This window comes from Winogradskyella sp. (assembly GCF_013213835.1).
Lineage (GTDB): Bacteria > Bacteroidota > Bacteroidia > Flavobacteriales > Flavobacteriaceae > Winogradskyella.
This window is the reverse complement of record NZ_JABSSU010000011.1, coordinates 1-57671: the sequence shown is the minus strand read 5'-3', so window position 1 is coordinate 57671 and position 57671 is coordinate 1. Positions and strand designations below refer to the sequence as shown.

Below are 57671 nucleotides of genomic sequence, written 5' to 3'. Positions count from 1 at the left end.
TGGTGGTGAATTACGTATTAATAATAATGCTTCATTAACCACCTTAACAGGGTTAGAGGCATTAACTTCAATAGGTGAATGTTTAACCATAAAGTCAAATACATCCTTGAATGATTTAGAAGGTTTAAATAATATAAATTCAATAGGTGCTTGTTTCTCATATGGTGCAGGTCGAAATAATAATAGTTCAAGCAGTATAGCGATAACAATAGGTGGTAATTATTCATACGAAGGAAATGGCAGTTTGTATGATTTATGTGCACTCTCTAGTTTAATAGCAAGTGTTGAGGTTTCTGAAAGTGAGGTACTAATAGGTAATAATCTTTATAACCCAACATATTTAGAAGTTCAAGATAATGTAACATGTGCAAATGCTACACTTTCAGTTGATGAATCTATATATGAGGAATTAAATATTTATCCAAATCCAGTTACTGAAGTGCTTAATATTAAAATACCAGATAGTGCTTCATTAAATCCAAACTCTACGAGTTTTGAAATTTATGATGTTACGGGGAAATTAGTAATGAATATAGAAGATGTTTTAAACAACAAAATCAATGTATCTGAATTAAATACGGGTGTTTATTTTTATATTTTAAAAGCCTCCAATTCAATAGTCACCAATGGTAAAATCGTAAAAGAATAACTTAAGTCTATTAGTTCTTAAGCCCAAAATGAATAAGGTTAATCAGTATTATGGTTAACCTTAATTTTTACAATTGATTGTTTTTAGAATAAGGTTTTGAAGGATATACTTGTATCTTTGCGCTTCAAAATAAAGACATGGAAAACACAATCTATATCGCGTACTATTTTACAGTAAAACCGCTACAACCAGCAACAGAAATTTTAATTGCAGAATTGGGTTATGCAGGTTTTGAAAGTTTTGTAGAAACTCAAGATGGTGTTACGGCATATATTCAGAAAGATGAATGGTTTGATACGATTTTAGATGATATTCATATCTTAAAATCAGATGAATTTGAAATCAATTTTACTTCTGAAGAGATTGAACAAACCAACTGGAATGCAGAATGGGAAAAGAATTTTAATCCTATTGTAGTTGATGAAGCAGTGACTGTGCGTGCGCCTTTTCATGAGAAGCCAACAACAGCATACGATTTAATTATTGAGCCAAAAATGAGCTTTGGTACAGGTCATCACGAAACAACACATATGATGATTCAGCATATCTTGAAAAATGATTTTGAAGATAAATCGGTTTTAGACATGGGTTGCGGAACTGGTGTTCTGGCTATTCTTGCTGAAAAGCGCGGTGCTAAAAAACTAGATGCTATAGACATAGACAATTGGTGCTATATAAATAGTCTCGAAAATGTTGAACGTAACGCTTGTAAAAACATTTCGGTTTATGAAGGTGATGTTGCCTTATTAGAAGATAAAAACTACGATGTTATAATAGCGAATATCAACAGAAACATATTGTTAGCAGATATTCCACAGTATGCTAAATGCTTAAATGCTAACGGAATGCTGTTTTTAAGTGGGTTTTATAAAGAAGATATTCCTTTAATTGAGCAAAAATGTAATGAATCCATGTTAAAATTAGATGAAATCCTAGAAAGAGGACAATGGGTTTCATTAAAATTCATAAATTAGTACTGTTATGAGTACCAAAGAGAAATATTCAGAAGAGCTATTACTTGAAGAGGAAGTTGTTAAGCAGAATGAAATAGTTCTGTTTAATGATGATGTTAATACCTTTGATCATGTCATTAATACACTAATTCATGCTTGTGATCATACGCCAGAACAAGCAGAACAGTGTTCTTTAATTGTGCATTACAATGGTAAGTGTACAGTAAAAACTGGGGAATATGATGACCTTAAACCAAGATGCTCAAAATTACTACAGGCTGGTTTAAGTGCAGAGATAGTATAATCAAATTCCTGCATACGCAGGAATTTGTTATTTATTCATCCTCCCAACTGCACAACTCACAAATGATTTTGCCTTTTTTGTAAGTGGATTTGCATCGCCTTCAATAGGGTAGCCTAATTTTGAAAGTAATTCAGAAGCTGTAGAAATAGTATTTTCAACTGTATATGAAAAGGACACACTGTGATTATCATTATCAACAGTAATATCATTAACATCTTCTAATTCATTTAAACGTGTGATGATTGTATTGGCACAACCACCACACTTTAAGTTTTGTATTTGTAAAGTCGTTTGCATAATTATAAGGTTGAAGGACACACAAAATTCGTGGTCTTTAAGTCTGTTTTCTTAATAGCACCAAATCCACCAGCAATGTCTACAAGATTATGAAATCCTCGAGCTTTAAGTATAGAAGCCGCAATTACAGAGCGATATCCACCCGCACAATGTATGTGATATGTTTTGTCTCTATCAACTTCATTCATTTGGTTGTTGATGTAATCTAAGGCAAAATGTTGTGCGTCTTCTAAGTGCATGCTTTGATATTCACCATCTTTTCTAACATCTAGTATATTCAATTTTTCGGCTTTTGCTTTTTCTGCAAAGGTTTCAGCAGAAATTGACTCTAAGGTTTCAATATCTCTACCAGAAGCTTTCCATGCTTCAATGCCACCTTCAAGATAACCAAGTGTATTGTCATAACCAACACGAGATAATCTCGTTACGGCTTCAGCAGATTTTCCTTCAGGTACAACTAGAAGTATTGGTTGCTTAATGTCTGTAATTAAGGCACCAACCCATGGTGCAAATCCACCATTCAAGCCAATGAATATTGAATTTGGGATATGTCCTTTTATAAATTCAGATTGTGGTCTTACATCTAGTACTAAAGCAGACTCGTGATTAGCTAAAGCCTCAAAATCTTCTGAATTTAAAGGATTGTCGCCTTTACTCAATATACTGTCAAAAGCATCATAGCCCATTTTATTCATCATCGCATTTTTAGCAAAATACTGTGGTGGTGGTGCAATGCCATCTAATACTTCTTCAACAAACTCTGCTTTAGTCATATCCTCACGAAGCGCATAATTGGTTTTCTTTTGGTTGCCAAGTGTGTCTACGGTTTCTTTACTTAAATTTTTCCCGCAAGCAGAACCAGCACCATGCGCAGGATATACAATGACATCGTTTGCTAACGGCATTATTTTAGTTCTCAAAGAATCAAAAAGCATCGCCGCTAAATCTTCTTTGGTTAAGTCAGACTTGATAGCTAAATCAGGTCGTCCCACATCACCTAAGAATAATGTGTCGCCTGAGAAGATAGCGTGGTCTTTTCCATTTTCGTCAATCAATAAATAGGTAGTTGATTCCAAAGTATGGCCTGGCGTGTGTAAAGCTTTAATTATAATTTTTCCGATTTTGAATTCTTCATAGTCTTTTGCTGAGTAGATATCATAATCAGTCTGAGCTGTTGGGCCAAACACGATTTTAGCTCCAGTTTTTTGTGCTAAATCAATATGACCGGACACAAAATCTGCGTGAAAATGCGTTTCAAAAACGTACTTTATTTTAGCATTTTCAGCATTTGCTTTATCAATATATTGTTGTGTTTCTCTCAAAGGATCAATGATAGCCACTTCACCTTCAGACTCTATGTAGTATGTACCTTGTGCTAAACACCCTGTATATAATTGTTCAATATTCATAACTCTTCTTTCTAATTCAAATTTACTAATAATAGTTGTACTAAACTGTTAATGTGGTAGCTTGTCTCTTAGTAACCCGTATATGAACGTCCCTAAAATTGCAGCAATTAAAACAATAATAAAGCTCATGTAACCTGCACCAACCATAATGTAAATTGGTCCTGGGCACGCACCAATTAATCCCCACCCTAAACCAAAGATTGAACCACCAACAAGATATCGCACAATACCTTTATCTTTCTTTGGTACTAAAATACTTTTACCCTCTAGTGTTTGCCAATTTAATTTTTTGCTAAATTGAAGAAACAAAACACCTGTAGCAATTGCAGTACCTATAATACCATACATGTGAAACGATTGAAAACGAAACATTTCATAGATACGAAACCAAGAGATGGCTTCAGATTTCACTAATACTATCCCAAAAAATATACCTACGAATAAAAATTTTAAAAATTTCATGCTCCAAAAATTAATGGCAACAAAATGTTAACCATGATTAAACCTCCTGCGAAAAATCCTATTACTGCAATCAACGACGGCAGTTGTAAACTACTTAATCCTGTTATGGCATGTCCAGACGTACATCCACCAGCATAGCGTGTTCCAAAGCCAACCAATAAACCACCTATAATTAATAAAATGAGGTTTTTAGGTTCAAACATTACATCTGAAGCAAATAATTCTGAAGGTAATAAGTCTTTACCTGCATTGCTAAATCCAAGTTGCTCTAGTTCAGCCACAGCTTTTGGGTTGAGGTCAATAGGTTGGTTGTTAGTTATAACGTTAACTGCGAGGTAACCACCTATTGCTGCACCTAATACCACAGCGAGACTCCATTTATAGTCTTTCCAATTGATTTTGAAAAAATCTGCATATTTTCCTGCGCCACCGATAGCACAAAACGTTCTTAGGTTAGACGACATACCAAAAGTTTTACCAAAGTATAGTAATAGTGCCATTACAGTTGCAATAAGCGGACCTGTAACATACCATGGCCATGAATTCATTATTATTTCCATATTTAAAAAAATTTTTGGCAAAAGTACATCAACATATTTAGATAAGGTCTAAATGTGTAACCTTGGTTACAAAAATGTTCAATGACTCAAAGTACTTTTGCCTCAAATATTGAGATTTTATTATTAAGAATTAAGTACTAGCTTTATATCAAGATTCTTAATAATTAAATTGGTCTATTGATGAAAGACATACTTACAGCAACTTATGGGCATTTATTTGAAAATGCGTTGATAGAGGAAATCGCAGAGAATGGCAGTTATAAGAAAGTGCCATCTGGTACTAAACTCATAGAAATAGGAAGTTATATTAAAGGTATGCCTTTATTATTATCTGGTGCTATTAAAGTATTACGAGAAGATGACGACGGACACGAGTTGTTATTGTATTATTTAGAACAAGGTGAGACTTGCTCAATGACCATGTCCTGTTGTATGGGTATGACCAAAAGTGAAATTAGAGCCATCGCTGAAAATGAGACGGAACTTATAATGATTCCGATTAGAAAAATGGAAGATTGGACAGCTAAATATAAGTCTTGGCGCAATTTCGTTTTTGAAAGTTATCATACAAGGCTCAACGAAATGCTGCATACGTTAGACAGTATTGCATTTAATAATATGGACCAAAGATTATTAGAGTACTTAAAAGAAAAAGTGCGAATTAATGGGTCTCGTTTTGTTGAGAATACGCACCAAGAAATTGCTTACGAACTTAACAGTTCTAGAGTTGTGATTTCTCGACTTTTAAAGAAGATCGAAAATAAAGGTGGCATCGAACTTCATAGAAATTACATAAAAATAATTAACCTAGATATTTAATAAACAACTTTTTGCTAATGGAATTACTTGAAATTATCGGATACTTTAGTGCCTTAGTTATAGGAATTTCATTAGGTCTTATTGGTGGTGGCGGCTCAATCCTAGCTGTTCCTGTTTTGGCCTATTTATTTATGGTTAACGAAAAAGTTGCAACTGCGTACTCTTTATTTATAGTTGGTTCTAGTTCATTTGTTGGTGGTATAAAACAACACTTAAAAGGCTATGTCGATTGGCGTACTGCTATAGTTTTTGGTATTCCTGCAATAATTGGTGTTACATTGGTTAGGGCATTTGTTGTACCAGCTTTACCAGATGTATTATTTCAAATTTCAGGATTTGAGTTTACACGAAGAATGGGCATGTTTGGACTATTTGCGGTATTAATGTTTCCTGCTGCCTTTTCTATGCTAAGTAATAGAAAAGAAGATTTAGATAATACACCAAATGAAGTAAAATATAACTATCCATTAATTTTATTAGAAGGGCTTTTGGTTGGTGGCATTACAGGTCTTATTGGTGCAGGTGGCGGGTTTCTTATCATACCTGCTTTGGTGATTCTTGCAAAGGTAGAAATGAAGGTTGCAGTTGGTACTTCTTTAATCATTATAGCTTTAAAATCGTTACTAGGTTTCTTCTTTGGCGATGCACTAACAATGGATATAGATTGGACATTCCTAATTAAATTTACCGTCATTTCATTAGTAGGTATTTTTATAGGAAGTTATCTCGGAAATTTCATCGATGGTAAAAAGCTTAAGAAAGGTTTTGGGTACTTCATATTCGTTATGGCATTCTTTATTTTTTACATGGAGTTTTTCTTTCAGAATTAATAAATTGAAAGCTTTTGCATGTTTTCTAACATGACTTATATCATTTTTTGTTTTGATTGGTTGTGTAACATTTGTAACTGAGTATCACCTGATATTCAATTAGTTTTATACCTCAATAACTAAATTAAGATACATTACATTATGAAAGTAGAACAAATTTATACGGGTTGTATTGCACACGCAGCATATTATATTGAAAGTAATGGCGAAGCTGCAGTATTTGATCCTTTACGCGAAGTACAACCATACATTGACCGTGCTAACGCAGATAATGCAAAGATTAAATATGTGTTTGAAACACATTTTCATGCAGACTTTGTTAGTGGGCATTTAGATTTAAAGAAAAAGTCTGGTGCAACAATTGTATTTGGACCGACCGCAAAGCCAGGTTATGATGCACTTGTAGCAGAAGATAATCAAGTTTTTGAACTTGGTGATTATAAAATAAAAGTTATCCATACACCAGGACATACTATGGAAAGTACCACTTATCTTTTAATAGATGATAAAGGTGAAGAACATGGAATCATTACAGGTGATACTCTATTTATAGGTGATGTTGGTCGTCCTGATTTAGCACAGCATGTCATTGAAGATTTAACTGAAGATAAATTAGCTGGTTACCTATATGATTCTTTACGTAATAAAATTATGCCTTTGGCAGATCATTTAATCGTATATCCTAATCATGGTGCAGGTTCTGCTTGCGGTAAAAAGATGAGTAAAGAAACTACTGATACTTTAGGCAACCAAAAGAAAGTGAATTATGCGCTACAAGACATGACTAAAGAAGAATTTAAAAAAGCGCTTTTAGATGGTTTAACGACACCACCTGGATATTTTCCTCAGAACGTTTTAATGAACATCAAAGGATATGAGAGTTTAGATTCTATTATGGAGCGCGCCACGAAAGCCTTATCACCAGAGGCTTTTGAAGCTGCGGCAAATGAGACAGGTGCTTTATTGTTAGATACTAGAAAAGCTGCTGATTTTGCAAAAGGGTTTATTCCAAATAGTGTTAATATAGGTCTTGCAGGTGGATTTGCACCTTGGGTAGGAGAGATGATTACAGATATTAAACAAGAAATATTATTAATTACTGAACCAGGAAAAGAAGAAGAAGCCATTACAAGATTATCTAGAGTAGGTTATGATAATGCTATAGGATTTTTAGAAGGTGGATTTGATGCTTGGAAAGAAAGTAACCGAGAGATTGATACTGTCGGTAGAATTTCAGAAGTTGAATTTGAAACACAGTATAATTCAGAGAAACCTGTGGTTATTGATGTTAGAAAAAAGAGTGAGTTTGATGCTGAGCATGTTGTAGATGCTGTAAATATCCCACTAAATCAAATTAATAATCATTTGGCAGAGTTTCCAAAAGATAAGCCATTTGTAATTCATTGTGCTGGTGGTTACAGAAGTATGATTGCCGCCTCTATTTTAAAGCAACGTGGTTGGGATAATTTTGTTGATGTGTCAACTGGTTTCAAAGGAATATCGAACACTGAAGTTCCAAAAACCGAATATGTATGCCCAACAACTTTGTTGTAGTTGATCCCATATGTTTAGTTAGTAAAACCCTACTTTGTACATGCAAAGCAGGGTTTTTTATGTATTGTAACTAAAGTTACTGTGCACTTGTGGTTTAGTGTATAATTTTGCCCAAATAATTCATCAAAAAAATACTTATGTCATTATTATCATTATTATTTGGTTCAAGCAAATCAAAATCTGGTGCTGTAGAGGTTTTAGGCAAAACTTCTTTCAAAAATGCAATAGCATCAACTAATGTGCAACTCGTGGATGTGAGAACAGCTAAAGAATATAATGGTGGTTATATTAATAATGCCATAAATATTGACTTTTTTAAATCGTCTAGTTTTACTGAAAAGTTTAATGAGCTAGATAAAGATCAACCTGTATATATCTATTGTCGTTCTGGTCATAGAAGTGCAAAAGCTGCTGCGAGATTAGAGGTTTTAGGATTTAATAAAATCTATGATTTGCAAGGTGGTTACCTCAATTGGTTGAATTAATCTATTTCTGTACAAGTTTTTTAATTATCTAAATGATAATCTTACATTCTGTTTTAGCTTCATTGACAGTCACTTAAACAGAATATGTTGATTTCCACGGTGTGTAACTTTGGTTACAAAGTTTCTAAGGGTGAATAATTAGTTTGAAACCAACTAAATAAATTAATCAATATGAAAACGCATTACCAAGTTCTAATAATTGGTGGTGGAACAGCAGGAATTATGACAGCTGCCCAATTATTAAAGAAACAATCCAGTATTGATATTGGTATCATTGAACCTTCAGAAACACATTATTACCAGCCTGCTTGGACACTAGTTGGAGCAGGAGCATATGATTTTGGTAAAACAGCACGAACCATGGCAAGTGTTATGCCAACTGGCGTTGATTGGATTAAAGATTACGCCATTTCTTTTGATCCAGATAATAACACTGTGTCAACTAAATCTTCAGGTGATTTAACCTACGATTATTTGGTGGTTGCTCCAGGTTTGGTGATGGCTCCACATCTTATTGAAGGATTAACGGAAGCTTTAGAAAATGGCACTGTTTGTAGTAACTATACTAATCCCCAAAAGACTTGGGAAACGATTAAAAACTTTAAAGGTGGCAATGCTATTTTTACACAACCTACGACACCAATTAAATGTGGTGGTGCACCACAAAAAATAGCTTATCTCGCTGCAGATTATTTTAAGAAAAATAAACCTTCAAAACCAACAAACGTTGTTTTTGCGACACCAGGAAGTGTCATTTTTGGTGTACAACCTATAAGAGAAACGTTGATGAAAGTTGTTGGGCGATACGGCATTCACTTTAAACCTTTTTATTCACCGGTTAAAATAGATTCAGAAAATAAAGTGGTGTACTTTAAGCATACGGATCCTAATGAGAACTTATGTATGGTAAATGAGGATAACGTTTTAGGTGAAAAATCATCGTTAGCTATTGACGAACTTATTGAGATGCCATTTGATATGTTGCATATCGCGCCTCCACAAACAGCACCAAAATTTATTCAAGATTCTGTATTGGTAAATGAAGCTGGTTGGTTAGATGTAGATCATAATTCTTTACAACATAATACCTATGCTAACATTTTCGGATTAGGAGATGTTGCCGCTTTACCAACAGCTAAAACAGGAGCTGCAGTTAGAAAGCAAGTTCCTGTGGTTGTTGATAATATCTTACTATTAATAAAGCATAATCAGAAGGGTACAAAGTCTTACAATGGCTATTCATCTTGCCCGTTAGTCACTGGATATGGAAAGATGACTTTGGCTGAGTTTGACTATAGTGGTAGTTTTACACCAGATCCTAAATTAAAGCGTATGCTTGTTTTTGACAGTGCGAAGGAACATTGGCGCCTTTGGATGTTGAAAAAATATGGATTGCCTTATTTATACTGGAATAAGATGATGAAAGGACAAGAAGTTTAAGTAGATATAGAGCACCGATTTTTTCGGTGCTTCTTTTTTGTTAAAAAAGCTTTTTTAAAAAAGAATAAAAATTTATATTTGCACCCACTTAAAAACGGCCTCGTAGCATAACTGAATAGTGCACTTGATTACGGCTCAAGAGGTTGCAGGTTTGAATCCTGCCGAGGTCACGAATAAATCAAAAAAGCAAGCAAAATAAAAGCTTGCTTTTTTTTTTGTCTTTTTTTGATTTTCAAAGTGGAGCTCAAAGGATGCGTAGCAATCCTGAGCGACGATTTGTACGTTGGTTAATCTTACTTGTTTTTTTGTCCGTCTTTTGACTTTGCAGCGATAAAAGCCTTCGTTCTCTCAATTTGTTCTTCCAAATTCCATTCAAAATTAAATCTGTTTTTTAGAAAAATAGCTATAGGCTCTAAACCAATTTCCGCTCTTCTTTGGTCAATATTCTCAGGGTCATATACTGGCCATACATTAAAGCTTTTGGTTTCTGGGTAGTATTTCATTTGGCCACCATAGATTTGAAGTTCACCTAATTCTGTTTTAATTCTGTCTTCTGTTCTAACTAAAAATCTTGGCTCAAGCTTTTTGTCCTTAACTGCTTGTCGCATTACAGGTAAGTATTTTATACGAACATCGTTACTCGAATGTTGAATAACATTACAAATAGTCCAATTGCCATTTTCGCCAGCCATTTCTTTTGTTGGCCAGCCATGAGTTTCTAGGATATTAGCAACTTTAATTTCATTGATTGCATGAAATTTTCTAATAATTGAGTCTTGAGCTGTGACTAATGGTGATTCTGGGCTATGAACTTGCATTAAAGAATCCCGATACCTAATCGGTAATTGTTCATCTTGCCATATGGTATCTAAAACGGCGATTAGATTTTCGTCTTCTTGTTGAGGTTTTGCTTGTGATTGAGAATTTGAGCAAGCTGCAGTAATGAGTACAATTAATAAGAAATTAAATCTCATAATTTAATTATGTTTTTTAGCATTCAATGCTTTCTCTTTAGCTTCAATTTTAGGGAGTCGTTTAATATACTCCTCAGCATCCCATATAAGATTCCATCTATTTAAATTTTCTTGCATGGTATTAAGTCCCATTTCAATACGTCTTTTATCTACTGTTTTGGGCTCATCCAATGGCAGTACGTATGGCTTCTCACTGTCCTTACTAATGGCGAGTTGAGTACCATATACCTGACGTTTTCCTCTTCTAAGCATTAAACGATCATAAAACATGGCATACTGTCGTTTTGGTAAATGACCATTATTCATGGCTTTAGTCATTAAGGGTAAGTATTTTTCTTGTGCCTCTTGGTCGGCATGTTGTATTACTAAAAATAAGGTTGAAGTTCCTCTTTTTCCTATTTTATCTTTTGGGGGCCAACCTTGTGCATCTAAAATATGACTGACTTTGATTAAGTTAATAGAATCTCTTTTTAAAATATCTTTCCAAAGAGCATCCATTTCTTTTGAATCTCTTCCGAATTGTTTTTCTGTTGATTTGATGCTATTTCTGGTACTTTGATCATCAAAATATATTTGATCTAAAATGCGAACTAAGTCTTTATCAAAATGCACTTCTTCTTCATTTTTGTTTTTTAAGATGAGTTTGGTGAGTTCTTCCCAACGTTTATCTTGATGTAATAATCTAAGATCTGAATCATTGATTAAGTGATTATAATCAGACCATTTTAGTGTATGACCTATAAAAAATAGATGATGAAACGCTCTGTCTTTATGGCCAGCTAAAGCATGTATGCAAGCAGCATTGTACCGATGACTTAAAGGAATATCATTTTTAAGTTTGAACGCTTTTTCATATACATCTGCAGATGCCTTATAGTCTTTGTTAAGGCATAATTGCCAACCCTTATTAATGAGTTGAGAATAACTGTTCTGATTTTGAGCACTACCAAATTTAAATGCAATATAGATAAATGTTAAAGTGAAAAAATATTTCATGATAGACTGTTGTTTTTTGATTGATTGACTGATTGATTATTTAATAAGGATAACGACTCACATCACGATGTTGCCATAGTAAGTTTACAATACTCCACCTACCATCTAGTTTTATGAGATGGAGATATTCTACCCAATTATCAGAATATAGTTTTACAGTGGCGATTCTATGATAAATATCCAAAATGGTAATGGTATTGTTTGGTTTTGGAGGAAATTTGGTGTTAGATTTATTCCAATGAGAAGCATTTTCTATCATACGAGACTTAGAGATATAACTCACAACCTCTTTTCTAAGGTCTCTATTGTAACCCACAGTAACCTTGTTTAAACTATCATTCATCACCTCGTTCATTAGCGCTGGTTTTAAATCCTTTAACGATTCTAAATATCCTAAAGAAATGCGTTTAATTTCTAAGGAATCTTGCTGAGTAGCAATAGAGCTAGAGATAACATATTGATTGTTAGCAATGTTCCGTTGTCTTACGAGTTGATTATTAGTGTCGTAATGTTCTTGTTTAATATAATTACCAATAGAATCATATATTTTTCTTCCGATAGCAAAGTCAATACTATTTAAGGTTAATTTATCGTCTCTGTCATGATAGCTGTAAGTGATATGGTTACCGTACTTATCGTAAATATCATGGTAGGAGGCAATACCCATAGAATTTTCTACCACGTCTAGATTATCGTTGAGATTGTAGGTTGCTTTAGGGATACCATTTTTATTAAAGATCATACCTGTAATACCAAACTCAAAGTATGTAGATATATTTTTAGGTTTATTTTTAAGGTTGAAACGTTCCTCAATAATCATTCTGCCGTGTTTTGACCATTTGTATTGAGATATGCCCCAATTACTTTCCATTGGAGTGTCATCATGGTCGTAAAAAGAAAGATTACTATAATTTCCATTCTTATCAATGTGATAGACTTCTTTGTAAACCTCTCTATCATTGGTAATGGCTTCATCGTACTTGTTAAAAAACAGCCTAGTTTCAATGTTTTTGTCGTAAGAGATTTTCATTTTATAGACACCGATGGAAGCTAACGGATGTTTTCGTTCTGTGAAGTAGTGATTATTAATAACTTCAATGAGTTGGTTATTTTGATTATATTTAAATACATAATGCGATGTGTTATCCGCAGTAGCCGCATCTAAAGGATATGTGCCTTTTAATTTAATATAAGGCGATACATGATTGTATTGTAGGTGTCTATAGTATTCTCGTTTTTGTGCTAGAGAAACATTAATAAAACAAAAGAAGAGTATTGTTAGGATAAAGGTTTTTGCTTTCATAATATTTAATTTGCTGCAATCTAAACCTAAAAGTATTGGGCTGAATATTTATTCTGCTAACTCGTATAAAAAGCATATAGACATATCGTAAACTGCTATTAAAGGATTTATTTGCTGTTACCGTTAGTCTATCATCTCTAAATGCGCTTTTGTCTATTTTATCAGCAACGGTAATCAAAACCTTTTATGTTTATAATAATTAGCTACTTTCGTAATTCGTATGACTTCAAGAACCAAAAATATACTTCATTTAACTGCCTTTTGGTTGGTGATGTTTTTGTATTTGTTAAGTACCTATTGGTTAAGAGAAAACAATAAAGTTTTTATAACCATCTATATTGCTTTTAAAGTATTACTGCAGTTTCTTCTGAGTGTTATTATTACGCAATTATTAATTCCATTTATTCTGAATAAGAAGCGCAAAGCACTATTTGTGATTTTTACACTTTTTACTATCTACCTAATGCAAACACTTTATAGTATTATTAGGATTAATGTTTTTGAAGTGAACTTTCCCGAAGTTTATAAAATGAAACCACCTTATGTTCTTTGGCATAGAATGACTTCGTTTTTTGCTTTTATGAATAATATAATGTGGTTAGTTTTTCCAACCATTTTATTAGTTGCTGTAAAATATTACCAAAACCAAAGGGATATTTTAGCACTTAAGGAACAAAAGATAACTACTGAACTAAACATGTTAAAGCAACAGCTCAATCCTCATTTTTTGTTTAATACGCTAAATAATTTGTATGCTTTGGCTTTAAAAAAGTCTGATAAAACGCCTGAAGTGATTGCGAAATTATCAGATATCTTAGATTACATTTTATACCAATGTGAAGATAAATACGTGCCAATTGACAAAGAGATTTTGTTATTAGAAAATTATATAGCTTTAGAAAAGGTGAGATATGGACGAAGAGTAGATGTAGAGTTCAAAAAAAATATCAATCACTCTTTAAAAATAGCGCCACTCATTTTACTCACGTTTGTAGAAAATGCATTTAAGCATGGAATAAGTCAAGAGTTAGGAAAAGGATTAATTCAACTAGAGTTATTAACTTCAGAAAATGAAATTATTTTTAGATCTAAAAACTCAAAACCTACTGGATCAAAACATACTGAATCTAAGAAAATGAGTGCCATTGGTATGGATAATATAGAAAAACAACTGGGCTTATTATATCCAAATAAATATGAGCTTATTGTTAATGATAATACTAAGAATTATGAGTTAGAGCTTAAACTAAAATCTGATGAAAACATATAACTGCATTATTGTTGATGATGAAGAGCTAGCGAGGGAGCTTATAGAAACACATCTTTCCCAATTGCCAGATTTTAAAGTTGTCGCTAGTTGTGATTCTGCAATAGAAGCTTCCGTAGTTCTAAAAAATCAAAAGGTCGATTTAATGTTTTTAGATATTGAAATGCCAGTTTTAAAAGGCACTGATTTTTTGAAAAATTTAGCTCATAAACCCAAGGTCATATTTACAACAGCCTATAGAGAATATGCTATTGAAAGTTACGAGCTCAATGTTGTAGATTATTTATTGAAGCCAATTATTTTTACCAGATTTTTTAAGGCAATAGAGAAGTTTTTAGACACACAAGTCCAAGTAAAAGAGCAACCTAAAGACGTTGTGTTACCAGATCATATTTTTATTCAGAGTAATAAGAGATATATAAAAATTCGCTTTGATGAGGTATTGTATATTGAGAGTATCAAGGATTATATCAAAATACATACAGTTGAAGATATGACCTTAGTTAAGCATGGGCTTTCAGCATTTTTAGAGAGATTAGATACTCGTTTTTTTCGCGCACATCGCTCATATATTGTCAATGTTGAGAAAGTCACAGCATTCACCAAGCAAGATATAGAAATAGGTAAGCATGAAATACCCATTGGAGAATTATATAAGAAAGATGTGTTAAGGGTTTTAAGTTCATAAGAAGTTTAGAATACACCATTCTTGTATCTTTGACACTTATGAATATTGAGTTACAAAATTTCATTCTAAAAAATACAAGAGCTTCTGAAGTTACTTCTACAGAGACCATTCAATCACTTTGGAGTGGTTATGGTGAAATGCTTCGAGTTGGAATAAATGATGCTGAAGAAGAATCTGTTGTTGTAAAGGATATACAGTTGTCTACTAAAAACAATCATCCTCGAGGTTGGAATTCAGATATTGGGCATCAACGTAAGCTCATATCTTATCAAGTAGAAAGTTATTGGTATAAAAACTATGCTTCGCAATCCAAAAGCCGAATACCAAAGTGTCTAGCGGTAGAATATTCAACAAGTCATATTTATATCCTTTTAGAAGATTTGAACACAGCTGGTTTTCCTGTTAGAAAGCATAGTTTAAATTGGAATGAATTTTCAAATTGTTTAAAGTGGTTGGCTGAGTTTCATGTGAGTTTTTTAGGTGTTGAACCAGAAGGATTATGGAACACAGGAACCTATTGGCATTTAGACACCAGACCACAAGAACTAGAAGTTCTTGAAGATTTGGAGTTAAAAAAGGCAGCTGAAGCCATTGACACAACCTTGAATAATTGTGAGTATAAAACACTAGTTCACGGAGATGCTAAATTGGCGAATTTTTGTTTTTCAGAATTGGGTGAAGTTGCAGGAGTAGATTTTCAGTATGTTGGTGGTGGCTGCGGAATGAAAGACGTTGCATATTTTGCAGGTAGTTGTCTATCCGAAAATGAGTGCGAACGTTTAGAAGAAAAAATATTAGACACCTATTTTCAATATTTTAATTCAGGATTTGGTGAAGTTCATTCTGAATTAGAGCAAGAATGGCGAAGTTTATATCGCGTTGCTTGGGCAGATTTTCATCGCTTTTTAAAGGGTTGGAGTCCTGGCCACTGGAAAATAAATTCTTATAGTGAACGTATTACCAAAGAAGTCATTGAATCTTTGTAATTATGGATTTAAAAGCATTAGCAAAAGTTGCTATAGAAGCTGCAAAAAGCGCAGGTGAAATTATTCGAATAGCATCAGAACAAGACATTGAAGTACTTCATAAAGAAGGTGGAAATACCTATGCTTCACAAGTTGTAACTGAAATTGACAGAAAGTGCGATGCAGTTATTCGAGAGTTTCTAAAACCGAGCTGTGAAAAATACGATATCGCTATCTTAACAGAAGAAAAAATAGATGATGGTAGCAGATTAGAAAAAGACTATTTCTGGTGCGTAGACCCATTAGATGGTACATTAGCATTTATTAATAAAACAGCAGGTTTTTCGGTCTCAATTGCTTTAGTGTCAAAAGCAGAAAATCCTATTATTGGCGTTGTTTACAATCCTACTACTAAAGTTTTATGTCATGCAATTCAGGGACAAGGTGTTTGTAGAAATGAAAAGCCTTGGCATCCAGAAATCTTGTCAAAAAATAGTCTCACATATATCACAGATAAATCTTTAGCGAAAACACCAAAAGCAGATGAGATAAAAGTAATTCTTCAACAAAAACTATCAAAACTTAATCTTTCTGGTTTTACAGAAATTCAAGGTGGTGGTGCAGTTTGGAATGCTATTAGAGTTTTAGAAGAAGCACCTGCCTTAATGCTAAAACTGCCTAAAAAAGAAAAAGGTGGTGGGAGCTTATGGGATTATGCCGCTACATCATGTATTTTTAATGAATTAGGTTATAGAGCTACTGATTTTAATGGGGATCCACTAGAACTCAATAAAACAACAGATACATTTATGAATGATAAAGGTGTATTTTATGCATGTTGGTGATTAAATCGGATTGTAGAATTTCTTTGAAATTTATTTTATGAAATCACGTTATGTATCTGAATTGAAATATTTTATATTTATAATCATAAACCCAAATTTAAATTTTATGAGAAAGTTAAGTTTCTTCTTATTAGCTTGTTTGTTGATATTTTCGTGTAATTCAGAAGATGGTAACAATGACAATCCACCTAAACTAAATATTACATTTATAATGGATACTTCAGCCGATAGATTAGATAATCTCGGTGATCCTGCTGTTATGCCTGTTGGTAATGCTGGACAGCATCCAGATTTTCATGTTTTAGGGTTACATTTTATTGGTTTATATCCAGATCAATTTACACCATATGATGGAGGATCTATGGTGTTTTTGTCTCCAACTACAGAAGCAGGAGGCATTGCTGCCATAGATTTTGAACAAGAATTGTTTATAACACCAGACAACAATACGTTTAGTGTGCCTTTAAGTCAATTAGAAAGTGGGACATTCGAGTATTTTAGATCTTCTATTGGATATCAGAAATATGATATCTTCTATAATTTAGGTGGTGCGTCAAATAATAATCCAGATTGGCCTCAAGGCATTAGCGATGATGTTGATGTAGAAGGAACTGTGGCATCATTTTTAGGCTATAATACGTATATCGAAAGTTATAATTTGAAAAATGAAACTGTGTCTGTATTTGAAAATAAGGTACAAGGTTATTTTGGTTTAGAGTCTAACGGTACAGTTTCAGGATATAACTTTAATAACGTTTCTGAAGGTGATGCTCCACAAACCACAGTGCCAAATCCAATAGATGCCACGTCTCCTGTACCAGCTGGTTCTTGTGTGGTCACAGGTAGATTCCCTCAGGCATTAGTAATTCCTGAAAATCCTACTGAAGACATAAATATTCAAGTTGTAATATCTATAAATAACAGTTTTGAATGGGAAGACTATAATGGCAACAATAAGTACGAACCATTATTGGGTGAACAAGTTGTAGATATGGGAACGCGAGGCGTTTTTCCTTCAGTGCAATAATTATAAAGTATTAGATATTTTATTGAAAGCGAACACTATAGGTATTCGCTTTTTTTGTTTTGGCATTCCTTTTGCTTTACAATAACATCTAAATAGAAGGTTGAATCTTGCGTTCGAATTAAATTTACTATTTTGGATACAATTTAACACCTATGCTAAATCATGTCATAATGAGAAATATTTCAATCTTATTAATTGTATTACTGCTATCATCATGTGCAGTGCATCAAAGATCAAACATTAAATCAGATGAAGAATTTGTGGTTAGTGTACAACGCGCTGATACCAGAGGTGGTTTAATAGAAACGGTACTTCAAGGTGTGTTTTTTGGTGCCTCTTATCTAGCAGATAAGACATCTCAATCTCTGGTCAGTACTTATTCTCAATCTTTATCTCTCAATAATTATTATAATACAGATTTAGGTGATGTTGAGAAGACCTATAAAGAAATTCATTTAAAGAAATTTTCTAAACTTGAAGAAGAAGAAAAGAGAAACGAGATAGAATCCGTAATTACAACCGACTTTGGAAATCTGCCCAAAACAAGAGGTAATAATTCGAGCTTAAATTTAGATGATGTTATTAGAGTAGATGAAGGTGATATGCTTAACTTTTATGCGGTAATAGAGTTAATTAGTGACCCACAAAATCCAGGAATTACACGTTTAAGTTTTAACGAGTTGCGCGTATTCTTTTCTAAGACAAAAGTGTACAAGGATGAAGATTTAAATGCTAAGATCTCAGTTTCAATAGAAGGTCAATGGCGTGGTGAAGATGGTACACCAAAAGAAGCGGTTTTAATAGAACAAGAATACGATTTTAAAAATTTAAAATATGGTGCAGACAATCAAATAAAGATACCAATTCTTTCCCCATGGTATTATGACATACCAATTACAACAGAGTTAGACGAAAATGATAATTATGGTGTTGTGAAAATTAATGTAAGACTCGAAGAGTACGAAGGTAAAAAGAGTAAGTACATTAATAAGTTACCAAGTATGTTGAGTGATAATAAAGATGCTATAATTTCTGATGGAGCTTCGGCAATAGAAAAAATTACCAATTAATTTATGAGCTGGTCTAGGAATAAGTTGTTGTATAGAGATGCATTTCTATGCACGGTTATGACATTTATTGTTGCAGGTCTTCTGTATTTTACATTCGTAAATCTATCATTTTTAGACCCATTTGAAAATACTTTCAAGGATTTTAAATTTACAGATTATTATTACTCCAAACGCTTTAATAAAGAACAGAGAAGCGATAAAATAATACTAGTAAATATTAAACATGCTGATCGATATCAACTGGCGCAAGCAGTAAATAAAATTAGCGCTCAAAATCCTAGGGCTGTCGGACTCGATATTATTTTTAAAGACCGTAAGTTGGCGTTTACGGATTCAATTTTGAAAGCATCAATAGCATCAAATGATCATATAGTTACAGCGTATTTTCATGAAAATGATTCTGTAGTTAATAGTGATGTATATTTCAAAACGGACAATGCAAAAAAAGGCTACATCAATCTTAATTTAAAAGGTCAGAACTCGGTAATTAGAGATTTTATTGGAGTTAAAGGCAATAACAACGAAAAGGAACATGCTTTTGCCACTAAGCTTGCTTTAGAAGCTGGTTTTATAGATGAGAGCTATGCTGAAAAGGAATTAAAAAAGCCAATACCCATAAATTATATAGGTAACAAAGACGTGTTTTTAAATTTTGACATTGATGAAATTTTAGAGCAAGATGATATTCCTGCTTTAAAGGATGCAGTAATATTAATGGGATACCTTGGTGATGGTAATACCCAATTTGATATTGAGGATAAACATTTTACACCTTTAAATTCTGAATGGGTTGGTAGAGCAGTGCCAGATACTTATGGTGTTGTGATACATGCCAATATTTTAAATATGTTGGCTAAGAAAAACCTTATTTACAGGGTTTCTATTTTTCCAACTTATGTATTAGCATTTATCAGTTGTTTTTTGATTCTGGTATTTTCAATTCGGTTGTACAAACGCAATAGTTTTGTATTTGATATTACAGAGAAGATTGTACAGTTATTATTGTCTATTGTACTATTGTACGTAGCCATACTATTGCTACAGGCCAATATATATCTTAGTGTTGTGCCTATTATTTTATTAAGCCTTTTAGGTATAGAGATGATAGATTATTACGAATATTTAGTTACGTATCTTAATAAGAAGTTTAAATGGGAAAGTCATTTGCTATAATACTGTTTTGTTGTTTTGTAAGTGTTCTTAATGCACAAGACAGCCTTTGTGTTTTTAATGTGAAAGGAACGGCCTATTGCAAACATTCTAATGCGTTAAAACCGGTAAGCAAAGGCACATTTATACCAAATGGTTCTAATGTCATTCTTGCAGAATCGGCTGAAATTACAGCGATTGATTCTAAAGGAGAAGCTTTTAAAATAGATAAAGCTGGTGAATATAAATTTAGTAAGATATTACAGCATAAAGCTATAAAAAACGCTCAGGGATTAACCACAAAGTATCTTAAGCTCATTTGGGATGAGCTCACAAAAAAAGGTTCTGGAAAAACAATTATTGGTGGCGTTTACAGAGGAGATATTTTAATGGAATTTCCAAAAGACAGTACAAAAACTGCGAGCTCTAAACTTGAGTTTATTTGGAAAGAGCACAATGAAGATGCTAACTATTTTGTATTTATTAGGAATATTGAAACTGATGAAGTTTATAAATTTTCAACCAACGGAACTACCTTAACCTTATACAAGGACAATCCTATTTTTTATGAAGGTAATGACTACGAATGGTCAGTTAGCACAGAAGAATTTCCTAACCTCAAGAACATTCCCTTTTATAGTTTTACTCTAATTGAAAGGTCAGAATATAAGGCTCTAAAACAAGAATTATCTGAGGTTGTTACCGATTTAAAAACACTTGGCTTAACCGATTCTGAAATTGAAGCATCTATATGCGAAATTTATGGTGTATGTAAGTAGTTTTAATTATTGGTCTTCTTAGAAGATAAAAAATATTACATACACATTGTGCATTTAAAAATATTAGATTGGTTTTACATTAATAAAAAAATACTTCTGTAATATGAAAAAGATAATTTATTTAATTTGTTTGATTACATTTTTTAAAATAAATAGTCAAAATAAAAAAGAAAGCACTCTATATGATGTGAATAAAGTTTATATCCAGCTAAATGATTTTTCAGGAGAAATAGTTGCCTCGTCAGATATGTTGATTTTATTGCAAAATAAAAACTTCTTTGCTATTTGGTCTGCTAGAGACAAACGTAAAATGCATAATTTTTCAATTCAAGGACAGGAAATTAAAGCTCTTTTCACTCCAAATTCAAAGTATATCGTATTCTTTATTAAAAAATTTGGAACTAGAAGTTATTATGGAAAATTAGAGGTTGAAACAGGAATTTATGAAGAAACAGAGATAAATAATAAAGCATTTAACCCTTTAGAAATTAAATCTACTTTTAAGTTCGACGCTGATACTAATGAACTTTTAGTTTTTTCTAACAACAAATTATGGAATGTAAACATTCTTAATTTTGAATTGAACCAAGTTTTAGATTTCAATCAAAGTTTAGAACCAACTTATAAGGATTTCTTATTTACCACAGATAGTCAGATTTGTTTTAAAATTGAGTCTGATACTAAGAAAAGTTACTTCGCCACAACACAACTTAGACCTGCTCAATGGAAATTAGATAGCATAATGCTATTTGATAAAAAGAAGAAAACGTTATTAAAGGTACAGCTAGAAGAAAAACCCTTGGGCGCATTTTCTCATAGAAATACAAGAGTTTTAATTGACTATGAGAATAAAATTACAGATATAGATATTCCCAGTCTAAAAGAAAAAATTTATACTAAAAATCCAACGCAGAAGTTGTACAAAACCCTTAACGTAAGAAGCAATACCCATTTAATTTTTGGTGCCAAAGATTTAAAAAATGCAAACAAAATTAAATCTGACAGTCTTCAAAAAGTTTTTGAAAAAAGTAGGGAAGATAATTTTGATTTGTTTTTACACAAAAGAAATTTGAACCCATTTAATCTCTTAACTGTCCATACAATTGATGATAATTTTAAATATAAAAAAGGGAATACAAAACTTCCAATAAAATTTTATTGGAATCCATGTTCTAATTATTTTGCTACTGAGTTTGGTGTTGTTTATGATAGACCTAATGGCATTTTCTCCTATTTTCATAAAGTAGAAAAATCTCAAAGATGGGATGTAGATTATACTAGAGAAGGGTTAACAATTTATGAAAGGCTATCACTAAATGACAGTGGAGATTTTACGTTTTATGGGTATGGAAATAAATTAGAGGTAATTAATATTTCGAATGATGATAAATTTAGTAATGTAAAAGAAGGTTTAAAAAACAGGTTTTTTTTAAATAATAGTCAAGTGTTATCTGGGTATCAAAATCAAGAAAATAAAAATATATACCACTTAGAATTGACAGATAGTAAAGGGAAAGAAATTTGGAGAAGTGAACCTATAGAAGCAAAAATTAAGGGAGATATAAACACTAGTATTTTTATCAACCAAAATCAAACAAAAGGGTACTTACTCATATCTCCTAATTATTACAGTAAAAAATATAAAACTTTCTCTTATTTTTTTGATTTAAAAAATAGAGTAGTTGAAAGAACCAAAAATCAGCATGGTTTTTTCATTACAGAAGACTACTCTTTTTCTCCAGAAGGTTTTATGGATCAAATAAATATTTTTAAAAATAATAGTAAGAAGAAGCAAAAAATTGATGGTGCCATATTCTTAACTGCCTTAGATAATAATGAAATCATATATAAAGATATTTTTTCAAAAGAAAATATAATACGAGCAAGAATTACAGATAATGGTGTTGTGAATAAACAAAAGTATTTTTTCCCAAATAAAGGAAAAATAACTGCAAAATTTTCGCCTTTTCATTATAAAAATGACAAAGTATTTGGCGTTATTGGCAATGAATTAATGATTTGGGAGTTGGATAAGAAAACACCTATTAAAATACTGCCTTTAAGCCATAATTATGCCACTTACATTGCAGGCTCTAATAAACAACTCTTTATATATCATACAAACGGGTTTATAAATATTCTTGATTTAAAAACATTAGAAATCATATCAACAGTTACAATTCACAAAAAAAATGGGAATATATACAAGGCTTTTTTTAATAAAGATTTGAAGTTTATGATTCCCAAAGAAATTATAAAAGAATATCATTTTGTTAAAGGTTTAGAGACCTTTCCTTTGGCAAGCTATGAATTGTTTTTAAACAGACCAGATGTAATATTATCAAGTTTGGGACATACTGATCCTAAATTAATAGATGTGTATAGAAAAGCATTTTTGAAAAGAATAAAAAACACTGGGTTTTCAGAAGATACAGACTTCTTATCTGTTCAAAAACCAAAAGTTTCTTTATTAAATAGAGACACAATAGAATTTATTACAAATAATAATTCCCTAAGTTTAGATGTAGAAGTAGATGAAACTCTTGATAAGTTACTTGTTTATGTTAATGGGGTGCCTGTATTAAAAAAGAAACCAAACAGGAATAATTTTCAAGAAACAATCTTATTAAGTAATGGTATTAATAAAATTTCTGTTTTAGGTTTAGATTCCAATGGTATTGAAAGTGACCCTATTAATTTTGCAGTAAATTATGAAAATGTAAAAAAGCCCAAAGTACATTATTTTGGAATTGGAGTTTCTAAATATGCAGATAAATCAATGAATTTAAAATTTGCAGATACTGATGTTAGAAGTTTATCAAATTTTTTCGGAACTAAGTTTAAAGATAGAGTACGAATTGATACCTTAAATAATAAACAGGCCACAAAAGAAAATATTTTAGCCCTTAAAAAAAAGCTGCTAGGAACTAATATAAACGATATAGTCATAATCTCGTTTTCTGGACATGGTTTAATAGATGAAGAAAATGATTTTTATTTTGCAACTCATAATGTAGATTTTGATAATCCTAAAAAAGAGGGATTGTCCTATGATGATATACAAAGTTTAGTTAGTGATATACCTGCAAGAAAAAAGCTATTGCTTATTGATGCATGCCATAGTGGGGAACTTGATTCAGAAGAAATTTTAAAAACAGATACTCAAAATTTAAATAACGTAAATACCTATTTACCTGAAGGTGCAAAAGGTTCAATTAAAAAATCAACAAAAAGTGGTTTTAAAACAAGTTTTGAAATCATGAAATCTTTATTTAATGATTACAAAAGAGGAAATGGTGCTTTTGTTATTTCTGCTGCAGGAGGTAAAGAGTATGCTTTTGAAAGTAAAGAATGGGGTAATGGTGTTTTTACATATAGTTTATTAAACGCAATGCAAGACTTAACTGTAGACGAATACAACAACTCTCAATCTGTAAATATTTCAATGCTGAGAGATTATATTTATGAAAAAGTAAAAGAACTAACAAACAATCAACAAAAACCTACTTCTAGATCTGAAAACTTAGAATTTGATTGGGTATTAATTGATTAGCTAATTAATAATGTATATGGATTAAGATTTAGTGACATTATTAATAGTCTATCTGCCTCTCCTAGTCAGAATAAGCTTTTACTTATGGATACCTGTCATTCTGGTAATACGTTAGACCTAAGTACTAATAGTAAATACTTGGCAGAAGTGGACTCAGAAGATGGAAAACGCGGCTCTAAGGGTAAGTTATTAAAGTCTAAAAGTGAATTTAAGTTATCTGATGTTGTATCTCTTTTTGATGACTTTTTATCCAAAAGTGGTGTTACAATAGTTTCATCATCGTCTGGTGAAGATGTGGCCTATGAGAATAAATCTATAGGAAATGGTGCATTTACATCTGCCTACATCAAATTATTAAAGCAGCAATTAATTGGTGCAACATTTTCATTAGGGTTAGAAGATAAAGACTTTAAACAAAGCATTAACTTAGACGAAGAAATCTTAAGTGAAATAATGAAAGAAGTGATGTTGAAAACGAACGGAAAACAGTTACCAGATTTGAGTGAAATTAATAAGACTTCAAAATTAAAGATGTGGTAGTTAAATTTATCAATCTAAAATATACTTTTCAATAGTATTTTTACTGTACAATGTTTTCAACTTATTAGACCTAAAAAGTGTTTGATTCACTTTTCTGCGCATAGCTTCACCTTCAGTAAAATTACCTTTAAATTTTAAGTAAATAGAAGCTAATAAGTAATCTGTAGTTTTATCTATTTTAGTGAGATAATTATAGTAATAATCAGCATTTTCAGTATTGTTGAGGTCAATACTAGCTTTGGTTAAAGCGCGCAGTAAATTTGCATTAAGCGCTTTAGAATTGGTTTTACTAATGCTTGGTAATGCAACTTTTAAAGCTTCTTCTGGATTGCTGTTTAAATATAAATGATTAGCATACACTAACGCTGTATTGCCTTTGCTGTTAATGTCATGAGCGAGTTTATACAGTTTAGTAACTTCTTCTGGTGTACCAAATTTGCTTTTATCTCTCGCTACTGTATGCAAATATTCAACAATTTCATTGGTTGTATTGGTATCTACTGAGTTTTGAGAAGCACTTATTAAATTAGATGCAGCTTTTTCAGTTTGATTGGTTTCAACTTGACTAAAGCCTAAACTCTTATTGCCTTTTACAAAAGACGCATCAGTAGCAACGGCTTTTTCAAAAGCATTAATAGCTTCATCATAAGCTTTAGTCTCAAAATACGTTTGCCCTAAAAGATGCCAAAAATCTGGTGCTTCGGGTTGATTTTTAATGGTGTTTTGCAGTAAGTCAATGGACTTTTCCGATTCATTTTGTTCGTTGTATAGCTTTACTAAAGCACTATAAGCAGCAATGGATGTGTTGTTCTTTTCAATGGCCTTCTTGTACTTTGCTTCAGCGTCTTCTAATTTATTAGATTTTTGTTCTAAATAATTACCATACAAGAGATAAGCATCAGCATTATTAGGATTGGCAGAAATACAAGCTTCAAAAGTTTTTGTTGCTTCAAGTGGTTTTCGCATTTGAGATTTTAACCAAGCTTTGCCAGAATACGCTTCAATATTAAATGGGTTTAATTTTATTGCTTTATCGTAAAGTGAATCTGCTAATCTTAAGCGCGTCAATCTTTTATATTTTGAACGTATAAAATCGGCATATTCAGAATAAGCAAATGAACTTTCAGGATTATTATCAATGGCATTTAGTAATAACTTTTCGGCTTGCTCATCTTCTATAGTATTCAATGTTATGTAATTCAACAACCCTTTTGAATAAACAGTGTTTGTGGAATCTGTTTTAATAGCTTTGTTATACCATTCTAAAGCAGCTTTGTTGTTTCCTTTTAAGCGTTGTAATTCGCTCATTTTTTGTTGAGCTATAGCATTACTAGGATTTGCTTTTAATGCGTTTTGATAATAGGATTCAGCAAGTTGATATTTGCCCTGCAACATGTTTATTTCACCAAGTTTTAAATTGGTGTCATTTCCGTTTTTACCCAATGTATTATTAAGATGTGCTGTGGCGTCATCGTACTTATATTGGTCAATGAAACTGTCACTAATATTAATTTCTGGACTATGCCATGACCCAATTAATCCTTTAGCAGTATTAAAGTGATAAAAAGCACTGTCATACCTTTTTTGATTATTGTAAACCAAGCCTAAGGCATTGTGAATGTATGCAGCTCTTGGTTCTAACTGTAATGCCGTATTAAGTTTACGCTTTGCCATTGCAAACCTCGCATGATTGTTACTTCTAATAATGGCGTAGGCTTCTAAAAGTAGTTGACTGGCTTTAATGCGGTCATAAAGAAAATTGTCTTTTCTCATTAATTCTAAACAGATATCGAGATGCTTAGATTGTTTTACAAACGCTCTACTTGGCGGCAAGCTTTTTGAACCTTGAATGTATAAGTTGATTAAAGATTGTGCTTCGTTAGATAAAGTCTTTAGTAAGGTACTTTGCATTTTACTTTTTATACCTTCTGAAACAGTCTTGTTATTGAGAGTAGATTTATAGATTTCATAGGCACTAGAAGATTTTCCGTAGTATGAAGCGCGTTCCATGGCAGCATTAAATCTCGAAATGAGTTCTCCGTTTGCTTTATCTTTTGAATCTGTTTTTGCGATACCTCTAGTCGCAAGTTGTTTGGTATTTTCTATGGTAGAGGCAATGTCTTCAAAATTGATAAGAGCAACGTCGTTAGAAACCACTTTCATAACAGCTCTGTCGTTTTTAGTACGCAACACAGGTGTTTGACTCTTTTTGTGTTTTTTTACAACAGTTGTATTGACGTTGTCATATAAATAGTCTTCTAATTCTCTGTATATAATATTTTGGTCTTCGTCATCATCAGCCTTTCCAGAAAGTCCTTTGACTAAGTAATACGTAAAATAACCATGCTCAATTTCTGCGCTTTCATAAGACAATTCGTCTGCACCACAACTCAATATTTTGGTTGAATTTTCAAACATGACTTGTATAGTTCCCATGTTTTTAACTGCGCCACTTTCAAAGACAAAACCAGACCTACAAGCATCTAAAATTAGAATAACTTTTGTGCCTTTTTGTGTAAGGTTATTAATCGCTTTGTTTAGAAGTGCTAGCGGAACAACACCACCAGAATAATATTCTTGATTGGCATTAGCATCTGCCGCGAGTAAAAAGCCTTCTTTTTCGCCAAAGTCCTCAACCACATCGCCATGACCAGCAAAATAGATGTACAACACATCACCATCTTCGGATACCTTAAACTGCTTTTTTAGCTCTTGTACTATGTTTAGCGCAACAGCATCTTTATTGATGAGAAGGCTTATGTTGTCATCTTCTAAACCTTCAATGCCTTTAAGGTAGTTTTTAAAAAGTGCTGCATCATTATCGGCGAAATTCAATTTTAAGTTATTCTCATTATAGTCTGAAACACCAACAATTATGGCACGTTTTGTGCCTTCAGAAATTGTATTTGCAGCTTTTGGTTTTGAACCACGCGACCCATCTTGAGCATAACTCAAGACAGATACAACTAAGAAAAAAAATATTATTATGCGTCTCATAATTTCACCAAATTACGATTTTTCTATTTTAGTTATTCAATCAACACAAAAGCCGCCCATTTTTCAGGGTTGTTTTTGTAGGTTTTAGACATTTGTAGTTGTGTGTTTCTAAATGCTTTTCTTACGTTTTGTCCACTTAGCCAATTGCTATAAAACAATTGCATAAATTCAGCTGTTTCTTTGTCTGGCACTTCCCAAAGACTCATCATAAGCATATCTACACCAGCCATTTTAAAGGCACGTTGCAAGCCATAAACACCTTCGCTACCATCAATGTCGCCAAGTCCTGTTTCGCAAGCCGATAACACAACAATATCAGTTTTAGAAAAGTCTAATGTTGCTATTTCTTCTGCAGTAATTATGCCATTTTCTTTTTCGTTAGGTGGATTGTTACCATTTATCCATGCGTAATTTGCTCCACTAAATAACAAGCCAGTTCTAGTTAAAGGATTGTAATCAGTTTTGTATTTATTGCTTGTTTTAGATTTAAGTAATGTTGTTTTTTCTTCATTGTTTTCAAAGAAAAATCCATGGGTAGCAATATGTAATACTTTAGGACTATTGCCGCTAAGACCTTTAAAATAATTTTCACTGGCATTTGTACCCGTCAAAATGTCTTTGTCTATGTTTTTATTCAATAATAGGGTATCAATGGTGTTTACTTCGGCTAAAGTACCTGGTAAATAATTCCATGTGTTATTGTGTTCAGCTCTATTTATTTCTAATAAATCTATATTGTCAGGTGCTTTTACTTTATTGCTAATCTCTTCTACCTTTTTGTCATAATCATACTCTATTCCACCAACTAATAATATATTATTTGGTGATGGGTTGTTTAGCTCGTTGGTGATTTCGTAGGTGCTGCTTAATTGAACTAAATTATAGGTGTCTAAGAGCAACTTGTTATTGTTGCTAAGTGATGAAAATGAAATGTTATGCAGTAACCCTGAAGGTGCAAAATATATGGTAGAAACTTTAGTGAGTTCTTGTTCTAATGGTTTCCAAATAAGCTCATATAATTCTGATGTGTTTGAGTTGTTGTTAATAGAATTGGCTTTAGAGCCACGAGTACCGTAAAGGTCTTTTGGACTAGTGGTCTTAGAAAAAAGATGCTTTAATTTATTTTCTTCAAAAAGTGTGATAACTTTAGGGTTTTTGTCATCTTTTTTAATAATGTAGGCTGCATAATAGGTGCTGTCAGATACCGAATTGCTGATATAGTTAAATCTCGAAAATTCTATTGCAGCTTCTTCTGAGCTAAGTTTGTCTCTAACTTTTTTCCATTTTTTATCAAAATTTATTGGGGCTTTAAACTTGTCGTTATACAACTGCACTAACTCAATTTCATAGCGTTCTAAAGTCTTTTTTAGTTCTACTTTTAGCACATTAAACTTCTCATTGTTTTTGTCCTCTATACTTTGTAAAAACTGTTTGTTGTCAATGAAATCATCAATAAGTTTATTAATATCTGGTTCATTAAGGGCTTTGAGTTTTTTAATAATATTTTTTTGTTGATTTAATAGTAATCCTTTGAGTAGAAATTTGTTTTCTAAGTTGATTACGGTTAATTCATCTTGTGGATTCTCAATATTTAAAGATTCATAAATATTAAAAGAAGCTTCTATTTCAGTTAAAAAAACTCTTTTTAAACTGCTAATACTAAAACTAAATTGTTCTTCAAGTTGCTTCTTTGTTAAATCGTTAGCTTGCTTTACATTTTTAATGACCTCACCATGACGCTTTTGACATTTTTGTGCAATAATGAGGCTATTAAGTGCATCAATGTATTCTGGGTTTTCTTCGCCATAATAAGATTTTATTTTTTTAATGGCTTCATCTAAAATATTAGCAGCTTTTTGGCATTGGTTGTCTAGGAGATATACATATGCGAGTTCACTCTTTTTAAGCCAATAATTTGGATAGTTATCATTATCTTCACTCAGTGTATTTTCAAAATTTGTAATGGCTTCTTTGTATTTTTTCTGTATCACAAGAATAGTACTCAGGTTATCTAAACATTCTCTGTAAGCATTGTCTTTAATAGTTAGGTTTTGCGCTTTTGCCATATCAAAAGCTTGATGAGCAAGTGTATTAGCTTCGTCCAAGTCTTCCATATTAAGAAGACACATACTTAGACGCGTTAATAATGTTGGTAATGTTGGTGCATTATCACCTGTAGAAGTTTTTGTTAAATGAATTACAGTTTCTAAATACGATTTTGCTTGTTCATAATTTTGAAGTTTCCAGTTAAGGTTACCTAAAATTTCAAAATACTGAATTGAGGATACTTTAGGATTTTTTTCATCTAGCTCTATAAGCTCAATACCTTTACTAGCATAGTAAAATGCTTTTTTGTAGTCTGAAGTTTTTGTATAACAAGCCACCAAAAACATATAGGTGTTTCCCATTGCTTTGTCATTTTCCTTGTCATTAAGTCCTTCAAATATTTCTGAAGCTTCTAACAATGCTTTTTCTGCCTTATTAAAATAACCTAGATTGACATACATACCGCCAATGCTAGTTAGAATATTAGCGTAATTTGAGTTAAATGAACCGTAATTTTTTAGAATATAATTCAGACTTTCTTTTTCAATCTCTAAGGCATCTTCTAGTCTTCCTAAACCTTGATATATGCTGGGAAGATTATTGTACCTTAAGTTATTGTATGAGGTTTTATCAAAATAAGGGTCTTTTTTTAAGATATCTAAACCGTTATTTAATATGTTAAGCGCTTTTTTGTAATCACCAGTTTGTCTATATAGTCCGGCTAAATTCGTAAGTCCTATACCATACATCATGTGGTCTTCGCCGTATACAATTTTTAGTAATTTGTTAGATTCTATATACTTTTCTTCGGCAAGTTTATAAGCTTTATTATCTAAATAAATGTTCGCTAAAATATTGAGCCCATTAACATACTGCTCGTTTGTTTCACCATACAAGGCTTTGAGACTAGAAATCGCTTTTTCCATGGGTTCTTGAGCCAAATTACTTCTCTCGGTTTGATAGAGTACAACTGCATAAGAATAAGCCGTTGTCCAATATTCATCAGATTCAACCTTAAAGATTTTGTCTGCTAGACTAAGTGCTTTTTTATATTCCTTGGCAGCGTTATCTAATTGTTGATAGCTAAAGTAGTTGTTTCCGTTTGCAAGTAGTTTTTGCCAAGTATTGTAATCTTTATCACTTTGCGAAAATGCCAATATTGAAAAACAAATTGCAAATAAAGTATGGATTGTTTTATTCATATTATTTTATTCAATCAACACAAAAGCCGCCCATTTGTCTGGTTGATAACGATAGCATTTCATCATATAATTTTGGGCATGATTAAAAGCTTCTTTTGGTTCTTTTGTTGTCTTCCATTTCTTGTAAAACATCTTCATAAACTCAGCCGTTTCTTTATCTGTTGGTTTTCATTGCATCATCATAAGTATATCAAAACCTTTAGTATTTAAAAACAGCTTACAAATTCAAGATTACCTTTTTTATTAATTCCTCTTTTGTTTGAGCAGATACCTGATATTTTTCAGAAGTATCTTTACATTTAACTTTATAGTTTAAGGTGATAATATCTCCGTCTTGAGTGTAAGAGCCTGTTATTTTGCAGCCACTTGCATATTTATTTGCATCTACCCAAATAATATCTTTACCACGTGTTGAGAGAGTACCTAATTCTTTATCTAATAATAGAGATAGCTCTAGATTATCTTCCAGTTCTTCAGCATTCATGAGTGTGCTTCTTACATATACTTCTTTGGGTTCATTTACCACAATCTTACTTTGGTCCTCAGAATTTAGAATACCTATATCAAAAGAACCAGATTTTGGAAATAATACTAAGGGCTCTTGAATGCCACCTATGTCCCTAGCAAGGTTAGGTACTTCATCTTTGGCATAATTGAATAAAGTACTAACGTCTACCTTAGTATTTTCTTTTAAAGCCACACCAGACATTCCTTTTAATAAAGTGTAGGTAAGTAAACCTTGACCGTATCTACTTGCTTCGTAGCTCGCTTGGTCTGCTGCTGAACCCGATATAACAAACATGCCTGTTCTGTCTTTCATTCTATCAATGGCCTTTATTTGGTCTGAATCTATATCGCGTTGCGTTACTAAATTTTCTACAGCTTGTCCAGAACCACAAGCATCTATAACCATTACTGTTTTGTTGGCTGGTATTTTCTTAATGAGTTCTACCCATTCGTTCGTTGAAATCGTGGTGTTTTTTCTTGTCATTTCATCGTTGTAGGCTTCTTTATTGGCAAATCTTGCATCTTCGGTAAGGAAGTAGAAGTCTGAGTTATTATCACTATCTGTCCAATTTACACCATGGCCACTCATATAGACCATGAAAACATCTTCTGGATTCGCCTTTTTTGCAATTTCAGTAATGGCATTTTCAATTGTCTCTTTGCGCGGTCTTTGGTCTACATTGGTCGCCAATTTTACAATCTCTACATTTTTAAAAAGATTTTTTGTGGCCAATTGTAATGCGCTTTCAACGGCGTCTGCGTCTATAACAGGATATTTTAAATCTATTTCATTACCAACATAGTCGCTAACACCAACGAGTAAAGCATAAAAACTTGGTGGTTTAACCTCTTTGGTTTTTACTTCTGTGGCTACAGCACCACGACTTACGGCATCACCTTTTTGGTTTTTAACTTTGACTTCAAAGTTGTTTGCGCCATTTATAGTTTTATCCTCAAATTGGGAGATGTCAATGTAAAGGGTTTGTTTTGGTAGACTAGAGTTAAAATTAGCAGATCTGGCATCTTTAATAATTTCTTTGCCATTTAAGAACACAGAGATTTCACCGTAACCGCCTTCACGCTTTGTTAATTGAATGGGTAGTTTACTCTTTACTATTTCGCCCAATTTAACTTCTGGATATAATGCTATACCATCTTTTTTTATGTCTGCATTACCCAAATATTCACCCTTCATCACTTTTTCCCATAAACCAGGCACATAGTATTTATCTTTTAGCTGGCTAAACTCAATAATCTCCAGACCTTTGGTCCAATACATCATGTCCATAGCCTCTGGTGAGGCATCAAAAAGACCAGACGGATGAAGGTGAATCCAATATTTAGGATCATTGTTAATGGTTATGTATTTTAAAAGTTCCTTCTTAGTTTTTAGATCAGTAATTTTAAATGTATTCTCGGATGGTTCAAGTAAATATTTGTCATTGAAACCAACTTCATAAGTTTTTTTCGGTAATTCTAGAGAGTCAATTTTTTGGCCCGTTTTAGCTTCATAAATCCATATATCTTTGGGCCAGTGAGAATATACAATTAATTTATCCTCGTTAGCACTGAACTTTAGATCCCAGCTACGATTAATAGTAATTATTTTTTCATAATTAGAAGTGTTTCTAATGGTTTTATAATCATCATAATAGGTTATCAAAAACTTTTCTTTAATACTTAAAAACGCGTAATATTCAGCTTTATAATAAGTGCTTTCTTCAATTGGACTGGTTAATTTATTTTCAATTTTTTTAATTACTTTTCCATTAGAAAGATCCCAAATATGTATAAATCCGTCGATTGTAGTGGTAATTAATTTGTCGCCTTTCCAATTAAATTTAGCGCCAATAACTTCAGAATCATGTTTGAGAGAAGAAATAACTTTTCCATTCTTTACATTCCATATAAGAGCAGAATTGTCATAAGAAATTGTAGCTATTTGTGAAAAGTCTTTGTTGTAATCTGCATAATCTTTTAATGCTATATTTTCCGCTAATTTACATTCGAGTCCATCGATGTCATTCAGCTGTCTTTGATAATAATCTTTATAATAATATGTGTATTTACCACAATGATAGCGTGTTGGAGAATCAGATATTTCTTTTTTTAAAGAAATTGGCTTACCTGAGTAGGAATCTAAGAAATAGTCCATTTTAGCATTTATTTCGATTTGTTCTCCATTCTCAAAAAAATTCGAGTTATATATTCTTGCAGAATATTGGTTAAAAACCTTAATTATTTCTAAGTTCTTAGAATCCCAAATTATTATCCTTCCATCAGAAGATGTACCTACTATATTTTCTCCATTATAGTTATACGAAACATTGATTAAATTTTGACTTTTTGTATTTAAGTTACTTATCATAGTGCCTGATTTTGCATTCCATAGAAATACCTGGCCGTCAGAAGATAAAGACAATATTTTTGAGCCGTCAGGGCTGAATTCAGTGGATACAATAGTATCTTCATGATATTCTAAATTGTATATTAATTGACCTGAATTTGTGTCCCAGATTCTAATGCCATTATCCCAAGAACCAGATACAATCTGCTTAGAATCAGGGCTGAAATCTGCAGACCAGACCCAATCTTCGTGCCCATTAAAAATTTTTAATAAACCACCTTTTGCATCCCACAACTTTAATGAATTATCGAAGGAGGCTGTTATAATCTTATTTCCATTATTGTCATAATTAACTAAGTTTATTTCATCTTCATGCGCTTCAATTTGATTTTTAACACTAAGATTAGTAATATTCCATATTATTAGTTTCCCTGCAGCAGATCCTGTTGCAAAACTTTCACCATCAGGATTTACTGAAATTGAATTAATAGTTGTTTTGTGAGCCTTTTTTTCATTTATTTTTTGACCTGATATTAGACTATAAATTTCAACTTTTCCTTTATCACTACCTGTAATCAAAAGCTCACCATTATTACTAATATTAACAGTGCTTATTTTCGATTTATTCGTCTTAATATCAAGCTTAAGCTTTAGATTGTTCAAATCCCAAACTTTGGTTGTACTATCATGAGATACTGTGATATAAAAATCTCCTTTAGGGCTAAATAAACTTTGATAGATATTACCGCTATGACCTTTAAATGTATGTATCAATTTTTTAGTGTTATAATCCCAAATTTTAATAGTATTATCTAATGAGGTAGACAGAATTAGCTTACCATTAGGACTGAATTTACTGCTAAGAATAGAATTATTATGACCTTGATTATAACCTAGCTTAAGTTCTTGCGCATGGCTGCAGATCGACGTTAAGAAAACAATAAAAAATATTTTTAATCTCATATAGCTTTAAATTAAAATATTACTCCACCAGAACAAACGCTGCCCATTTTTCTGGATTGTCTTTATAATTACTTGCCATTTGCAATTGGGTATCTCTAAAGGCTTGGTGCACGGTTTTACCACTTAACCAAGACCCATAAAACAATTGCATAAATTCTGCCGTTTCTGCATCTGGGACTTCCCAAAGGCTCATCATAATAATATCTACACCTGCCATTTTAAAGGCACGCTGTAAACCATAAACACCTTCGTTGCCATCTATATCGCCAAGTCCGGTTTCGCATGCAGATAAAACCACAAGATCCGTATTGGATAAATTTAAACTGGAAATTTCTAATGCCGTTAGTATGCCGTCATCTTCAGCATTTGGGTTAGCACCTTTGGTCCACGCTTCATTTGCCCCAGCGAAAATCAATCCAGACCGCAACAAGGGATCTTCCGAAGTCTTGTAAACGTTTTTAGTACTCGAATCAGTGTTAGTCTCATAATTCACTTTCGCATTTTCAAAAAAATAGCCATGGGTGGCGATGTGAATGATATTAGTGCTATTTCCACTAATCTGTTTAAATGCTGTTTCAGTTGCCTTTGTTGCGACTTGTTGCTGTGTCGTTACATTTTCAGATTTAAAAAGTTGTGCAATAGCTTTTATTTCTTCTAAAGTACCTGGTAGGTAGTTCCATTTACTAGACATGCTTCGTGTGCCAGATACAGTTTTAAGATTTTCTAACTCAAATAGGGTATTTGATTCTCCAGATGTACTAGTAAAAATAGAGTCGTAATCTACACCACCAATAAGCAAAGCGTTGGATTGGTCAATTTTAATGATATCATCTGATATTTTTGCGGTATTGCTCATTTGGTACATTTGGTAATTGCTTAGCATGTAATTGTTGTTTTCGTCTGGTAATGCGGTTAATGCAATTTGATTTAGCAAACCGCTAGGTGCAAAATAGATATTTTCTTTATTGCTAAAATGGGCTTCTAAGGGTTTCCAAATGAGATTGTAAAGTTCTGTACTTGTATTGGTTTTAATCGTCTTAGCACTAGAACCTCTTGATGCATACAATACTGATGGTGAAGACGCTGCTATTATTTTTTTGAGTTCTTGTTCTTCAAATAAATAAACGGCAGTGGGTGACTTGGACGTTTTATCAAACACGTAGGCCATATAACTAGATTCTGAAGTCCATTTATAGTTTTGTCTGTGCCTAAATTTTGAAAATTCAATGACCAAGTCTTCAGATTTGAGGTTTTCTTTCACCTTTTTCCAATCTGCCAATGGTTGTTGTCTGTTAAAATATTTGCTATGTTTCTTTACAAGAAGTGACTCTTTATTACCAATAACCTTTTTGAGGCTATCTACATTAAAACGTCTATTAGTTATTTCCTTTGTTACCTCTAGGGCTTGGAGCTTTTTGGTATTTTGATAGTCGTAAATTAAACGGTTTATCGTTGCATCTTCTAGTTGCGCTAGCTCATCGAGCATGTTTGTGTAGCTGTTTAATAACAATCCGTTTAATAGATAGTGATTGTTGAGATTCATTTCTACAAAATCTGGAGACTGATAGTCGTTGCGATAGTCAAAGTTCTGATATGCTTCAAAGTCGTAAAATAATTCAGTCATGAAGTTTTTTCGTTCAATTTCATTAGAAAAAGAGAATACGGTATTTAATTTTGACCAACGTATGGCATTAGATTCCTTATATAAATCTATAACCTTGTTAGGTTCGCCAATCTGCTCGTACAGAGCTGCAAGATTGTCCAGTATGGTGTTATAGTTTTCGTGATTTTTTCCCATGTATTTTTCAGTAATGGCCTTGGCTTCCAACATTAGTTTTTTGGATTTGTCATAGTCTTTGTTATACATATAGATTACGGCTAAACTGGCCAATTTTAATGCATAATTTGGATGCTCTTTCCCCAATTGTTGCTCAGTAATTTTCAGGGCTTCACGGTAATTTTTAATACTCTTGTCGTATTCTTTTATGCTTGTGTATGCACTTGCCAAATTGCTTTGAATTCTGGCATAGGATTCATGGTCTTTACCCAGTGTTTTTTCAATTATTCTAAGTTGAAACTTGTAAAGCTCGATTGCCTCATTATACTTGCCCGTTTTTAAATACACATGGCAAAAGTTATTCAATAAATTTGCATAGTTTGGATGCATCACACCGAGCGTTTCTTTGTATATTTTTGTTACTTCTATTAAAAGTGGAATTGCTTTGTCAAATTGACCAAGTTTCATATAGAGCCCAGACAGATTATTGATGACTAAGGCATATGAAGGATGTGCTTTTCCATGGAATTTAAGAGCAAGATTTCGCGCCTCAACTAAAGTGCTATGTGCATTTTTTAACTTACCTGCTTCTAATTGTGCTATTCCGAGACCATTCAAAGTGTCAATATATTCCTTGTTTTCTTTACCCAAATTATTTTTCGTGATTTCTAAAGCTTCTTTAAATAGCTTAATGGCATTTTCATAATTGCCTTTTTTTTCATCAATACTTGCGAGTAACTCTAAATTATTTGCATATTGATTATCTGTTTTCCCCAAAGTCTTCTCCGTAATAACTAAAGACTGCTGTGCCTTTGTTAATGCAAGATCTAATTCGTCTAGATCGTAATAGAGTAAAGCCAAATTATATAAGCAAATACCATAAAATTCATGTTCAGAACCATAAAGATTTTTTGCAATTTGAAGTGTTTCTTGATATTGCTTTAAGGCCATATCATAGTTGCCTAGTTTATTATTCATGTTGGCCGCATTAGCCAAGTTTAGTGCGTAGTATGGATATTGTTTTCCATTTTTACTTTCAATATCACTTAAGATGTCATTATAAAAAGATAATGCCTTAGTGTAATTACCCTTTTTCTCATAAAGTTCTGCTAACTTCTTTTGAGTATTACTATACTCTTTATGGTCATTTCTTAATTTGGAATAGCCCGTTTCTAAGTAGCTTATGGCTTCATTGTCTTGACCAATTTTAACGTATAATTTCCCAAGATTAATGGCGTAAATGAAGTAATTTTCATGATCTTTTCCATAAACTGTTGCTACCCTTTTTAATAACTCTTGGAATATGGGTAATGCATCCTTATAGTCTTTCAGTCTTACTTTGAGAATAGCTAAATTGTTTAGACAAGTGAGGTAATCTGTATGGTTATTGCCATAGGTCTTAGAAGTTTCATCCTTAGCTTTTACATAGAATTCTATAGCTTTTCTATAGTTTTTTGCTTGTGCAAAATAGAGACCAGCGTTAGAAAATAGGTTTATCAGCTCATTGGTTCGTGGATTGGGCGATATTTCTTCAGCATTGGCAGCTTGTTCATAAAATAACGCTGCTTTTTCAGCATCTTTTGCTGATGCCGCTTGATTTGCCTTTAATTTTAAAGCATCCACAGTTTCAGGTGTTTGGCTATACGTCAACCCAAAAATTAGTATTAAAACAATGCTTTTAATCGTCTTCATTTTACATCTTCAATTCTATTATTCCACTAGCACAAAAGCCGCCCATTTTTCTGGGTTATTAGGATATAATTTATGCATTTTTCGCTGTGTTTTGTTAAATGCCTGTCTAATGGTGTTGTTTTTTAGCCATAATTCATAAAAGCTGGTCATAAACTCGGCTGTTTCCTTATCTGGGACTTCCCAAAGACTCATCATTATATTTTTGACTCCAGCCATTTTAAAGGCGCGTTGCAATCCGTACACACCTTCGCTGCCTTCAATATCACCAAGACCAGTTTCACAAGCAGATAGTACCACTAAATCTGTTTTTGACAAGTCGAGGTTTGATATTTCTAAAGCAGTTAAAATACCATCATTGCGCTCGTATGGATTGTTCCCATTTTGCCATGTATAATTAGCATGTGCAAGAAGTAGGCCAGAACGTAATAATGGGTTATCAGCATTTTTAAATTCTATAGAATTGGTATCCTTGTTTTTGTTGTTTTTAAAGAAAAATCCATGGGTCGCAATATGTATCACATCAGGACTTTTACCATTTAACGCTTTAATTTTGGTCTCAGAGGCGTCATTGTTTGCTAGTGTTGAGACTTTTGTGGGTTTTGAAGTTAAGATATTTTCGATGTTATTTATTTCGTCTGCTGTACCTTGTAGATAGTTCCATGATGTTTTTAAAGTGCCACTTTCTTCTTCGGAAACGATGTCTAAGAATGATGTCTGACTGTTATATAAGATGTCTTTACCTTCAGTATTAAAATCGTAATTAACTCCACCAACTAATAATACAGAACTCTTTTTAGGTTGTTTACGCCTGAGTGTTATGACTCTAGAACTGCTGACTTGTTCTAAATTATACAACTCTACAAGTCTCTTATCAGATGCATTCATAAGTGCAGAAAACGCTACTTGATGTAACATACCATCAGCTGAAATGTAAACTTTATCATTACCTTTTAGTTCAGCTTCAATTGGTGCAATAATGAGGTTATACAATTCTTTGTCATAACTTGAAGCATTGATTTGTTTCGCCTTTGCACCTCTTGACAAGTTATTTGAGATATTTGAACCTTTACTCATGATGTCTTTGAGCTGGTTTTCTTCAAATAATGGAATGATCTTAGGATTTCTCCATTCTTTTTTAAATAGCTGAGCCACATAAATGATACTATCCGTCCAAGTTTTATCGAAGTATCTAAAATGACTGAATTCTACAGCGATTTCACCTTCACGTAGCGCAGTGCGTCTCCAATTAATAGTTCTTTTGCGTTCGTCTTTGAAGTTTTGTTGGTAGAGATATAAGATTTCAGATTCTAATCCACCTAAACGGTCATATCGTACCTGAAAATCAGGAACACGTTGTGATTCTGATATACTTAACTGCTGCGCGATAAATTCTTTTTCGTTGATGTAGGTATTTAACATGTTAGTAATCGCAGGATTATTAACGGCTCTAAGTTTGTTCAATATATCTTTTGACGTATTAAGTAAAGCACCTTTAACAAGAAGTGTATTATTAACTAATAGATTGTTGAATCCAACATATTTGTATTGATTTTTATAGCCAAAGGAATGAAAGACATGGAAAAAAGGAATGATATTCTCGTTTAAAAATGATTCCTTTTCATCGGTTAATCTGCTCGCTAAAACATCATTGGTATGGTTGATTAACCTCGTATTAACCTCTCTAAATGTTGGTATTACTTCTCTCGGGTTTGGTGTAGCGTTATAGAACTCGAGCATAGTGTCAAGAGATGTTTTAAATGAGTTGCCTTCCCATTCTAATTCTTTTTTTCTAAGTTTCCCGAGTTCAACATTGGTTTTTAACTCGTTGTCCTTATCTCTAGTAACACGATAGTAGAAGTTAAGCTTAAAGAGAATCATGCGTTGATTATCATAGCTCTCCTTAAAGTTTTTGAACGCAAAGTCTTTGGCGTCTTCAGCTTCAATAATGGCGCTGGTGATGTTACCGCTTTTTGCTAAACTATCTATTTCAATAAGTTTCGCATTAAATTGTTGTTGAAGTTTGGGGTTATTTTGTGCATTTATATTAAATGAAACAATAAATGACAGAATAATAAGTAAAACAGGAATTTTGATTGGCATTGGTTTTAAATAGTTAGTTGTAAAATACTATTAAGGTACACCAAAAAATAAAAACCTACTTGAGACTTTTAATTATCTTTTTTTTTGATATTACCACTTAATCTTTGATACTCTCTTTTTCTTTAACTATTTGATATTCGAATTCATAGGTGTAACCCTCTGTGGCTATTTCCTTAAGTTCGTTTGTGTTTTGTTTATTAGATTTCTTGAGAGTATTATTTGAATTTATTTTTTTACTGTATTCTTCAAAACTGAGAGATTTCATACTTGTATCGTAATTTTTTCCCCTAAAATTTATAGGTTTGTAAGTTGCAAATCCCTTAAGAGTTAAGGTTTCATAAGGTGGAGCAAACTCAAAATAGCAATTTTCAAAAACCTTTGTTTCACTTGGTAAAATAAGTTTCTCATCATCGTTTAAACTACAATCATCATTTGGCATAAATGCGGCAATTTCCCCATGACTATTTATTTCAATAATTGAAAAATAAAATGCTTGTCTTCCTTTATTGGTGACTTTTAGAATTACTGAATCATTATTAGGTACTACTTGGAATAGCCCATTTTTAGATAAGTAATCTTTAGTGTCTAAAACAACCAGGTCATTATATGTTCCATCATGTGAAATTGGTAGTAATTCAAATTCTAATTCTATATTCTTATTTTTAATTTGTAAATTTTTTAAGAATTTACCTTGAGCAAAACTGAATAAATAATTACAAGTATCATCAAAGGAATTTAATACTTTAAGTATTTCTTCACTTTGAGGGTCTTTTATAATAAATGTGTTGTTAGCTGTATTTCTTTTTATTAGTAATTCTGCCAAATGTCTTTTGTCCGGTTCTAGGATTGTGCCAATTTTTTTTTCGTGAAGGTATCTCGTTATAGCATTATGAAGTTTAATGTCATCTGGTTCCTGAAGAGAAATATTCAAAGCTATATCAGTTGAAGTATCTACATATGGCGCACCAAATATAGAAAATGCTGCCCAATACTTGGGGTCAGGATTAACCTCTTTCTTATATTTTAAAATGACATTTCTTAATGCTTGATGTGGTGATAAGTTACTTTTGTTATTTATATATTCCTTAAAAAACATACTCATTAAAGTTGCAGTTTCGGCGTCATCAATGTTCCATAAACTCATTAATATGTGATCTGCACCAGCAATCTGAAATGCTCTTGTTAAGCCAATAATACCACCATCATGTTTACCTCCTAAACCTGTTTGGCAGGCACTTAATATTACAAGTCTCGCGTTTAGGTTTTTTTCTTGTATTTCACGTGGAGTTAAAAATGAATTAGAGACGTCATTCCCAGATAACGCGATAAAACTATCATCTAATGGGTTGTTCACATCAGAATAGCCGTGAGTAGCAAAATAAAGTAGATCATAGTTTTCCATTATGGCTTCTGTATTTTTTTTTGAAGCCTCTCCTTCTTTAAGAATATTATATTTATCTTCATTCAAGAGAGATGTAATTGTATGAACTTCCTCAGCCGTACCAGGTAATTCAGCAAAATTCCATTTGTCGTCATTAGGAAATATTGGATTTGTAATAAAAAGTGCTTTATTAAATCCATTTCGCTCTTTATTTATATTTAAAATACTTCCGATACTTGGTGCTATAGAATAGCTCATTTTATCAATTAAATATTGGTCGCCAATTTTTAATGCAGCAAATGGTGCTGTTCCAACATTGCCAGATGGTACTATGATCAAGTGGTCAAGGTTTTTAAAGTTTAAGACCTCGGGAAAAAGAGTCTCGCTAATTCTATTGTATAAAGCATCAAAGTCTTTGTTTTTTATTTTCAATTTATTTGGTAAAGATCCTCTATTATTAATTATTGCATTTGAATTTTGTGTAGCGAAATAATAATTTAGTTTATCCAAATCTGTCATTAATTCATCTTTATCATATTCTGTTGTTATAACATAAGTGTTTTCTATTTCGCTGTTTTTCAAAAAGTACTCTTTTGTTGTAAGTGTTAATTGAAGTTTATTATTTTTAAAAGAGTAGAGGAGAACAGCTACATTCTGTTTATAGAATTGGAGTTGGAAAGTTAGAGAACTAGCAGTTATAACAGGAGTGTTGTTGTTTGTTATTTGTTTTTTTGTTACGCCACGTGTGTTTCTAAGATTATTGGAATCATGAAATTGTTGAAGTATATTTTTGTTTGCTTGTTGTTTGTTGTCTTGAGCAAAACATTGCAAGAAAGTCAAGACCACTAGACAAAGACACGATAAGTTTTTCATGCGAAACGTATTTTTAAATTATTTTGAGATTAATTGTATTTTTCTTTGAAAGAACACGCTATTAATCAAATATAAATCCTAGGTTAGTTAAGTACTTGCAATAAAAAATCACCGGTCACTTCATGTTTTCCAAATTTCTTTAAAATTGGTCTTGTTGCATTTCCTCTCAAATATTGAATTATTTTACCAGGTGATATAAACTCTTTTTCGTTTTCTAATGCTTTAATGAATTTGTTAGCAAATGGTGAATGGTCTAGAGAGTTATTCCAAAAGTCGGGCACTTCTTGTTTACCCGAAGCCAAGATTATTCTTGAAAAGCTTTTATCAGTTTCTGCAATATAATTTTCTATACCCTTATCAAATTCGGCATTAACATAATTTTCTATCATAAGATCAGCTTCATTCATTTCAAAACTTGCACCATAGCAGACATCTAAAACTGTAAAAATAGGTTTTGATCTAAAACTGTCAAATAATAGGTTTAGAGTAGACATGGGTATGTAACTATCAAACGTTGTGTCTTCATCTAGAGACTTACAGTCTGTTGGAACAATATAGCCTTGTGAAAACAATTCACTATAATGACCGTGACCAGCAATAAAAACAATGAGTTTATCGTTTTTGTCTACTTTTTCTTTTAGCCTAATAATACCTTTTATAATTTCTTGTCTGGGTTCGTTATAGAGTTTGGTGACTTTAACATTGTATTTTTGCTCTAGTAATTCTGAAACTGAATTCGCGTCATTTAGAGGGTTTTTAAGGTTATCCCAACTCACTTGTTCTCGGTTATAGGCGTTTGTTGCTATGATTAAAGCATGAGTGGTAGATTCTATATTTTCCGTTTGCTTAGACTTTACTTTTTTGCCTTTAGCACCTCTAGAATTTGATATAACTACTCTTTTTTGTAATAGTTTTTTATAGTCTTTTTCTTGTGATAAATAGAAATACTTGGTGTTGAATAGGTTACATCGTATTTCTACTTTATTGAGTAAATATTCATAATGGTAAAAATTCTCAAATACATTGTAAATGTTTCCAGCTTCAAGAATGTATTTCATTAATGGTGCATGGTTGGGGTCACATTTAGATTTATCAAAACCTAAGCCTACTGAGGTTAAGATGATTCGGTTTCTATCCGTGTTTAGTGCTAAAACTGGATCTAACTCAAACAGTTCTGCTTGAAGATTTTGAGCAAATACTCTACCATTACCAGCTTCAGAAATTACCATTTGATTTTGTGCTGGTATTTGGTTCATGAAAGTGGCAAGTTCTTTTAAACTGATTAGGTCATACTTTGACTGCTCCTTAACAATGTTAATTTTACCGCCTTTTTCAATTTGAATTCTCGGGACTAAGAATGTTTCGTTAGCTTTGTTTTCAATAGATAAACCACCAAAGTAAAACACAAAATAATCTTTGGATGTGCTATTTTTTACAACCTCTTTAAGTGCTTTTCTTATGTTGGCTGCAGTAGCTTGTTCTTCAAGGAGGAGATACGAAAATATTTTTGGCTTTATAGTTTGTGTAGTATCTCGTTTTATTTGAGATGGTCCACGAGAACTATCATAAGTGTCTTTAAAATCAATTTTATCAACGTCTTTCTCCATTTTCTGTATTAAAGTCTTGGCATCATTAATACAGTTTTCTAATACCACATTACCAATAGGAGTATTGCCAAAAGTTGTGATATTATTTATGCCAACAGAAATGACATGGATATTAATAGGATTTTTTTTGCGAGGTCCACGTTTTCCTCCATCATCAGCTATATTTGAGTAAAGAAGTGTTGGGATTGAAAGTAAAATGAAGCAAAGGAATCTCATACTGTATCAATTATTTCGTTTTAGAAAGATAAATTCTCCACCTTCGTGTCCAGAATTTTTTATAATTTCAAATTGAGGATTGTTATCAGTATTAGAGATTACAGCTTCTCTAATTTCGTTATATAATTCACCAGATCTTATAAATGATTTCTTATTTTGATCTAATTCTTTAAGTAAATATTTTATAAAAATACTCTCATCGGGCACCGGCTTATTAAGACCACTTGTCATTGCTTTACGAGATTTTTTACTTAATAGTTTTTCACTGACTTTCATTTCCTTACTGGTCAGATCTCTTTTTTTGAACTCAAATATAGAACCACTAAAGCAGGCGTCTGTTAAGAGTAAGGTGTGTTGTGATTTAAAAGAAATTAAATAATCTCTTATGTCACTATTTGAGACCCAATTACTTTTAGATTGAGATTTTGCATCTATTGGGAGCCAATACCCTTTATTTAGATTTTCGTCAAATACACCATGACCTGCATAAAAGATTAAAAGGTTGTCTTTTTGGTTTATTGTAGCAACTAGTGAGTCTAATACATTTATTATTTCAGAACGTGTCGCATCTTGTATATGAACGATATTTTCTTTCTCAAAAGAGTATTTTGTTTCAAGAATTGATTTTAGTTTTAAAGCGTCCTTATTTGGGAATTCTAAAGGCTCAATCTCATTAGTATAGTTCTGATTAGAAATTAGCAAGGCTTTATAGGTAAAACTTCCAATCTTATCTTCTATTGATGCTTTCTTAGAATTTGCAACAGAACCTCTGACCTTATTTATTCGTCTTATTATTAGTTTTTCCCTTGTTTCATTGCCATATTTATCTTTGGCGCTTACTAAAATAGTGTTGACTCCTATATTTAGCCCTATAAAGAGGCCATCAGTGTCTTTTGTAGTATAATTAAATGCTGTCTTTTGAGGTTCAATCTTAATACTATGTTTTGTTTGTTGTTCTTGGTCAAATGCAAATCCTTTAATTAGCACAGTTTCCTCTGTTGTGGTAAAAATTTCATTGGTAATATCTTTATAGCCCTCAAGGGTTATTTGTGGGCCGTTATTATCCTCAGTAAATTTGAATAAGTCTGACAGGTCAGTTTTAAATGTTTGCTGATCAGCCTCTAGATAAAAGTTTAAAGCATATTCATCATATCCAAGATAAAATGGTACGTCATTTCGGTTTATGCCAATTAAATCCTTTTTGATTTCTTTGTAAATAATCCCCGAGGTTTTATTGACTACATAAAAATTAAGAAATCCGTCATCTGCTCTGTTTTCTGGGTATTTGATTTCCTCAATTAAATGGTATCTGTCTTCTAAATTTTTTATTGAACTGATATAAGAACCTGACAGATACTTGGTTCTAGAATTAATACGTTTTGTTTGAAAATTATAAGTTATAAGTGAATCCTTTTCAATATTTTGATAAGTTAATTCGTAGTTGTTACTAAAAAATGACCCATAATGCGTGTCTAAAGTGTCCTTCGTTTTAAGTGTCTCTGAATCATAAATAATGGTTTTTCCATTTGATAAAGAAATTAAAAAAAACTCTTGGTTTGGTTGCACGTGAATATTTGTTATTTCGCCATTTATTTTCATTTTCGAAACGAATTCCTTGTTCTTAATGTCATAGATGTTAAGTATGTTGTTTCCCGAACAGTAAATAATATTGTTTTTTAATAATTGGAAATGACTTAAGCCTATGCCTTTATTTGCTCTAAATGATTCGCGACTTTGATGATTTGTTGGTGGTAGTATTTCAATAACTTTTTTGTTTTCAATATTAAGTTGATAAATACTTCCTTCAGTATCATGAAAATATAGGTTGCTTTTTATCAAAACTCCATTTTGTGGTGCTATGCGACGTTCTTTTACACTAATTACATCTCCTTTCAAGTCTGTGTAACTTACAAAAGGAATTTTACTCCAGTTTTCTCCGCCAATTTCATGTAAATAAAAAGTAACGCTATAATTATTTGTGCTCATAAAATATGAGCAATCAATAAGTTTGGAGTTGCCATCATAAAACATAAAATAAGATCCTGATTTTGACCAACCAGCAAAACTTATTTGAGTAAAGCATAAAACAAAAAAGACCCCTAATATTTTTTTCATATTTTATTCTTTACTTCTCACAATCTCATACACAAACTCTGTACTGTAGCCGTCTATCCTTTTAGATCTTTTAGTTCGAATCGATCTCCCTCTAGTCTGTGAATACGTTTCACTTATAAAGTTTTCTAATGGATTTGTTTCACCAGATCCACGAGTACCTGCCTTTTTTCCTCTAGATAACACGGTTGGTTTAAAATTAATAGGTTTTGGGGTCGCAAAACCTTTTAATACTAATGTTTCATATGGGTCACCAAATTGATAGTAACAATTTTCAAAAATCATAGTTTTGCCAGGCATAATGCGTCTTTCATTATCATTAAGTGTACAGTCGTCATTTGGCATGAACGGTGCAATTTCACCTTTAGTATTAATTTCTATAATGCTAAAATAAAGTGGTTGATCACTTTTGTTGGTGACTTCTAAAAATACTACATCATCGTCAGTATTTACTTTGAATTTACCAGCTTCATCTATAAATGCATTAGCTTCAAGATATTCAACTTCATCAATTTCTGGATTGTACTTAGCTGGTAGTAAGCGGAATTCAAACTCGTAGTCATTATTCTTTAAGTTCAAATTCTTTAAATAAGATCCTTGGGCGTAATTAAATATGGCATTAGTAAAGTCTTTGAAATCATATTTTCCACCATTTTCTGCTTGACTATAAATAGATTCATCACCATTTATTTCTGAATTTTGACCGCTGACAGTGAGAATAGAAACTAAATCTTTGTCTTCAGCAATGATCAAATTTGCGTCTAAGTCAGAATCCACAATTTGTCCAATTTTCTTAGACTCTAAAAATCCTTTTACTTCTTCTTTAATATCTTTCGATTTTAAGGATGGATCGAAGAAAATATTTAAGGAGATATCACCAAATGTTGGTTGATGAATAAAGACCCAAAGCTCTTTTTCGTTAGTTGTTTTTAATGGTGTATCTAACTTAATGATAGACTCATTAAAACGCGCTTTAGTAATAGTGCCTTTAGTGATAATATCTTTGTCTTCAACCTTAGATGTTCCTGCAGGTAAGATAACTACAGTTGTTCCATCAAAAAGGTTTTGTAATTTACCAGCATTTATTTTAATAATATCCGCTCTAGTTATTTTATCAATTGGAAAATACACTTGTTGCTTTACATATTCTCCACCAAATAGTTTAAAGTCTAAATCACCCTCTGCTGTGGGTGTTTGGTTGGGTGAAATCACGTTCATTTTGGCAGAAATTGCTGAAAACAATTTTCTGTAGGTAACGTCAGATCCCAAATCATTCATGGCTTTAGAAAATGCAAAACTTAAGGAACCATAACCCTTATACTCATAGTTTAATTCATCAGCGGAAGCACCTGATATCATTACAAAGGGAGCAGCTTCAGAAGTTACTTTTATTGGTTCTATAAGACCACTTCCTTTATTATCATTATTTTTTCCGGGTTTCCAACCTGGAGGTGCAAAAGTTGAATGTCCACCATGAGCTTTTCCACCACGCGTTGCAGAACCAGAATGACAACTGTCTAATAGTATTAAAAGTTGACCATTCGGTCCTAGTTTTTTTCTAAATTTTAAAATCATTCGTTCCAATTCATCATCTCGAATGTGATTTTCGCCTTCATAAACGTCAGGCGTAAATTCTGAAAATGCATTGTATGGTACAAGAGATTCGTCTTTGTTGTCAATTTCATCTCCATTATCATCAAAAATTTGCTGTCCGTGCCCTGAGTAGTGTATTATAATAAAATCGCCAGTATTAATTTGTTCGTGTAACTTTTCTAATGCGTCAGTTATGCCTTTTTTTGTCGCAAATTCGTTCATTAAAACAGAGATGTTTTGTTTTTTGAATTTTTGATTTAAAAGGGTTTCTTTTATTAAAAGTACGTCATTATCCGAATTGATTTTATTCCAATCAGATTCTTCAGGGTAATTACCAATAGCAATTATCAGTGCATATTTTTCCGCATAAGCATTGATACAATTTAATAATGAAACTAAAATTAAAATAGTTTTTAATTGCCTTACAGTTAATAATTTTAAAATCATTCCAATTCAGATTTAATTGTGATATTTACTCCTTACTTCTCACAATCTCATACACAAACTCTGTGCTATAGCCATCAATTTTTCCGCCACTAGTTCTGCTACTAGCTTTTCTACCTCTTGTTTGGGTATAGGTTTCACCGATAAAGTCTTCTAAAGGGTTGCTATCACCGGCACCGCGAGTACCAGTTTTCTCACCTCTACTATCTACTGTAGATTTAAAATTAATAGGTTTTGGTGTAGCGAAACCTTTAAGGATTAACGTCTCATATGGTGGTCCAAACTCGAATTGGCAATTTTCAAAAACCATGGTTTTGCCTGGCATAATACGTCTTTCATTGTCATTTAACTTACAAGTGTCATTTGGCATAAATGTGGCAATTTCACCTTTAGTATTAATTTCTATAATGCTAAAATACAGTGGTTGATCACTCTTGTTGGTGACTTCTAAAAACACAACATCACCATCAGTATTTACTTTAAATTTACCTGCTTCATCTATAAATGCATCTGCCTCAAGAAATTCAACTTCATCTATTTCTGCGTTATACTTTCCTGGTAAAAGTCGAAATTCAAATTCGTAATCCGCATTATTAAGATTTAATTCCTTTAGATAAGAACCTTGCGCATAATTGAATAAAGTATTGGTTATTTCCTTGTAATCATACTTGCCATCTTTTTGTGGCTGACTAAAAATAGATTCGTCACTTATAATTTCGGTGTCTTGACCACTAACGGTGAGGATAGATATCTTTTCTTGTTCTTGAGCAATAATTAATTTGGCCTCAGTTGCAACATCTACAATTTTCCCAATTTTTTTCTCAGCTAAAAAGGTTTCGATTTCTTTTTTAATAGACTTCGATTTTAAGGATTCGTCAAGGTAAATATTTAAAGAAATATCGCCATAAGTCGGTTCGTCCACAAAAACCCATAACTCTTTTTCGTTTGTGGTACTTAGTGGTGTGTCTAGCTTTATGATAGATTCATTAAAACGTGCTCTAGTAATTGATCCTTTTGCTATAATATCTTTCTCTTCTACTTTTGAAGTACCTGCAGGTAAAATATTTACTGTAGTTCCATCGAATAGGCTTTGCAACTTACCCGCATTAATTTTAATAATATCGGCTCTAGAAATTTTAGTAATTGGGTAATAGGGTTGTTGTTTTACATATTCTCCACCAAATAATTTATAATCCAAGTCACCTTCAGCTGTTGGTGTTTGGTTTGGCGAGATCACATTCATGTTAGCCGATATGGCTGAGAATAATTTTCTGTAAGTAACATCAGAACCTAAATCGTTCATTGCTTTTGAGAATGCAAAACTCAATGAGCCATAACCTTCGTATTCGTAGTTTAATTCGTCTGCAGAAGCGCCAGAAAGCATAACAAATGGTGCTGCGTTTGGTCCTGCTTTTACAGGTTCTAAAAGCCCACTACCTTTGTTGTTATTACTTGAATTAGCTTTCCAACCTGGTGGAGCAAACGTAGCTTCACCACCACGCGCTTTTCCACCACGAGTTGCCGAACCAGAATGGCAACTGTCTAAAAGCATAAGCAATTGACCTTCGGTCCCTAAAGCATTTCTAAAGGTTGCAATTATATTTCCTAATTCGTCATCTCTTATGTGATTTTGACCTTCGTATTTATTTGGAATGAATTTCACTAAAGCATCATATGGTACAATGGATTCGTCTTTATCATCAATTTCTTCACCATTATCATCAAAGATTTGTTGTCCATGACCAGAGTAGTGGATCACTACAATATCACCTGGTTTAATTTTTGCTTGAAGTGCTTTAATGGCTTCTAGTATTCCTGCTCTAGTAGCCATTTCATTTTTAAGAACAACAATATTATCTTCTTTAAAATCTTGGTTTAATAAGGTGTTTTTAATCAACGGTACATCATTAGCAGAGCTAATAGAAGACCAACCTGTTTTTACAGGATAATCTCCAACTGCAATAATAAGCGCATGTTTTTCTGCCATGGCATTAATACTAAAAGCTAAAGTTAGTATGAGAATAAAATATTTTTTCATGATTATAGTCTTTATATTAATTAGTTAAGGTCGAAAAGGCTAAACGAAATACCAAAATAGTATCCGAAGTCATAAACGTTCTTTGTAAAGTTATCTACACTTGAGAAGTTTGTGTTGTCACCAACTTCTAATCCGTTTGTTAAGCGTTGTACTGGTCCATAAGCAACTCCGCCAGAAAGTGCTAATCTACTTTTACTTCCAAAAAATAGCGATGGACCTAATAAGAAATTGACGCCAGAAATATTGTTATTTCCTGATATTGGAATAGACAATCCGAAGCTTCCACCAATATTAAAGTTTTCTCCAATAAAAGGGTAAAAGTTGATCATGGTGCTGAGATTAGGTACAAAAAAGTCGTTATTATCTGCACCAATAACACCAGATTCGTCAATAAAATAATCGTTAGAATTGTTGCCGAAATTATTCAAGGTCATGGCAACACTTGTATTTATTTTAAATCCACCTTTAGAAAACATTTTAATGTTTCTAGTTTTTAAAGTTGTAGAAGTGTCGTCATTATCAATGTCATTAGAAAAATCACTCTGTACAAACTTTAATTCTATGTTTACCTTATCGGCAGATAGCTCGTAATCATAGGTCTGCTCAAAGTTAGAAGCTTCTAAAATGGTGTAAAGCGAACGTAATTCATCTAAACTTTGAAGACTTTTTCCGGTAGAATTATTAAGATCTGCCATAAGGCGCTGTAAATCTGCCATGGCAATATTCCTTGACACTAATTCGCCTCTAGAAACTGCTTTTTCTGAGTCTGTAGCAGATGTTTCAATGTCTTTTGACATTGCACTGATATCACTTTCTAATTGTGATTTACTATCCTTAATAGATTTCTCTACTTTAGCTAAATACATATAAAAATTGTCTTGAGCACTTGGAAGGCGCGCATCCATATCCGCATCAGCAGTAGATAAAAGATTTTCCATAATAGTCGCTTTATCTAAATTAGGATTTAAAAGATTAGATATTAATGTAGACTTTAAAGCAGCTACATTGGTAATTTGATTATTTAAATCCTCTACACTGCTTTTAGCAGTAGCACTTCCTCTAGAACCTCCTTCTGACCTAAATAGATTAGAATCAGGAAGGTTTGACGTATTTAAGTCAATATTATCGCCGGTAAAAGAATTAATACTTCCTAGTAATGAACTAAAATTGAAACCTTGACCTGTATTTATAAGATCCTCTTCTTGAACGTCGGTTTTAACTTGTACGGCAAAAGGATTAACATTTGACAACTTGAGTTCTACAAGACTGTTTCGCTTAATTTTTGGTTTGTCTAAGGTATCAATGACCTTGTTATTTTTATCTATGTGTAAGTAATTTATTTTATCCGTCGCGTAGTCATAGGTAATTCTATAGCGTTCTTGTGCAAAGGATAAACTTGAGGTCAACAGTATGGTTAGTATGCTGATTGTTTTAATGTACTTCATTTTCATAATAACTAAATTAGTGTGTTTTTTACTGTTTCACTTTCCAGTAAAAAATATTGTCTTTAAGTTTTATTAAGGATAAACGTTTACGATTTAAAGCGCGTTGTCCTGATTGTATAATATCGAATATATCTGAAATTATTGAATTTGTGTCGGCAAAGTAAGAATGACTTAAAAAACTAGTGTCGATACCAGAGGCATCAATAGTTTCAATACCTTCTACAATGACCATTTTTTCACCTGCGTCACCAGCTCTTGGATTACCGTGTAAAAGTTTTGAAGCTTTTAAGGCTAAATCATCAGAAGAAACATAAAGTGTTATTGGCTTTTTTGTTTCAGAAACCATTTGTGGTGCAATCTCATTTTTAAAGACATCTGCATCAATATCTGGTGCAGCGAGAATGATTTCTTTTATTTTAGACTTGAGCTCTGGATGGTCTTTCATAACTTCAACAATGGCTCTAGTTAGTCCTCTATTACCCATACTATGAGCTACGAGATAGATGTCTTCTGCCTTAGATTTAGAAAGATAGTCCTCTAAAAAACGTTGCATATTTGATTGTGACCAGGCTATGTTCTCTTCATCTCTACCATATCTAAACGTTGAAGCTTGTGATGGCCAGCTGTAAAATACCGGTTTACCGTCAAATTTTAAATCATAAGATATTTGAGCAGTACGCTTGGCTGCTTCACTGAATGATGTGTTGTAACCATGCACAAATAAAAAGGTACTTTTCTTTTCAGATTCTTGAATATCTTTAGATAGTTTATCAAAAAAGGCATCTTTTTCTAGTAGTGAAATCTCTTGAAGCATCATATGCTTTTTAGGATCTTCTGAAAATTCGAACTTCCATATAGCTGGGCTTTCAATTTCACCTATTCTATGGTCATGCGGTATGCTTACTTCTACAATACCATATTTTAGCGAAGATCGCTTTGTGCCAAAAGCTTCATTAAGATTGTCTGATCTTGTGTTATTTCTATCAGTTCCAAAGTATACGGATAAGGTGACATAATCAGGTGAATTAGATGAACCTCGGTCTTTTTGATTAGGATCTATATAATCTAAACAGATGACATAATTCTGTTCAATTAAATTACCATTGATGTAATATGATAGTCTTAATTTAAAATCACCATAGGTTTTATAGCTGTCATTAGAAAGCAACCAAAATTTAAAGTCAAATTGGTTAAAACGATCAATAGAATTAAATTCTTTGTTTTTATAATTAGCTTCTGTTTGAATCTTTAGACTGTCTATTGTAATTGTACTATCAACTAACTGCAGCTTAAAAAGGGAATAATCACTTCTGTTTGTAAGGCATGAATCTAATAACGTAATATTGTCATCAACGAGTTTGATGTATTCATTATTCTGAGCGATTACAGTTAAAGAAAACATCATGAAAATAGGTATGATGATTCTTAATTTGAGAAAGATTCGTCTATTTAGCATTATGCAGAGATTCGAAATGAGATTCATTTTATTAGCGGTATTTTAATACTAAAGTTTACCTTTTCTGTAGCGTTTCAAAAATTTAGCTAATGACTTATGACCTGCTTTTTTAGCTACCTTTTCAGGTCTCAATTTTTTATTGTTTTTTGCTTTAGCACTTACTTTGTTTTTAACCAATAGCTTAGCTAATTCCATGTTTCCATTTTTTGCTGCAATGTGAAGTAAGTTTTCATTAGATGATGTTTTAACTTTAACATCTGCACCATAATTGATAAGTGTCTCAGCAACGTCAATATTACCATCTATAATGGCTTTTTGTAGTGCCGTGTATTTTGATTTCATACCGGCGTCGGCTAATAATTCTGCTTCCAATAGGACTTCTAAAGCTTCAATATTATTAGAGTTAATCGCTTTGTTAATTAATTCTCTAGCATAACTATCAGAAATTTTTTCGGCAGTAAGTTCTAAAATACTTTTAAGTGCATAGGTGTTGCTGTAGTTCAAAGCTAAATTTTCGAAACGGCCATTGTCCTGAGTGTATTTATGATTAAAAATCCAATTGTAAATTTCCCATGAATCAAAACGTTCTTTTAAACTATTGGTGATGGCGTATTCAATGTTAGAATAGATAGCAGTTATAAGTGCATGTGGAGGTATTTTTGTAATTCTATGTGCTTGGCAACCTGCAGTATATCGAACGCTTTGCCAAGTCACGGTTTTGATACAATTACAAGAACTATCGTAATAATAGTCACCTGTTAAACTCCAATCGTCATCATATGTTACTGCACCTCTAACCAAAATACCTTCTAAAAAACCATCTTGATCAAAGACAGGACCACCGGAATTTCCAGGGAAAGAATCAATATCACTTTTAAACCATGTGTTTGGTGAGTTATCTACTACAGTTGCATTAGTAGAAAATTTAAGTGGTAAACCCTTTGGTGAACCAATGGTATTGATTGCTCCACCTTCTAAAACAGACCCGCTAGTTCTAAAGCGATAGGGTGCTCTTGTAGACTTTCGCTTTAGTTTTAAAACTGCATAATCATCTTCATAACCTTTATCAGTGTCGTCATCTAATTTTGATGTAATGATGCTTTCAACCTCAAAAATATTTTCGGGATCAAATTCTAGTTTTCGATTGTTAATAAATTTCATGTCGTTTGTATAGTCAAAAATCCAAACCACATTTTCAGCTTCTTCCATTGAGTTAATGCAATGACCAGCAGTCACCAAGATGTCTGGCGCAATTAAAAAGCCTGAGCAAGAGCCGATTGCGGGTTGGTCTAGAAATCTCACATCCTCAGATATTTTTACTTCTTTACCATATTTGTTTTGAATTTTTTCTCTTAGCGACCATGAGTAAAATTCATTGTTATAGATATTTCTTTTAGAAACCATGACAGCTGTGGCTCTAGCAAAGTCTTTATAGCCTTCTGCATCCTTTATTTCTTTTCGGTCATCTTCACCAAAGACGCCTCTGGAGGGTTCAGAGCCAGGCTCATTAAATGGGTATTCAATAATTTTTTGATCTTGTGCGTTTACTGTTAAAAGGGATGTCAATAACAGTAAAAATGAAAGGGAATATTTCATGATTATTTATAATTAATAGCGTGTTAAAGTTATTTATCTTTTAACATTTTAACAAGTTATATGCCAAAATGTTAAATAATGAATTGGTCTAGCCTAAAATAATTAATTAAAAATTAGGAGAGTAGAATGTTATTCTCTAGTCTAAGGCCCGTTTTGTAACGTATAGACGCCATCCAAAAATGGCTAGTTGAATTTTTGTGGCCTTAGTCAGATCTAGTTGTTTTTTAGAATAACTAGGTAAAATTAATTTATTGATTTTGGCAATCATTTTAAATAATGCCTTTTTCATTTTGTTAAAGTGATTATAATCATGATAAAAAATGCGAAAGGCAAAAGTAATAAATCTTAAAAACTTATCTTTGTTAGCTTAGTTGTAATTGACACGCCTTTTAGAGTTGCTTTTTATTTTAACCTATATGTAAGTGTTCAATTATCCCAAAATACCAGTTTACGTTATATGAAAATTTCAAGACTCTTTATACGATTACTTACTTTTATTTGTCTAGTTATATCATCCCACACTTTAAATGCACAACTCAATGCCACAACCATTGGTGATGCAGTTGATATTGGAGGTAATTGTTTTATAATTACACCAGATGAATTATGGCAATCTGGTGGTGTATGGTATAACAACCCTATTGATTTTGATGAAGATTTTACTATTTACTATCAGAATAATTTTGGAATTAATGATGCTAATGGTGCTGACGGAATGGCTTTAGTTTTTAAGACCACACAAAATCCTATTATTGGAGGTGAAGGTGGTGGTGTAGGATATGAAGGTATAAATGAATCACTCATAGTCGAATTTGATACGTTTACAAATCCCGAAAACGGAGATTTACCTTCTGATCATATCTCCATTATGAGAAATGGTGTGCCAAACCATAATGCAAGCAATAATTTAGCTGGTCCGATTCAAGCCAGTGTTATAAGTCCTAATATTGAGGACGGCGCAGACCATGAAATAAAAATACAGTGGAATGCTACAGCTCAGATATTTGATGTATATTTTGATTGTGTATTGAGGTTGTCACTGAATCTAGATATCGAAGCAAATATTTTTAATGGTGATGAAACAGTGTATTTCGGATTTGTTGGATCAACAGGTGGTTTTTCCAATTTACACCAAGTCTGCTTTAATAGTATAACCTTTGTTGAAAATCTATTATTTGAAGATCAAACTATTTGTGTCGGCGATAACTATGATATTGACGCTACAGTGCCTAGTGGTGTAAGTTATTCTTGGTCACCAATAGCCGGGGTTAGTGATCCTAATATTGCAAACCCAACTTTAGCACCGACGGTAACAACAACTTATACGGTGACAATAAGTGACACTTGTGGCGAAACAACAACAGAACAAGTTACTATCACAGTTGAGCCAATAGATACTCCTGTATTTGATGCTATTCCTACAATTTGCCAAGGTGATATGCTAGCACCTTTACCGACAACGTCAAATAATGGTATTACAGGTGCATGGTCACCTATTATAAATAACCAAGCTACAACTACGTATACATTTACACCAGATAATCAGTGTTCCCCTGAAGTGACTTTAGAAGTTGTTGTTAATCCGACTGATGATTCTGAGTTTAGTATCCAAGCAACCTGTGATGGTGCACTTATCTCAAGTTTAAATCAACCTGGAGGTACATTCAGTTTTAATCCTGTACCAACTGATGGAGCTGTAATTGATGCAACCACAGGAACGGTGACTAATGGTATTCCTGACACAACCTATACAGTGCGATATACAACAAATGGTATTTGTCCTTCTTTTGGTGAGTTAAGTTTTACTGTTTTTCCTGAAGAAGATCCAAGCTTTGAATTAATACCAACGTGTGATGGTGCAACAGTCAATATTTTAGGTGATGCTGGTGGAACTTTTGCTTTTGATGTAGATCCTATGGATGGAGCGGTTATCGATGTTAATTCTGGAACAGTAACAAATGCAGTTTCTGGAAGCTCGTATTCAGTGAGCTACACTACCAATATTGGATTTTGTCCTGAAACAGAAGTTAATACATTCACAGTTGAAATAACTAATGATCCAGGATTCACAATGCTTGCCACATGTGATGGTGGTGTGGTAGATACTTTTGTGACTGCTGGTGGAGTATATAGTTTTAATCCACTTCCGGTTGATGGAGCGCTAATAGATGCGGCAACGGGAACAGTAACTAACGCCAGTCCAAGTGCAACTTACACTATTGAATACACATTTGATGGGCCTTGTCCATCTTCTTCTTTAGTCGATTTAACAGTATTAGATGAAGACGACTCAACCTTCAGTATAGTTCCTACATGTGAAGGTGGTTTTGTAGACATGGTAGTTACGCCTGGAGGTATATT

The 57671-nt window shown here is 32.5% G+C and carries 40 protein-coding genes, 1 tRNA gene and 1 pseudogene (1 of these 42 running past the window's edge); 20 read left to right on the top strand and 22 right to left on the bottom strand.

What is annotated here, in order from left to right; all coding sequences use genetic code 11:
* The 3 genes from HRU50_RS14480 to HRU50_RS14470 all read left to right on the top strand — a co-directional run.
* Positions 1 to 649, top strand: the 3' portion of a protein-coding gene (locus tag HRU50_RS14480; protein WP_296351822.1) for a T9SS type A sorting domain-containing protein. It extends 1571 nt beyond the left edge of the window; the window shows 649 of its 2220 coding nt (coding positions 1572-2220); its start codon lies off the left edge, out of view; its stop codon occupies positions 647 to 649.
* 137 nt (positions 650 to 786) lie between these two features.
* A complete protein-coding gene (gene prmA, locus HRU50_RS14475; RefSeq protein WP_296351821.1) occupies positions 787 to 1623 on the top strand; it encodes a 50S ribosomal protein L11 methyltransferase in 837 nt (278 codons plus the stop codon).
* A gap of 7 nt (positions 1624 to 1630) precedes the next feature.
* On the top strand, positions 1631 to 1906 hold the full coding sequence (locus HRU50_RS14470) for an ATP-dependent Clp protease adaptor ClpS (RefSeq protein ID WP_296351820.1): 276 nt from the start codon (positions 1631 to 1633) through the stop codon (positions 1904 to 1906).
* 27 nt (positions 1907 to 1933) lie between these two features.
* Here the strand turns inward: HRU50_RS14470 and HRU50_RS14465 are convergent, their stop codons facing one another.
* From HRU50_RS14465 to HRU50_RS14450, 4 genes are read right to left on the bottom strand one after another with little or no spacing between them, the layout of a single operon-like run.
* On the bottom strand, positions 1934 to 2203 hold the full coding sequence (locus HRU50_RS14465; protein ID WP_296351819.1) for a heavy-metal-associated domain-containing protein: 270 nt from the start codon (positions 2201 to 2203) through the stop codon (positions 1934 to 1936).
* A 2-nt stretch (positions 2204 to 2205) separates the two neighbouring features.
* Positions 2206 to 3612 (bottom strand): MBL fold metallo-hydrolase, encoded by a 1407-nt coding sequence (locus HRU50_RS14460; RefSeq protein ID WP_296351818.1) that lies wholly within the window; start codon positions 3610 to 3612, stop codon positions 2206 to 2208.
* A gap of 48 nt (positions 3613 to 3660) precedes the next feature.
* Positions 3661 to 4074: a DUF6691 family protein gene (locus HRU50_RS14455; RefSeq protein WP_296351817.1), complete on the bottom strand. Its 414-nt coding sequence runs from the start codon at positions 4072 to 4074 to the stop codon at positions 3661 to 3663.
* The gene (locus HRU50_RS14450; protein ID WP_296351816.1) at positions 4071 to 4634 is read right to left on the bottom strand and encodes a YeeE/YedE thiosulfate transporter family protein; all 564 of its coding nucleotides are present in this window, start codon (positions 4632 to 4634) and stop codon (positions 4071 to 4073) included. Before HRU50_RS14450 ends, HRU50_RS14455 begins: the two co-directional genes overlap by 4 nt.
* A gap of 180 nt (positions 4635 to 4814) precedes the next feature.
* Between HRU50_RS14450 and HRU50_RS14445 the strand changes: the two genes are divergently transcribed.
* The 6 genes from HRU50_RS14445 to HRU50_RS14420 all read left to right on the top strand — a co-directional run bounded on the left by HRU50_RS14445 (position 4815) and on the right by HRU50_RS14420 (position 9932).
* Positions 4815 to 5453: a Crp/Fnr family transcriptional regulator gene (locus tag HRU50_RS14445; protein WP_296351815.1), complete on the top strand. Its 639-nt coding sequence runs from the start codon at positions 4815 to 4817 to the stop codon at positions 5451 to 5453.
* Positions 5454 to 5470: 17 nt separating this feature from the next.
* Positions 5471 to 6283, top strand: a complete 813-nt coding sequence (locus HRU50_RS14440) for a sulfite exporter TauE/SafE family protein (protein ID WP_296351814.1) — start codon at positions 5471 to 5473, stop codon at positions 6281 to 6283.
* Between the two features lie 141 nt (positions 6284 to 6424).
* Entirely contained in the window at positions 6425 to 7837 is a 1413-nt protein-coding gene (locus HRU50_RS14435; protein WP_296351813.1) for an MBL fold metallo-hydrolase, read from the top strand.
* Positions 7838 to 7974: 137 nt separating this feature from the next.
* A complete protein-coding gene (locus HRU50_RS14430; RefSeq protein ID WP_296351812.1) occupies positions 7975 to 8322 on the top strand; it encodes a rhodanese-like domain-containing protein in 348 nt (115 codons plus the stop codon).
* A gap of 171 nt (positions 8323 to 8493) precedes the next feature.
* Positions 8494 to 9762 carry an FAD/NAD(P)-binding oxidoreductase gene (locus HRU50_RS14425; RefSeq protein ID WP_296351811.1) on the top strand — a complete coding sequence of 423 codons (1269 nt, stop codon included), beginning with the start codon at positions 8494 to 8496 and terminating at the stop codon, positions 9760 to 9762.
* A gap of 96 nt (positions 9763 to 9858) precedes the next feature.
* Positions 9859 to 9932: transfer RNA gene (locus HRU50_RS14420), tRNA-Arg, on the top strand.
* A 123-nt stretch (positions 9933 to 10055) separates the two neighbouring features.
* On the opposite strand, the gene HRU50_RS14415 is transcribed toward HRU50_RS14420, so the two are convergent.
* The 3 genes from HRU50_RS14415 to HRU50_RS14405 are packed head-to-tail and all read right to left on the bottom strand — an operon-like array spanning position 10056 to position 13035.
* Positions 10056 to 10736 carry a DUF6624 domain-containing protein gene (locus HRU50_RS14415; protein WP_296351810.1) on the bottom strand — a complete coding sequence of 227 codons (681 nt, stop codon included), beginning with the start codon at positions 10734 to 10736 and terminating at the stop codon, positions 10056 to 10058.
* Between the two features lie 3 nt (positions 10737 to 10739).
* Complete coding sequence (locus HRU50_RS14410; RefSeq protein WP_296351809.1) at positions 10740 to 11732, bottom strand: DUF6624 domain-containing protein; 993 nt, start codon at positions 11730 to 11732, stop codon at positions 10740 to 10742.
* A gap of 40 nt (positions 11733 to 11772) precedes the next feature.
* On the bottom strand, positions 11773 to 13035 hold the full coding sequence (locus tag HRU50_RS14405; RefSeq protein WP_296351808.1) for a nuclear transport factor 2 family protein: 1263 nt from the start codon (positions 13033 to 13035) through the stop codon (positions 11773 to 11775).
* Between the two features lie 220 nt (positions 13036 to 13255).
* On the opposite strand from HRU50_RS14405, the gene HRU50_RS14400 reads away from it, so the two are divergent.
* The 10 genes from HRU50_RS14400 to HRU50_RS14355 all read left to right on the top strand — a co-directional run bounded on the left by HRU50_RS14400 (position 13256) and on the right by HRU50_RS14355 (position 24918).
* Positions 13256 to 14305: a histidine kinase gene (locus HRU50_RS14400; RefSeq protein ID WP_296351807.1), complete on the top strand. Its 1050-nt coding sequence runs from the start codon at positions 13256 to 13258 to the stop codon at positions 14303 to 14305.
* Complete coding sequence (locus HRU50_RS14395; RefSeq protein ID WP_296351806.1) at positions 14292 to 14990, top strand: LytTR family DNA-binding domain-containing protein; 699 nt, start codon at positions 14292 to 14294, stop codon at positions 14988 to 14990. Before HRU50_RS14400 ends, HRU50_RS14395 begins: the two co-directional genes overlap by 14 nt.
* Before the next feature lie 38 nt (positions 14991 to 15028).
* Positions 15029 to 15976 carry an oxidoreductase family protein gene (locus HRU50_RS14390; RefSeq protein ID WP_296351805.1) on the top strand — a complete coding sequence of 316 codons (948 nt, stop codon included), beginning with the start codon at positions 15029 to 15031 and terminating at the stop codon, positions 15974 to 15976.
* 2 nt (positions 15977 to 15978) lie between these two features.
* A complete protein-coding gene (locus tag HRU50_RS14385; protein WP_296351804.1) occupies positions 15979 to 16800 on the top strand; it encodes an inositol monophosphatase family protein in 822 nt (273 codons plus the stop codon).
* Between the two features lie 106 nt (positions 16801 to 16906).
* Complete coding sequence (locus HRU50_RS14380) at positions 16907 to 17827, top strand: hypothetical protein (RefSeq protein WP_296351803.1); 921 nt, start codon at positions 16907 to 16909, stop codon at positions 17825 to 17827.
* A gap of 170 nt (positions 17828 to 17997) precedes the next feature.
* Entirely contained in the window at positions 17998 to 18897 is a 900-nt protein-coding gene (locus HRU50_RS14375) for a hypothetical protein (RefSeq protein ID WP_296351802.1), read from the top strand.
* Between the two features lie 3 nt (positions 18898 to 18900).
* Positions 18901 to 20070 carry a CHASE2 domain-containing protein gene (locus HRU50_RS14370; RefSeq protein WP_296351801.1) on the top strand — a complete coding sequence of 390 codons (1170 nt, stop codon included), beginning with the start codon at positions 18901 to 18903 and terminating at the stop codon, positions 20068 to 20070.
* On the top strand, positions 20049 to 20825 hold the full coding sequence (locus HRU50_RS14365) for a hypothetical protein (protein ID WP_296351800.1): 777 nt from the start codon (positions 20049 to 20051) through the stop codon (positions 20823 to 20825). Before HRU50_RS14370 ends, HRU50_RS14365 begins: the two co-directional genes overlap by 22 nt.
* Before the next feature lie 103 nt (positions 20826 to 20928).
* The gene (locus tag HRU50_RS14360; RefSeq protein ID WP_296351799.1) at positions 20929 to 24378 is read left to right on the top strand and encodes a caspase family protein; all 3450 of its coding nucleotides are present in this window, start codon (positions 20929 to 20931) and stop codon (positions 24376 to 24378) included.
* An 84-nt stretch (positions 24379 to 24462) separates the two neighbouring features.
* Complete coding sequence (locus HRU50_RS14355; protein ID WP_296351798.1) at positions 24463 to 24918, top strand: hypothetical protein; 456 nt, start codon at positions 24463 to 24465, stop codon at positions 24916 to 24918.
* 9 nt (positions 24919 to 24927) lie between these two features.
* On the opposite strand, the gene HRU50_RS14350 is transcribed toward HRU50_RS14355, so the two are convergent.
* The 15 genes and pseudogenes from HRU50_RS14350 to HRU50_RS14280 all read right to left on the bottom strand — a co-directional run bounded on the left by HRU50_RS14350 (position 24928) and on the right by HRU50_RS14280 (position 55599).
* The gene (locus HRU50_RS14350) at positions 24928 to 27915 is read right to left on the bottom strand and encodes a tetratricopeptide repeat protein (RefSeq protein WP_296351797.1); all 2988 of its coding nucleotides are present in this window, start codon (positions 27913 to 27915) and stop codon (positions 24928 to 24930) included.
* A gap of 32 nt (positions 27916 to 27947) precedes the next feature.
* The gene (locus HRU50_RS14345) at positions 27948 to 31163 is read right to left on the bottom strand and encodes a CHAT domain-containing protein (protein WP_296351796.1); all 3216 of its coding nucleotides are present in this window, start codon (positions 31161 to 31163) and stop codon (positions 27948 to 27950) included.
* A gap of 6 nt (positions 31164 to 31169) precedes the next feature.
* A pseudogene (locus HRU50_RS14340) lies at positions 31170 to 31310 on the bottom strand (CHAT domain-containing protein); the annotation flags it as partial.
* A 70-nt stretch (positions 31311 to 31380) separates the two neighbouring features.
* Positions 31381 to 34980 carry a caspase family protein gene (locus HRU50_RS14335; RefSeq protein WP_296351795.1) on the bottom strand — a complete coding sequence of 1200 codons (3600 nt, stop codon included), beginning with the start codon at positions 34978 to 34980 and terminating at the stop codon, positions 31381 to 31383.
* Positions 34981 to 34999: 19 nt separating this feature from the next.
* The gene (locus tag HRU50_RS14330) at positions 35000 to 38449 is read right to left on the bottom strand and encodes a CHAT domain-containing protein (protein ID WP_296351794.1); all 3450 of its coding nucleotides are present in this window, start codon (positions 38447 to 38449) and stop codon (positions 35000 to 35002) included.
* Between the two features lie 18 nt (positions 38450 to 38467).
* Positions 38468 to 40549, bottom strand: a complete 2082-nt coding sequence (locus tag HRU50_RS14325) for a CHAT domain-containing protein (RefSeq protein WP_296351793.1) — start codon at positions 40547 to 40549, stop codon at positions 38468 to 38470.
* Between the two features lie 97 nt (positions 40550 to 40646).
* Positions 40647 to 42512: a CHAT domain-containing protein gene (locus HRU50_RS14320; RefSeq protein ID WP_296351792.1), complete on the bottom strand. Its 1866-nt coding sequence runs from the start codon at positions 42510 to 42512 to the stop codon at positions 40647 to 40649.
* A 374-nt stretch (positions 42513 to 42886) separates the two neighbouring features.
* Positions 42887 to 44626, bottom strand: coding sequence for a caspase family protein (locus HRU50_RS14315; protein WP_296351791.1), 1740 nt, complete (start codon positions 44624 to 44626; stop codon positions 42887 to 42889).
* A 6-nt stretch (positions 44627 to 44632) separates the two neighbouring features.
* Positions 44633 to 46741 carry a caspase family protein gene (locus HRU50_RS14310; RefSeq protein ID WP_296351790.1) on the bottom strand — a complete coding sequence of 703 codons (2109 nt, stop codon included), beginning with the start codon at positions 46739 to 46741 and terminating at the stop codon, positions 44633 to 44635.
* A 3-nt stretch (positions 46742 to 46744) separates the two neighbouring features.
* On the bottom strand, positions 46745 to 48778 hold the full coding sequence (locus HRU50_RS14305; protein ID WP_296351789.1) for a caspase family protein: 2034 nt from the start codon (positions 48776 to 48778) through the stop codon (positions 46745 to 46747).
* Positions 48779 to 48803: 25 nt separating this feature from the next.
* Positions 48804 to 50813 carry a caspase family protein gene (locus HRU50_RS14300; RefSeq protein ID WP_296351788.1) on the bottom strand — a complete coding sequence of 670 codons (2010 nt, stop codon included), beginning with the start codon at positions 50811 to 50813 and terminating at the stop codon, positions 48804 to 48806.
* A gap of 20 nt (positions 50814 to 50833) precedes the next feature.
* The gene (locus HRU50_RS14295; protein ID WP_296351787.1) at positions 50834 to 52258 is read right to left on the bottom strand and encodes a hypothetical protein; all 1425 of its coding nucleotides are present in this window, start codon (positions 52256 to 52258) and stop codon (positions 50834 to 50836) included.
* Between the two features lie 28 nt (positions 52259 to 52286).
* Complete coding sequence (locus HRU50_RS14290) at positions 52287 to 53663, bottom strand: alpha/beta hydrolase (RefSeq protein ID WP_296351786.1); 1377 nt, start codon at positions 53661 to 53663, stop codon at positions 52287 to 52289.
* Between the two features lie 99 nt (positions 53664 to 53762).
* Complete coding sequence (locus tag HRU50_RS14285; protein WP_296351785.1) at positions 53763 to 55310, bottom strand: trypsin-like peptidase domain-containing protein; 1548 nt, start codon at positions 55308 to 55310, stop codon at positions 53763 to 53765.
* 136 nt (positions 55311 to 55446) lie between these two features.
* Positions 55447 to 55599: an SsrA-binding protein gene (locus tag HRU50_RS14280; RefSeq protein ID WP_296351784.1), complete on the bottom strand. Its 153-nt coding sequence runs from the start codon at positions 55597 to 55599 to the stop codon at positions 55447 to 55449.
* A 168-nt stretch (positions 55600 to 55767) separates the two neighbouring features.
* On the opposite strand from HRU50_RS14280, the gene HRU50_RS14275 reads away from it, so the two are divergent.
* The coding region (locus HRU50_RS14275) for an L-type lectin-domain containing protein (protein WP_296351783.1) at positions 55768 to 57671 on the top strand (1904 nt) is incomplete at its 3' end.

What these genes read in the sequence shown, in the direction of transcription:
- prmA (WP_296351821.1), top strand. Translation starts at nt 787, where the DNA reads ATGGAAAACACAATCTATATCGCGTACTATTTTACAGTAAAACCGCTA.
- HRU50_RS14470 (WP_296351820.1), top strand. Translation starts at nt 1,631, where the DNA reads ATGAGTACCAAAGAGAAATATTCAGAAGAGCTATTACTTGAAGAGGAA.
- HRU50_RS14465 (WP_296351819.1), bottom strand. Translation starts at nt 2,203, where the DNA reads ATGCAAACGACTTTACAAATACAAAACTTAAAGTGTGGTGGTTGTGCC.
- HRU50_RS14460 (WP_296351818.1), bottom strand. Translation starts at nt 3,612, where the DNA reads ATGAATATTGAACAATTATATACAGGGTGTTTAGCACAAGGTACATAC.
- HRU50_RS14455 (WP_296351817.1), bottom strand. Translation starts at nt 4,074, where the DNA reads ATGAAATTTTTAAAATTTTTATTCGTAGGTATATTTTTTGGGATAGTA.
- HRU50_RS14450 (WP_296351816.1), bottom strand. Translation starts at nt 4,634, where the DNA reads ATGGAAATAATAATGAATTCATGGCCATGGTATGTTACAGGTCCGCTT.
- HRU50_RS14445 (WP_296351815.1), top strand. Translation starts at nt 4,815, where the DNA reads ATGAAAGACATACTTACAGCAACTTATGGGCATTTATTTGAAAATGCG.
- HRU50_RS14440 (WP_296351814.1), top strand. Translation starts at nt 5,471, where the DNA reads ATGGAATTACTTGAAATTATCGGATACTTTAGTGCCTTAGTTATAGGA.
- HRU50_RS14435 (WP_296351813.1), top strand. Translation starts at nt 6,425, where the DNA reads ATGAAAGTAGAACAAATTTATACGGGTTGTATTGCACACGCAGCATAT.
- HRU50_RS14430 (WP_296351812.1), top strand. Translation starts at nt 7,975, where the DNA reads ATGTCATTATTATCATTATTATTTGGTTCAAGCAAATCAAAATCTGGT.
- HRU50_RS14425 (WP_296351811.1), top strand. Translation starts at nt 8,494, where the DNA reads ATGAAAACGCATTACCAAGTTCTAATAATTGGTGGTGGAACAGCAGGA.
- HRU50_RS14415 (WP_296351810.1), bottom strand. Translation starts at nt 10,736, where the DNA reads ATGAGATTTAATTTCTTATTAATTGTACTCATTACTGCAGCTTGCTCA.
- HRU50_RS14410 (WP_296351809.1), bottom strand. Translation starts at nt 11,732, where the DNA reads ATGAAATATTTTTTCACTTTAACATTTATCTATATTGCATTTAAATTT.
- HRU50_RS14405 (WP_296351808.1), bottom strand. Translation starts at nt 13,035, where the DNA reads ATGAAAGCAAAAACCTTTATCCTAACAATACTCTTCTTTTGTTTTATT.
- HRU50_RS14400 (WP_296351807.1), top strand. Translation starts at nt 13,256, where the DNA reads ATGACTTCAAGAACCAAAAATATACTTCATTTAACTGCCTTTTGGTTG.
- HRU50_RS14395 (WP_296351806.1), top strand. Translation starts at nt 14,292, where the DNA reads ATGAAAACATATAACTGCATTATTGTTGATGATGAAGAGCTAGCGAGG.
- HRU50_RS14390 (WP_296351805.1), top strand. Translation starts at nt 15,029, where the DNA reads ATGAATATTGAGTTACAAAATTTCATTCTAAAAAATACAAGAGCTTCT.
- HRU50_RS14385 (WP_296351804.1), top strand. Translation starts at nt 15,979, where the DNA reads ATGGATTTAAAAGCATTAGCAAAAGTTGCTATAGAAGCTGCAAAAAGC.
- HRU50_RS14380 (WP_296351803.1), top strand. Translation starts at nt 16,907, where the DNA reads ATGAGAAAGTTAAGTTTCTTCTTATTAGCTTGTTTGTTGATATTTTCG.
- HRU50_RS14375 (WP_296351802.1), top strand. Translation starts at nt 17,998, where the DNA reads ATGAGAAATATTTCAATCTTATTAATTGTATTACTGCTATCATCATGT.
- HRU50_RS14370 (WP_296351801.1), top strand. Translation starts at nt 18,901, where the DNA reads ATGAGCTGGTCTAGGAATAAGTTGTTGTATAGAGATGCATTTCTATGC.
- HRU50_RS14365 (WP_296351800.1), top strand. Translation starts at nt 20,049, where the DNA reads ATGGGAAAGTCATTTGCTATAATACTGTTTTGTTGTTTTGTAAGTGTT.
- HRU50_RS14360 (WP_296351799.1), top strand. Translation starts at nt 20,929, where the DNA reads ATGAAAAAGATAATTTATTTAATTTGTTTGATTACATTTTTTAAAATA.
- HRU50_RS14355 (WP_296351798.1), top strand. Translation starts at nt 24,463, where the DNA reads ATGGATACCTGTCATTCTGGTAATACGTTAGACCTAAGTACTAATAGT.
- HRU50_RS14350 (WP_296351797.1), bottom strand. Translation starts at nt 27,915, where the DNA reads ATGAGACGCATAATAATATTTTTTTTCTTAGTTGTATCTGTCTTGAGT.
- HRU50_RS14345 (WP_296351796.1), bottom strand. Translation starts at nt 31,163, where the DNA reads ATGAATAAAACAATCCATACTTTATTTGCAATTTGTTTTTCAATATTG.
- HRU50_RS14335 (WP_296351795.1), bottom strand. Translation starts at nt 34,980, where the DNA reads ATGAGATTAAAAATATTTTTTATTGTTTTCTTAACGTCGATCTGCAGC.
- HRU50_RS14330 (WP_296351794.1), bottom strand. Translation starts at nt 38,449, where the DNA reads ATGAAGACGATTAAAAGCATTGTTTTAATACTAATTTTTGGGTTGACG.
- HRU50_RS14325 (WP_296351793.1), bottom strand. Translation starts at nt 40,549, where the DNA reads ATGCCAATCAAAATTCCTGTTTTACTTATTATTCTGTCATTTATTGTT.
- HRU50_RS14315 (WP_296351791.1), bottom strand. Translation starts at nt 44,626, where the DNA reads ATGAGATTCCTTTGCTTCATTTTACTTTCAATCCCAACACTTCTTTAC.
- HRU50_RS14310 (WP_296351790.1), bottom strand. Translation starts at nt 46,741, where the DNA reads ATGAAAAAAATATTAGGGGTCTTTTTTGTTTTATGCTTTACTCAAATA.
- HRU50_RS14305 (WP_296351789.1), bottom strand. Translation starts at nt 48,778, where the DNA reads ATGATTTTAAAATTATTAACTGTAAGGCAATTAAAAACTATTTTAATT.
- HRU50_RS14300 (WP_296351788.1), bottom strand. Translation starts at nt 50,813, where the DNA reads ATGAAAAAATATTTTATTCTCATACTAACTTTAGCTTTTAGTATTAAT.
- HRU50_RS14295 (WP_296351787.1), bottom strand. Translation starts at nt 52,258, where the DNA reads ATGAAGTACATTAAAACAATCAGCATACTAACCATACTGTTGACCTCA.
- HRU50_RS14290 (WP_296351786.1), bottom strand. Translation starts at nt 53,663, where the DNA reads ATGATGTTTTCTTTAACTGTAATCGCTCAGAATAATGAATACATCAAA.
- HRU50_RS14285 (WP_296351785.1), bottom strand. Translation starts at nt 55,310, where the DNA reads ATGAAATATTCCCTTTCATTTTTACTGTTATTGACATCCCTTTTAACA.
- HRU50_RS14280 (WP_296351784.1), bottom strand. Translation starts at nt 55,599, where the DNA reads ATGAAAAAGGCATTATTTAAAATGATTGCCAAAATCAATAAATTAATT.